This is a genomic window from Campylobacter sp. CFSAN093238 (assembly GCF_012898015.1).
GTDB classification, from domain to species: Bacteria; Campylobacterota; Campylobacteria; order Campylobacterales; family Campylobacteraceae; genus Campylobacter_D; species Campylobacter_D jejuni.
Genome location: NZ_CP040611.1, coordinates 805,602 through 862,742, shown reverse-complemented (window position 1 = coordinate 862,742; position 57,141 = coordinate 805,602). Strand labels below are relative to the sequence as shown.

Below are 57,141 nucleotides of genomic sequence, written 5' to 3'. Positions count from 1 at the left end.
AAGATTACAGATTTAGATATGGAGCAAGCAAAAAATTTAGATGAAATTTTAGAAAAAAGTGATTTTATTACCATTCACACACCAAAAACCAAAGAAACCAATGGTATGATAGGAAAGCAAGAAATTGCAAAAATGAAAGATGGAATAAGATTAATAAATTGTGCTCGTGGAGGATTGTACACAGAAGAGGCTTTATATGAAGGTTTAAAAAGTGGTAAAATAGCTTGGCTTGGTATAGACGTGTTCGATAAAGAACCTGCGACTAATCATCCTCTTTTAGACTTTGAAAATATTTCAGTTACTTCTCACCTAGGAGCAAATACTTTAGAAAGTCAAGACAATATCGCAAGAGAAGCTTGTGAGCAAGCATTAAGCGCAGCACGAGGCGTGGCTTATCCTAATGCCTTAAATTTACCAATTAAAACTGAAGATTTACCACCTTTTGTAGCTCCTTATATAGAACTTGTTTCTAAAATGGCTTTTTTAGCTGTTCAAATTGATAAAAATCCTATAAAAAGTATTAAATTAGAGGCTGAAGGAATTATTGGCGAGTATGCAAATTCTATGCTAACCTTTGCAGCTGTTGGTGCTTTGGGTGGAATTTTAGGAGAGAAAATTAATTATGTTAATGCAGAATTTGTAGCCAAAGAAAAAGGAGTTGAGTTATCTTGCGAAACTCTTCCAAATAGTGGTTATAATAATAAACTTAGCGTTAAAATTATCACCGAAAATTCAAATATCAGTGTTTCAGGAACAGTATTTAATGAAAATGAACAACGCATAGTTGGATTAAATGGCTTTAAAACTGATTTTAAGCCAAAAGGGAAAATGGTTATTTTTAAAAACAAAGACATACCAGGAGTTATAGCTAAAATCAGTTCCGTTTTGGCAGCTAAAAATATCAACATAGCTGATTTTAGGCTTGGTAGAGATGGTTTTGGGTATGCTTTGGCTGTTGTTTTGATTGATGAAAAAGTTCAAAAAGAAGTATTAGATGAACTAAAACAATTAGAGGCGTGTGTATTTGTCCAATATGTTGAAATTTAAAATTTTAATTATAGAAGATGATATAGATTTAAACGAACTGCTTGTTTTAAAGTTAAAATCTAGTGGTTATGAAGTTATATCTTTAGCGGATTTTTTTGGAGTTGAAGATTTGCTCGATAATGAGCAAATCGATCTTTTAATAGTCGATAGAAATTTGCCAAGTGGGGATTCTTTAGAAAAAATTCAAGATTTAAGAGAGCAAGGATACAAAGAAGCAGTTATTTTTCTTACAGCCAAGGCTTTGCATCAAGATTTGCTCGAAGGCTTTGAAAGTGGTTGTGATGATTATGTTTGCAAACCTTTTGATTTTAATGAGCTTTTGCTTCGCATTAAAGCAATTTTAAAACGCCATAAGAAAGAAGAAGAAAAGCTATCTTTTGGTGATTTTATTTTAGATTTGGCTAATTATGAATTCTTTTACAAAAATCAAAAATTAGAAATCTCAAATCTTGACTATGAGCTTTTAAAATGTTTTTTTGAAAATCCAAATACCTTGCTTACTAGACAATTTTTAAGCGAAAGTGTTTGGAAAGATGATACTACAAGTGATAAAACAATCAATATAGCTCTAACAAGACTTAGAAATAAATTTCCAAAACTAAAAGATCATATTATAAGTGTTAGGGGTGTTGGCTATAAATTATGCTAAAAACTAAAAATATTTTTATAGTTTTTTTTGTTGTATTGGCTTTGATTTTTGGGTTTATTTTTTATACTTTTACTAATTCTTATCTTAATTTCTTGCTTACAAAACAATATGAACAAAAAATCAAAAGCCTTGATGATGTTTTAAAATTTTCTCTCTTAGAGCATTTAAATGATGCCAATATTAAGGATTTTGCTAAAGATACTAGGGCTGATTTTATTATCCTAAACAATGATATGAAAATAAGTTCTGTAAAAAATCCTGATTTTTTTTCTAATCTTAAAGAAGGAGAAATTTTAAATTTCAATTCAAAAAAAATTCTTACCAAAAGCTTTATTTACAAAGGATATAAATATATTATTATTGTTTATCCTCGTTTTTTAGATTTAGAACTTTTTTGGATAAAAATAGCAATCGGTTTTGGAGTGTGCTTGCTGTTTGTTTTTATTTTGATGTTGTTGTTAGGTAGAAGAATAGAGAAAAATTTTAATAAAATTTTGGATTTTTTGGATTCTATAAGTGATCATAAAGTTGTTATATTAGAAAAAGGAATGTTTAAAGAATTTAATTTACTAAATGAGAAACTTTTAAAAACTAAGGATAAAATTCTAAAGAATACCCAAAAAAATAAAAAACAAAGCGATAAAATCACTTTAAAAAATACTCAGCTTGCTAGCGTGATTTCTGCTATTTCACATGAGCTTAAAAATCCTTTAAGCGTGATTGATCTTAGCTTAGAAATATTAAAAGATGAGAAATTAGAAGATAAAAAATTAAAAAAGGAATTGCTAGAAAAAATTTCGCGTCAAAGCATTAAACTTAATGCTTTGACCCATAAGCTTAATTTTGTTTTTAATCTTAATAGTGAAGCCTTGCAAATGCAAGAATTTGATCTTTTTTTTCTATGTGAAAAAATCACTAAAAACCCAGGCTTTGAAAGAGTTGTATTGCAAGGTAAAAGCACGAAAGTTAAGGCTGATGAATTTTTAATCGAGCAAGTGATTATAAATTTGCTTTCTAATGCTTTAAAATATAGTCAAAAAGAAGTCATTTTAACAGCAAGAGATCAAAAAATAATAGTGCAAGATTTTGGAAAAGGCATAGAAGAAGATAAAATAAAATTGATTACAAAAAAATTTTATAAAATTGATGTAAAAAGCGATAATTCTTTTGGTTTAGGACTTTTTTTAGTAAAGAAAATTTTAAATATACATAAAAGTTATCTTGAAATTTCTAGCACTTTAGGCTATGGTTCTAGTTTTAGCTTTAAACTCAGTCAAGGATAAAAAATGGCTCTTATAGATTTAATTGAAGCTTCAAAAAAATTTGGAGACAAAATAGTTTTAAATGAAGCAAATTTTAGTGCAAACGAGGGAGAAAAGATTGCTATTATAGGCAAAAATGGAGAAGGAAAATCTACTTTTTTAAAAACGCTTTTAGGCACACTTCCTTTAGATAGCGGTAGAGTAATAAGACAAAATGGAAAAAGCATAGCCATGCTTTCACAAACCGTTGATTTTAATGCAAATTTAAGTGTAAAAGAAGCTATCAAGCAAGAGCTTGCAGAAATTTACAATGCCTTAGAAGAATATGAAATACTGCATAAAAAATTAGAAGAAGAACCTAACAATAAAGATTATCTTAAAAAAATAGATACACTTATGACTTTGATTGATAGTAAAGATGCTTGGAATATAGAATCTAAAATAATACGCGTTTTAAAAGAATTTAGTTTGCTTGAGTATGAAAATCGCATTATATCTACTTTAAGTGGCGGAGAGATACGCCGCGTTGGGCTTTGCATACTTTTACTAAAAAATCCTGATATTTTATTGCTTGATGAACCAACTAATCATTTAGATGTATATATGACAAGCTTTTTGGAAGAATTGCTAAAAAATTCAAAGATGTGTGTGATTTTTATTTCCCATGATAGATATTTTATTGACGCTATAGCACACAAGTGTGTAGAAGTAGAGCAGGGTAAACTTAGTATTTTTAAAGGCGGGTATGCAAACTATTTAGAGAAAAAAACACAAATTTTACAAAGCCTTGCTAAGAGCCATGAAACTCTTTTAAAACAATTAAAAAGTGAAGAAGAATGGCTTAGAAGAGGGGTAAAGGCAAGACTTAAAAGAAATGAAGGACGAAAAGAACGCATTTTTAAAATGCGTGAAGAAGCGAAAAAAAATCCTGGAGCAATTAAACGTTTAAAACTTGAAATTTCAAGAGCGGCTTTAAATTTTAATGGAGAAAAAACGATCAATCGTAAAAAAATGCTTTTTGAGCTTAAAAATATAAGCAAAAATATAAACGATAAAAATCTTTTTAAAGATTTTTCAACGCGTATTTTACAAGGTGAACGCATAGCTATCGTAGGAAGAAATGGTTGTGGGAAATCAACATTGTTAAAAATTCTTCTAGGACAAATCAAACAAGATAGCGGCGAAATAAAACGTGGAGAGCTTAAGATAGGATATTTTGATCAGGCTAGAAGCTTGGTAAATTCTGATAAAAGCTTGCTTGAAATTTTTTGTCCCAATGGTGGAGATAGGGTTGAAGTTCGTGGTAAAAATATGCATGTTTATGGATATTTGAAAAATTTTTTATTTCCTAAGGAATTTTTAGATAAAAGCGTAGCTCTTTTAAGCGGTGGAGAGAAAAATCGCGTTGCTTTAGCCTTACTTTTTACTAAAGAATATGATGTTTTGATTTTAGATGAGCCAACTAATGATCTTGATATAGCTACGATTAATATATTAGAAGAATATTTACTTAGTTTTGAAGGGGCTATTTTGCTAGTATCGCACGATAGATACTTTGTTGATAAAATCGCAACAAAACTTTATGCTTTTGAGGGAGATGGATATATAAATATTTTACACACTCTTTACACTGAATATCTTGAAAATGAAAAAGAAATTGAAGAATTGGATAATTTTGCTTTAGAGCTTCAAACTCAAGAGCAAAATAATAACCAAAAAGAAAAAAGCTCTAAAAAATTAAGCTACAAAGAAAATGAGATATTAAAAAACTATCCTGAAAAAATAGATTTTTTAGAGCAAAAGATAGCTAAATTAAATCAAGATTTATCCGATCCAAATGTATATCAAGAAATAGGTATTAACAAGCTTTATCAAGAACTTGAAGTAATGCAAAAAGAACTTGAAATTCTAGAAAATGAGTATTTTTTAGTATTAGAGAAAAGCGAGAATTTATAATTAAAAAGATTTTATATTTTTTTACTCTATGGAGCGGGAAACGAGATTCGAACTCGCGACCCCAACCTTGGCAAGGTTGTGCTCTACCCCTGAGCTATTCCCGCAAAAAATAAGTGGTGCCCGAGGTCGGACTCGAACCGACACAAGGTTGCCCTTACCAGATTTTGAGTCTGGCGCGTCTACCAGTTTCACCACTCGGGCTCATTTTTAAGATTTAAAGCTAAAATTATACTTTTTTAGGCTAAAAAATACTTTAAAAATAAAAAGTATTTTCAAAAAGACGATATAAAATTATATAATTTAAATTTTTGGAACAGTTATTGCTTTTGTTTATTAGCAATATTTGAAAAGATTTTAACTTTAATACTTTAGAGGAAAAAAATGAGAATTACAAATAAACTTAACTTCACAAATAGTGTGAATAATTCTATGGGCGGTCAAAGCGCTTTATATCAGATATCTCAACAACTTGCTTCAGGTTTAAAAATTCAAAATTCATATGAAGATGCAAGCACTTATATAGATAATACGCGTCTTGAATATGAAATTAAAACATTAGAGCAAGTAAAAGAATCAACTAGTAGAGCTCAAGAAATGACTCAAAATAGCATGAAAGCTTTACAAGACATGGTTAAACTTCTTGAAGATTTTAAAGTTAAAGTAACTCAAGCTGCAAGCGATAGCAATTCTCAAACCTCAAGAGAGGCTATAGCAAAAGAACTAGAACGCATAAAAGAAAGTATAGTTCAGCTTGCAAATACCAGTGTTAATGGTCAGTATCTTTTTGCAGGTTCTCAAGTTGCAAACAAACCTTTTGATTCTAACGGAAATTATTATGGAGATAAAAATAATATTAATGTAGTAACTGGAGCTGGAACTGAAAGCCCGTACAATATACCAGGCTGGGATTTATTTTTTAAAGCGGATGGAGATTATAAAAAACAAATAAGCACCAATGTTAGTTTTACAGATAATCGTTGGGATCTTACTCAAAATCCTGATAAAACTAAATATCTCACAGGAGATTCTAAATGGCAACAGCTTATCGGACAAGGTTATGTAAAAGATAATAGCTTAGATGCTGACAAAGACTTCGAATATGATGATAGTAAACTAGATTTTCCTCCAACAACTCTTTATGTTCAAGGAACCAAGCCTGATGGAACAAGTTTTAAAAGTGCTGTACTCGTCAAACCCGAAGATACTTTAGAAGATGTAATGGAAAATATTGGAGCTCTTTATGGTAATACTCCAAATAATAAAGTAGTAGAAGTAAGTATGAATGATAGTGGTCAAATTCAAATTACAGATCTAAAGCAAGGTAATAATAAACTCGATTTTCATGCTGTAGCTTTCACACCACAAGCTGATACCAAAGATGAACTTAAAAATATTATTGAAGCTGCTAATCAAGAGGGTATTTCAATGAATGAAGTTACAAATAGGGTTATGCAAGCTGCTACGGCTGCTCCTAGTAATGGAGATATAACAAAATTAAACAACCCTGTAACTGTAACAATCAACAATCAACAATTCACAATCGATTTAAAACAAACTGATTTTATCAAAAGTAAAATGACAGATACAGATGGAAATGCTGCTAATGGAGCTGATTACGATAATGTGTATTTTGAAAAAAATGGCAATACTGTTTATGGTAATGTTTCTCAAGTTATCAAAGGAAGCAATGCTTATGCCACTGATTCAACCAAACTTAGCGAGGTAATGGCAGGAGATAGCCTAAATGGTACTACTTTAAATTTAAAAGTCAATTCCAAAGGTGGAAATTCTTACGATGTTACTATAAATTTACAAACTTCAACTGTAAGCTATCTTGATCCTAATAATCCAGGTCAAACCATAAGCTTTCCTATTATGCATACTAATCCTGCAACTGGAAATAGTGGGGTTGTTACAGGATCAAATGATATTACTTATGGTCAAATTAATGATATTATAGGTATGTTTGCTGCAGATAAAATTCCTACAACAACCATACAAGCCAATAATGGTCAAATTAATAATGCAGATTATACCCAAATACAACAACTCATGAAAGATTCACAAGCTACTGTTGATGTAAGTATGGATTATAAAGGTCGTATTAGTGTTACTGATAAACTTTCTTCAGGCACTAATATAGAAATTTCTCTTAGTGATTCTCAAAGTGGCCAATTTCCAGCACCTCCTTTTACCACAACTTCTACTGTACAAAATGGTCCAAATTTTAGTTTTAGCGCGAATAATTCTTTAACTATAGATGAGCCAAATGTGGATATTATTAAAGATTTAGATTCAATGATTGATGCTGTTTTAAAAGGCAATATGAGAGCAGACTCCGAAAGTGAAAACCCTAGAAATACAGGTATGCAAGGAGCTTTAGAAAGACTTGATCATTTAGCAGATCATGTTAACAAGCTTAATACAACTATGGGAGCATATCATAATACTATCGAAGGTGTTAATACACGCACATCCTTTTTAAGCGTTAATGTCCAAAGTATAAAATCAAATGTGATTGATGTAGATTATGGTGAGGCAATGATGAATTTAATGCAAGTTCAACTTGCATATCAAGCTTCTCTTAAAGCTAGCACAACAATTTCTCAACTTAGCTTATTAAATTATATGTAAAATTTTTTATGGTATAATTTGGCTTTGATTTTATTTTCAAGGAAAGAATATTAAAAAAGAAGCCATTTTTACCAGCTCCACGCTTGTTATTTTTTATCTTTGTCTTTGTATGCTAGCACCTGGCATGGGAGAATGGGTTTACAAGGCTAATTTATTTTTATTTGGAGAATTTGGGTATTATTATCCATTTTCTTTGCTTATATTAAATTATCTCTACTATAAAAAAAAATATAAAATAGAAAATTTTAAGCGTAGGGAGCTTTTTGGTTTTTCTTTGGCCTTTTTTTCTACCTTGCTTTTATTTTCTGTCTTTTATAGAGAGTTTGGGTATATTTTAGAAATTGTATATGGATTTTTTTCTATAATCTTAGGGCGTACAGGGAGTGGAATTTTTGCTCTTTTGCTTTTGCTATTTTCTTTGGTTTTATTGTTTCCAAAATTTGCAAAAGAAATTTTAAAAATAGAATTAGATTTTACTTATTTATTAAAAGTAGAGCAAGCTTTTAAATCTTTACTTATGCGTGTATTTGGTGGAGAAAACGAGAAAGAAGATGTAGGTAAATCAGAACCTATAGCTCCAAAATTAAATATTTTGCAAGATAGTATTTATGGAAATTTACAAATAAACAAAAAAGGGGAAACCAATAATTTAGGACAGATAATTAAAGATAGCAATATCAATGCAAGTAAAAATTCAATTACCACGGCCAAGGAAAATTTTGAAAAACTAAAAAATCAAATTTTAGATGAAACCATAGAGATTGATAAACAAAGTTTAAAAGAATCAAGAAGTTTTGTTCATGAGCATTCTCAACAAGTGCGAAATTTCGCACAAAAGGCTAGTAAAATGAGCATTAGTCTTGATGAAGATTTTAATTTTATTTCAGAAGAAGAGGTAGATATGATTCCTGAACGTTTTTTAAAACCTAAAAAACTTGAAGATATAAAGCAAATAGATACAAATAAAAATTTAGATGAGCCAAGTTATAAACGTAAAAATATTGAAATTCCAGTTTCTAATCAAGAAGTTAAACCAAAAATTTTTACAAAAGAGCTTGAACTTAGAGAGAATTTGATAAAAAAAGAAAAACTAGAACAAGAATACAAAGCCTATCAAAATGAAATTTTAGAAAATAAAGTAAAACAAGAAATTAAAAAATTAGAAGAATATGATGCGATAAATTCAAGCGATATTATAGAAGGGAATAAATATAGTTTTAATAGCCCAAAAACAATTAAAACAGAAACAGAAGAATCAGACAAAATAAATGAAAATAAAAATCTAGATAAAGCAGACAATATCTTTGAATTTGCTCCCATTGTAGAAGAGTTAAATCATCCTTATATAGAACCTACTCCTATAAAAAATATAAATGAAATAGTTATAGAAGAAAAAAATACACTCGATTTTATCCAAAATACAGAAACTAAAATCGATAATGAAAAAACAAATGATCAAGAAATTAAACTTCAAAAAGCAGTTTTAGCCAAAGAAATTGCTATTAACCAAGCTTTATTGCGTGAAATAGAGCAGGGCGAAGTAGAAAAACCAAAAGATTTCACCTTGCCGCCATTAGATTTTTTAGCTAATCCAAAAGAACACAAACAAGAAATCAATGAAAGTGAAATAGATAAAAAAATTTATAATCTTCTTGAAAAGTTGCGTCGTTTTAAAATAGGCGGCGATGTTATAAGCACTTATGTTGGTCCTGTGGTAACTACTTTTGAATTTCGTCCTAGTGCAGATGTGAAAGTAAGTCGTATTTTAAATTTACAAGATGATTTAACTATGGCTTTAATGGCAAAATCAATCCGTATTCAAGCTCCAATACCAGGAAAAGATGTTGTAGGTATAGAAGTTCCAAATGATGAAATTCAAACCATTTATTTAAGAGAAATTTTACAAAGTGAAGTTTTTAAAAACGCTAAAAGTCCTTTAACCATAGCTTTAGGTAAAGATATAGTAGGCAATGCTTTTGTAACCGATCTTAAAAAACTTCCGCATTTACTCATCGCAGGAACGACAGGTAGTGGTAAAAGTGTGGGGATAAATTCTATGCTTTTAAGTCTTTTATATCGTAACTCTCCAAAAACCTTGCGTTTGATGATGATAGATCCTAAGATGCTTGAATTTAGCATTTATAATGACATTCCTCATCTTTTAACTCCTGTTATCACAGATCCAAAAAAAGCAGTCAATGCGCTTTCAAATATGGTAGCTGAAATGGAAAGACGCTATCGCTTAATGGCTGATGCAAAAACCAAAAATATAGAAAATTACAATGAAAAAATGAAAGAATTAGGCGGAGAAGAACTTCCTTTTATTGTAGTAATTATCGATGAACTTGCTGATTTGATGATGACTGCGGGTAAAGATGTAGAATTTTATATAGGAAGACTTGCGCAAATGGCAAGAGCAAGTGGAATCCACTTGATTGTAGCTACACAACGACCTTCTGTTGATGTTGTAACAGGACTAATTAAAGCGAATTTACCAAGTAGAATTTCTTATAAAGTAGGGCAAAAAATTGACTCTAAAGTTATTTTAGATGCTATGGGTGCTGAAAGTTTACTTGGAAGAGGGGATTGTTTATTTACTCCTCCTGGAACAAGCTCTATAGTGCGTTTGCATGCGCCTTTTGCAAGCGAATTTGAAATAGAAAAAATCGTGGATTTTCTAAAGGATCAACAAAGCGTAGAATATGATGAAAGCTTTTTAAAGGATCAGCAAAGCGTAGGTGTTACAACAAATGAAAGCTTTGATGGGGAAGTAGATGAGCTTTATGAAGAAGCTAAAAGAGTAATCTTAGAAGATGGAAAAACAAGCATTTCTTATTTACAACGCCGTTTAAAAATCGGCTATAACCGCTCTGCAAATATTATTGAACAACTTACGCAAAACGGGATTTTAAGCGAACCTGATGCCAAAGGACAAAGGGAAATCTTGTAAGATTTTTCTTGTGTTTTTGATATATAAAACTGATTACAAAAGAAGAAATTTAAAAGACAAAAGCCCCGTAAAAAGGGCTTAAAAATTATTTATCTCTAAGATTTAATTCAGTAATTAATTTACTATAAGAATTATAATCTTTTCTTTTAAGATAAGATAAAAGTCTTTTTCTTTGACCTACAAGTTTTAGAAGTCCTAATCTTGATGAAAAGTCTTTTTTGTAGATTTTTAAATGTTCTGTAAGTTCTGCAATTCTTGCAGTTAAAAGAGCTACTTGAACTTCTGTTGAACCAGTATCACCTGGTTTTTTAGCGAATTTCGCAACTATTTCTGCTTTTTTGGCCGAATCTAAAGCCATGATAGACCTCCTGATTGGTAAAATAATAAAATTAAAGAACTGTAATTTTATCTTAAAAAGCAAAAAATAAACTGAATTTATCTTTTTTAGAAGGTTTTGTCAAAATTTAAGTCTTTTTCTAAGAATTATTTATTATAATTACAGCTATTTCTGTAGTTATAACAAGGAGAATCTGTGCTATTTACCAAAGCTAGCGAATACGCTTTACTTTCTTTAATTTATATTTCTCAAAAAGAAACACCTCAAGATGTAGATTCTTTAGCTTTAGAGCTTGATATTCCTAAAAGTTTTTTAGCTAAAATTTTACAAACTTTAGCTAAAGATGGCTTGTTAAAATCCTTTAAAGGGGCAAAAGGTGGTTTTGTTTTAATCAAAGAACCAAGTCAATATACTATAAAAGAAATTGTTAATAGTGCTGAAAAAAAGGATATCAGTGTATTTGAATGCAGTGGTGGCACTTGTCCAAATAATAAAGAAGAAAATTGCACCTTAATGTCTATGTTAGTAAATTTACAAAATAAAGTAGATGAATTTTTAGATTCTATTACTTTAGAAGATATTATGAAAAATAATGGCAAAAAATAAAATAGTCGATTTAGTTTTTCCTTTCTTGGGGCCTTTAATCGCTCCTGTTTTAAAAGCTAAAAGCTTGACTATTGTTGGTTTTTTAGTTTGTATTTTAGCTATTATTATAGTTCCTTTACCAAGCCCTATTTTGGACTTTTTCTTGGCTTTAAGCATAGCTTTATCGGTATTAATTATTTTAATTTCTATTTATATACCCAAACCGACAGATTTAACAACTTTTCCAACTTTAATCTTGATTATCACTTTATTTAGGCTTTCATTAAATATAGCTACCACAAGGATGATTTTAAGCGAAGGGCAAAACGGCCCTGAAGCTGTGAGTGAGATTATAGCAGCATTTGGAGAATTTGTTGTTGGTGGAAATATGGTCATTGGCGTGATTGTATTTTGTATTTTAGTATTGATTAATTTCATGGTTGTAACAAAAGGTAGTACAAGGGTTTCTGAAGTACAAGCAAGATTTACACTTGATGCGATGCCGGGTAAACAAATGGCTATTGATGCGGATTTAAATGCAGGACTTATTGATGAACAAACCGCTAGAGCAAGACGTCAAGAAGTTATTGCTGAGGCAAACTTCTATGGTGCAATGGATGGTTCTTCTAAATTTATCAAAGGAGATGCTGTTGCAGGAATTATCATAACTATTATAAATATCATAGGTGGTTTTTTAATAGGATCTTTTCAGCACGATATGGCTTTAAGCGATGCTGCTTCTACCTATACTATTTTAACCATAGGTGATGGACTTGTATCTCAAATTCCAGGGCTTATTACTTCTACTGCAACCGCTATAATTATCACTCGTGCAAGCAAAGATGAGGAAAATTTTGCAGAAGGAACTTTAACTCAACTTTTAAGCGAATATCGCACGCTTTTAATAGTAGGTTTTGTACTTTTTATCTTTGCGTTAGTGCCTGGTTTGCCAACTTTATCCTTGGGCTTTATGGCTTTAGTATTTTTAAGCCTTGGCTATCTTACCAAGCAGGTTAAGGAAGGTAAAATTGATATAACTACAGTTAAAAAAAGCAAACCAAGTGCCGCAGTTGCATCTCAAAGTGGAGCAGGTGGGACAACGGCAGCGCCTGCTAAGAAAAGCGAAGAAGAAATTCTCAAAGAAGAAGAGCACAAGATTAACGATATACTCAAAGTTGAAATTTTAGAACTTGAACTTGGATACGGACTTATTAAGCTTGCTGAAAACGAACTTACAGAAAGAATTCGCTCAATGAGAAGAAGTATTGCTGAAAGTTTAGGATTTTTAATGCCAAAAATAAGAATAAGAGATAATTTAAGACTTAAACCAAATGAGTATAGTTTTAAACTCAAGGGCGTGTCTATAGCAAGTGCTGAAATTTATCCGGATAAATATTTAGCCATGGATAGTGGTTTTATCACAGAAGAGATAGAAGGGATTGCTACAAAAGAACCCGCTTTTAACTCTGATGCACTTTGGATTGATGCGAATTTAAAAGATGAAGCAACATTAAATGGCTATATAGTAATAGATCCTGCAAGTGTTATTTCAACACATATGAGCGAACTTATCAAAGCGCACGCAAGCGAACTTCTCACACGCCAAGAGGTACAAAATCTTCTTGATAAGGTTAAAAATGATTATCCAATCATCGTAGAAGGTGCTTTAGGTGTTGCATCTGTAAGTCTTATTCAAAAAATTCTCAAAGACTTGCTTAAGCATCACATACCAATTAAAGATATGCTTACTATTTTAGAATCTGTAAGCGATATAGCAGAAGTAAGCAAGAGTTTTGATATGATTATTGAACATGTAAGGGCGTCCTTGGCTAGGATGATTACAAATATGTATTTAGATGATAAAGGAAATTTGGATATTTTTATCTTAGACTCTGCTAGTTCTGCGGTTTTAATGGAAAATGTACAATTTAGAGATGGAAGTTATCACTTGCCTTTAAGTGTAGCTCAAACAGGTACTTTAGTAGATACTCTAAGGGCTGAAGTTGCCGCAGTAGCAAATGGTCGTATCAAGCCTTTTATACTTTGCGTTGAACCGCAGCTTAGAAAATTCATTGCTGATATTTGTTATAATTTTAGCATTAATATAGTAGTGTTAAGTTTTGCAGAAATTGCAGAAAATACAAATTTTAATACCGAGGGTATTATTAGGATAGAACTTTAAGGAATATAATGAAAATTTATCATCTTTCACATACAGATCTTGATGGCTATGCTTGTCAATTTATAGTAAATTTTTATTTTAAAAATGTGAAATTTTATAATTCTAATTATGGCAAAGAAATTAATGAAAATTTTAACTCTATTATAGGCGATATAGAAAAAGATGAAAATTTCGGAAAAGCTATTATTCTAATAACAGATTTAAATTTAAATTTAAATCAATGCGAAGAATTTGAAAAAATTTGCAAAGAGAAAAATACTAAAATTTTTCTTCTTGATCATCATCAAAGTGGCGAAGAATGTGCTCAAAAATATTCTTGGTATTTACTTGATTCTAAAAGATGTGCAACTAAAATCGTTTATGATTTTTTCTCTAAAATCTGTACTCCTGTTTTAGAACTTTCAAAATTTGTTGATGTGGTTAATGCTGTTGATATTTGGCTAAGCGAGGATGAAAATTTTGAACTTGGAAAGGTTTTTTTAGGCTTGATTGCCAATGCAAAAGAAATAAATCGTGTAATGTTTAAAGAATCTCAAATTGATTATATGTTTTTCTTGCTTGATAAGGCTTGGAAATTTATAGGAAAAGAAAATGCAAATATTTTACTCGATAATGCTACTCATTTTATAAAAAAGGATTATTTTGCCAGAAAAAATGATGATACTCTTTCTAATTTAATTTCTTATTTTGTAGTTGAAAAACTAAGTGAGCTAAAAGAAAATTTTAGCATAGAATATGAAGGCCATAAAGGCATCTTAACTTCAAATATAGGCAATACTTCTGTTATTGGAAATGATTTTTTAGTAAAAAATCCTGATTATGACTTTTTTATTGATGTTAGTTCTAGAAAAACCTTAAGTTTTCGTGCAAATGGAAAAATAGATGTAAGTTTAATGGCTAAAAATTTAGTAGGTGGTGGCGGACATAAAAATGCTAGTGGTGGACTTTTTGCGACATTTAAAGATGGAGCAAATTATAATTATATTAAGGCTCAAATTATTGATTTAATTAAAAGCAAAGAACTTAAAAAGGAAAACAATGAATCAAAACAATAATAAAACCTTAAAAAATGAATTAGAAGATTTACAATATGAGCTTAGCATAGTTTTAGAAGCTATGCTTTTATACGCTGGAGTTAAAAGAGAAAAATTAGAAAATGCAATAGAAGCTTATATTGATAATATAGATAATGTACTCGAAAATTCCAACAAAGAAGGGGTTGATGAAATTTTAGAAGTGGTGGAATTTCTAAAAAATAAATACAAAGATTTTTTTCAATGAAAAAGTATATTTTAATTTTTTTTAGTTTATATTCTTTAAGTTTTGCTAATATTTATGAAAAATTAAATGATTTTACTTATGAAAAAAAACCGAATAAAGATTTTAAGATTCAAGAAGTTAAATTAGTGCAATTTTCACAAGAAAATAAAGATTGCCTTGAACTTTTAATAGAAGCCAGTCAAGTTAGAATTTTAAATAGCTATAATTCTTGTCAAAAATTATCTAAAGATGAAAGTTTTCAAAAATTTCTTAATGAAGATTTTTTAAAACTTTATAAAAATAATGGATATTTGATTAATGAAAATTTACAAAATTTGAAAAATACCATGCAGGATATTATGATATATTATAAACTCCGATATTCTTTTAGTAAAGATGTAAAAGATATGAGTAAAAATAAGAATTTGGATATTTTAAATATAGATGAAAAAGATGGTGGCACTTTACTTTACAAAATCAACAATCAAGCTTGTGTTGGAATAGAACTTACAAGACATGACTCAAGAATGGCTATGAAAATATACGGGATAGAAAATTTGGATAAAGAGTGCAAACTATTTATCCAATCACCTTCTTTTAAAGATCTTTCCTACACAAAAAAGGATTTTAAGTGGTATTATTTAGAATAAATAAATGCTTTAATTTTTAAATAAAAATTTTTAAAAACCACACTTAAAGTAAAAGTATCTTGCCTTCCAAGATTTTGAAAAACGCAGTTGTCTAAGTCTTTTTTTTCTTGAATGCTTAAATTTTTCATTAACCTAACCTTTAAAAATATTGCAAGATTTTATTATAGCGAAAAAACTTTATTTTTGCTTTAAATATATAAGTTCTATTTTAAATATAAACGAATATTATTTTAAGGTTTAAAGCTTTTTTCTTAAAATGTAATTAGGTTTTATTGACTTTTTCTAAATAAAGTCTTATACTGAATTTAAATTACGCAAAATAAGGAGGGAAATTGATGAATAAATTTTCTATAGTTTTAACTTTGTTGTTATGTGGAAGTTGTGCTTTAGCCTTAGATCCAAATTTGGAAAAAACTAAGAGTGCAACAGGTATTGATCTGCCTACTGCCAAATGGTTATTTTGGGAAATAAAATTCTTAATGAAACAAGCAAATATGTGGGTCCACAAGCCAAAGATCCTAAAAAAAGATTTGCGGGAAATAATCTTTCTTGTTCAAGCTGTCATGCTAATGGTGGAAGTGTGCAAAATCAATCGGGTTTTGTAGGAATTTAGGCAAGATTTCCACAATATAATGCAAGAGGAGATAAAGTAATTACCTTAGCAGATAGGATCAATGGCTGTTTTGAACGCTCTATGAATGGCAAAAGAATGCCTAGTGATACACCTGAAATGAAAGCCATGCTAACTTATATGCAATGGTTATCTCAAGAAGTTCCAGTAGGAGCTAAGATAGAAGGATAGGGACTTAAGAAGATAGATTTCATCTTAAGAGCAGATGATCCTAAAAAAAGGTAAGGCAATTTATATGGATAAATGTGCCGTTTGTCATCAAGAAAATGGCTTAGGGCTTAAAAATGAGGATAGCACAGGGGCGTATTATCTTTATCCACCACTTTGGGGTGATGATAGTTATAATACAGGAACTGGAATGTATCGTCTTATCAAAGCTGCTTCTTATATTAAAGAAAATATGCCTCAAGGTGCGCCTGACTTAAGTCTTGAAGATGCTTATGATGTAGCAGCTTACATGAATTCACAAGCTCGTCCTATTAAAGCAAATAGAAATAAAGACTTTCCAGATAGAAAGGTTAAGCCTTTAGATATGGATGTAGGACCTTATGATGATAGCTTTTCTACAACCCAACATCGCTATGGACCTTATACAAATATGATCAAAAAATAATTTTTAAGGCAATTTTTATTGCCTTAAAAATTTATTATTTCATATTACTTAATTTTTTAACTAGATCTTCTAAATCTTGCATCGAATTGATTGCACTTGGGTTAATTTGATATTTTCCATTAACAACAAAAGCAGGGGTGCCATAGGTTTTAGCTATATCATTAGCTCTTTGAAACTCGCTTAAAATTTCTTTAGCTTTTGGGGTATTTAAAAAATTTAATACTTCATTTTTATTTACATTCATAGCCTTTAAACCTATGTCGTAAAATTCATTTAAATTTGAAAAATTTCTTTGCTTGTTTAAAAAATAAGAAACAAAATAAACATCAGCAAGTTTATAAGATAAACTATCAGAATAACTCGCGTCTTTACCATTTTGTTCATCTTTGTATTGAGCAAAGGCAAAAAGCTCATTCATTTCTTTGGAAAATTCCCCATTCATTAAACTTACAGGATAGAGTTTAAAATGTAAATTTGGAAAAGCTTCTCTCAGTTTTTCAAGGGTTCCAAATTTATGATGATTGTAACAATGTATACATTTATAAGAAAATGCTTCTATTACACTATTTTCAGAGCTAGGTAAACTTGGATTAAGGGTAATAAAACTATTATTTGCTAATGCAAAACTTGAACAAAATACAAGCGTTAAAACAAATTTGCAAAAAAATTTACGCATATTATATCCTTGGTTAAATAAAATTTTCAAAGATAATTTTATTTAAAAAAAATAAATAAACCCAAAAATAAATTTGGGCTTATTTATTTTTTAGGATTGAATGCTTGATCAACACTAAAAGGCATTGCTTGATAACCCGTGCCTGAACCGCTGAATTGAATTTGAACCGAAGGCTCCTTAGCGCCCCAGTTAAATTCATCAATTTTAGGTTTTGGTTCTCCAAGACTTACACCTTTACTAAGATTAAAAGCCATTCCAGTGTTGCACTATAAACCATAATAGAATCTTTATCTGGTTCATATTGAGTTAAAGAAGTTACAGGATAAAACCATTCATTGTCATTTTTATCTACAGGTTGCAATAAATATTTTTGAAATTCTTTATTCCACCCTTTATATGCGCCCAATTCCTACCTATACCTGCTATATCTCCAAATTTGTCGCTTTCATCCATTTTGGCAAGCTCTTCATCGCTTAAAGTTTTACCCACTTTACTTGCATCTATATTTAAACACACTGCACTTTGATCTAAAGTTTTGATAATAGTACTTCTATAAGGATCTAAAATCTCATACAATCTCCAATCATCAACAACATTACCATCCTCATCTACTTCTATAATAGTATCACACACTGTGCGTACATGCTTACTATCTTGGACGCAAAGTATTTGTTGAAGAAATAATGCCCATTTTTTGCATATTGTCCATAGCATGAGAAAAAATCTATATAGGCAGCAGGTAATTTGCGATTGAAAATTTCTCTTCCCAGACATCGTATTTTACATATCTTTGACCAAATCCCCAAGTTAAAGCTCCATCTTTGTTTTGACGAAAACTTATCATAATTCCACGATTGTAAATATTACCCCAGTTCATTAGTTTATTGTTATCATAATACCATCTGATTTCACCCTTGGTATCTTATAATAAAGACATTTGAATTTTCATCCCATTCCATAGCACCACCTACAAGATTATTCCATACAGATTATGAGTCTTTGCCAGATTATTTTCCAGGAGCATTATTTACTAAATATAGCCTATCTGAAAATTTTGGATCCATTTTTAATACTTTCACATTTTCAAAAAGAGTTCCTCTTTGATCAGTGCCTTCCGCTTGGTTCTATGCTAGCCCATGGAGTTGTAATTTTATAAATCTCATCAATGACTTTTTGACTTTTACCATTTGCGGTTTTAGTATAACTTACCTTTACTATAAGAAGGATAAAGTCCAAAAATAGGAATTCCACCATACGTCTTAGCCATTTTAGAATTCACATTATTAAGAAATAGTTTGACCATTTGATTTTTTTATATCGCTTAAGACATAACCCCATTATTCATGATAATAGCAGTCAAAGGAGACAATCCATAAGGATTCATTTTAATCATACCCATTTGTCCTTGAATTTGCCAATCTATTTTCACTCCACTAGGACCACCCATGGCCATTAAAGCATTAGGTGCAAGTAGGGTAGAACCCGCCAAAATTCCATGCAAAGAGTTTTGCTAAGTCTCATGATCAATCCTTTAAAATTATTTAAGACATCCTATTTTAAGAGTATCTTAAAACGACTTGATTTAAACTAGCTATATTTTGATTCGGATTTTTTGATTCGCCTATAAATTTAAGCACCAAAACCAAAGCAACAATCACCAATGCAAAAATTTTAGCATTAGGTTTATTTTTATCTAAAACATAGGCTATAAACATTGCAAAAAGCACGACAAAACAACATAAAAATGCTATAAGACAGCAGATTGCCATATTCATAAACTTTAAACTAGGAATCAAATACCAACCATTACTATAAAGCCCATTTTCAAAATCAGGTGGAGTTCCTATAAAAAATTTTTGAAAAGCATTAAGATGATTATAAGCATTTTCTGGAACTACAGGGGTATCCATCCCGCATTCTCCTGTTGGCAAAAACCAACTAGGAGCCCATTTATACAAAGGTAAATTAAATGGATAAATAGGAATTTCACGACATCCATCTACGCCTGCAAAAGGATTTTCAGAATGAACCACTTCATGGATATGATTTAAAGTTAGACAATGCTCCAAGCCAAGCCAAATTCCATAAAAAGCTAAGCTATAAGAAAAAATTTTTATAATATTATTTGCAGGGTTGATTAATGCAATCATACCACCTATAGCCATAACAAGCATATCAAATCTTATATACACACATTGTTCACAAGGTTTCATAAAAAGATATTCTTGAAATAAAAAATGTGCTATACAAGTAAGCCCTATAGTAACTATAATCAAAATCAACCAAGGTTTGCGCGTATCTTGCCATTTGGAAAGTGAAAAATTTCTGCAATTATCTTTCATTTTTATATAACTCATTTTTGCTTGCTAAGTTCTTTAGTAATTTCAATCAAAGCCTCTGGAGAGTTGATTGCACTTGGAACGATTTGATATTTTCCATTAACAACAAAAGCAGGGGTGCCATAATTTTGCGAAATAGGATTGGCAATTTCATAACTTTTTAAAAGCTCTGCAGCCTCTGGAGTTTTTAAGAAATTTTCAAAATCAGCTTTACTTACATTCATTGCTTTTAAACCGACACTATAAAAAGCTTCAGGATTTTTACCATTTTCCCATCTTTGTTTTTTCTTAAAATATGCATTAAAATAAGCTTCAGCAACTTTATGAGTTAAGCTATTTTTATCCGTAGGATCAATTTTATTTACACCATCCTTAAATGTCGCAAAAGCAAAAATTTCATTAGCTTGCCTTCCATAATCTCCCATAGAACTTACAGGATAAAATTTATAAGTTAAATTAGGTAATTTTTCTTTAACTTTACCCATGGTATTAAATTTGCGATGATCATAACAATGAGTACAGTGATAAGAAAAAATTTCAATCAATGAATTATCAGCGTTAGCAATAGGATTTTTAAGAATTACATATTCTTTACCTTCACTTAATGCGCTAGCACTTATACCTGCTAAAAAAGCACATACAACAATAGATCTTGCTAATTTTACTGGAAATTTCATTACCCTCTCCTTGAAATTTGGTTTTGATAAAACTTTTTATTAAGTTTTTATGTAATAACTATTATAAAACTATTAAAATAAAAATATTCTTAAAAAATGTTATAACTAAGAATATTTACTTTAACTAAAAATCAAGAATAGGGGATTAAAAAATTTAATGCACAAGTTATCATTTTTATGTATATTTTGATAATAATATAAAATAATTTAATTTTTAAATATTCTTTATAGTTTTCAAGAAAAGTAAAATATAATTTTAATTTACGAAATAAAATTATCAATTTTTTACATTATATTTTATGGATAAGTTTATTTCACTCAAAAGGTAAAATCATAAAAGTATGTAAAAATAGTAGCTTAATCTATATCAAAGTAGAATAATCTAGGTGTATATAAAAAAGTTTGAAAATTACAGTTTTCAATACAAAATTATAAATTTTATATATTTTTACCTTTTATCATATCTTTTTATGATTGATATAAGATTTATTTAATAAAAATATTTCAATCTTTTTGCCTTGCATATAAAAACAAACTTTTTCCTAAAAAAGCTTTTTTTTACTAAGTTAATACTAAAATACCTTTTCTAGTTAAAAAGCTAAAATTTTAGATTTAGGAAAAGTTTTTATGAAATACCCTTTAGATTGTGAAGAAAATTTTGAAAAATCATTCTTATTTTGGTTAGCAAAATATGTAAAATTTAAACTCAACTCACTATCTAACAAAGAGTTAAAAAATCCACAAGCTTTAGCAGAAGTTAATTTTGCTCTTACAAAAGGTGTAAAAAATATTGATGAACTTGACGCTCTAGCAAAAAAAGCAAGAAATGCTGGTTTAAGTGGAGTTAATACTTATTTTAATCCTTTAAAAAAAGTATTTGAATATTTAAATTTTTATAAGCTTTACTCTTTAAAACAGATTGATGAAGAACTCATTGTAGAAGTTTTAGCAAGTATAACAGGTGCTTTATCAGATGCAAGCAAAAAAAATTACCGTATTGCTGTGATTAATTTTTTTGATTTTTTAGACAAGCAAAATGAAGAAGATGAAAAAGCACATATTTTCGATATCAATCTTAAAAACTGGGCAGGTATAGCAGGTTCTAAAGGGGTAAAATTACCTGAATTTATGAGTGAAGAAGAGCTTAAAAAATTTCTTGATGCTATTGAAAATGCAGATTTTAAAAACAATACCATACGCAATAAACTTATTATTAAAATCATCATTTTTACAGGCATACGGGTAAGTGAAGCTATCAATATCAAAATGGGTGATATTAGCGAAGAAAACGATCTTTATATCATAAGAATAAGAGCTAAAGGCAATAAATATCGTGTTGTAATGATAAAAAAAGAACTTATTTACGATTTGCTTAAAAATGTAAGTATTAATTATATGAGTAAAGACGCCCTACTTTTTGTCAATAAAAAAGGCACTCCACTGACTCAATCTTATGTCAGTCGCATAGTAGAACAGCTTTTATTTCGTGCAGGAATTCGCAAACAAAAAAATGGTGCTCATATGTTGCGTCATACTTTTGCCACCCTGCTTTATAAAAAGCAAAAAGATTTAGTTTTAGTTCAAGAAGCTTTAGGGCATGCAAGTTTAAATACCTCAAGAATTTACACTCATTTTGATAATGATAAATTAAAACTTGCCGCACAGGTTGCAAAGGAATTAAGTGACTCTTGAAAACTATGCTGTTTTTGGTAAATATTTTTACCATGATTTAAAACACACTTTAAAAGCCTTTAACCACAAAGAAAGTAAAAAGTGCTTTAAATTTATAGAAAAATATAAAAATGATTTTTATATTTTAATGCTTGCTGATTATGAGCTATATAGATATTTTCAAGATAAAAATTTCACAAGCAAAAAAGCTTATTTGTCTATATTTGCTTTTAAAAAAAGAAAAAAATTTCAAAAAGAAGATATCGATGAAGAAAAATTTATTCCTGAATTTATAAATTTTTTAGATCAAGATAATTACAAAGAAAATTTCATCAAGGTTAAAGAGGCAATCTCTAAAGGAAGAGTTTATCAAATCAACCTTACTCAAAATTTTAAATTTCATAGCAAAATGGATTCTTTTGAACTTTTTAAACTTTTGCTTTCTAGACAAGATACTGAATTTAAAGCTTTTATAAAAGATGAAACAAGAGAAATTTTATCCTTTTCTCCTGAACTTTTCTTCAAAACCAAAAAAAGAAAAATATTTACAAAACCTATGAAAGGCACAATTAAGCGTGATAAAGATCCTATAAAAGATGAAGAAAATAAAATTTTCTTGCAAAATGATACAAAAAATCTGAGTGAAAATGTTATGATTTGTGATCTTTTACGCAACGATCTTTCAAAAATCATCACAAAAAAAAGCTTAAAAACCAAACTTTTTGAAATTCAAAGTCACCCTACTTTACATCAAATGACTTCAAGCGTACAAGGAAAACTTAAAAAAAATATTTCTTTATATCAAATTTTTAAAGCTCTCTTTCCTTGTGGTTCTATTACAGGTGCTCCAAAGCTTGAAAGCATTAAATTTATTGAAGAATTAGAACAAAGAGATCGTGGTATTTACTGCGGAACTATAGGTTTAATACACAAAAATAAAAATAAATTTAGCGTAGCCATACGCACCTTAGAAAAACAAGATGAAATTTATACTTATAGCACGGGTAGCGGCTTAGTTTGGGACTCAAAATTCAAAGATGAATTTGAAGAATTAAAACTTAAAAGTGCAATCTTAAATCCTTGTGATTTTTATCTTTTTGAAACCATGTATTTTAAAAATTCTCAAATTTTATTTTTAAAAGAACATTTATTAAGGCTTATAAATTCAGCTCTTAAATTTAATTTTAATACTCACAAGCTCTTTAAAGATTTTTATAATGTTTTAAATCAAAAAAGTTCTTATAAAGAATATCAAAATTTTACACTTTTTAAACTCGATGAAAAAATTTTCCACAAAAAACACTCTTTATTTTATAATTTTCCCCTACCCTTTAAAAATCCACATAAAGAAGGAATTTTAAAGCTTATTTTATACAGAGACGGAAGATACGAATTTCAACAAAGTGCCTTAAAACAAAATTCAAACGATATTTTGCTTTTAAGTGATGATAAAATTAACTCAAAAAGTGACAATCTCTATCACAAAAGCTCTTTACGTAGTTTTTATAATCAACACTCATACAAATGGCAGCAAAACTTGTGTTATGACATAGCTTTTTTTAACGAAAAAGATGAACTTTGCGAAGGCTCAAGAACCAATCTCATCTTAGAAAAAAACGCTCAATTTTATACTCCACAAATTCAAAGTGGTATGTTAAATGGCGTATATAGAAATTTCTTAGTCAATCTTGGTTTGATAAAAGAAAAAGCATTATTTAAACAAGATTTATTTGAAGCAGAAAATATTTATTGTATTAATTCCGTGCGTGGTTTAAAAAAGGTAAAATTACAATGAAGAAAATTTTATTTATAGATAATTATGATTCTTTTAGTTATACCATCATCTATTATCTTAAAGAACTTGGTTTTGAATGTAAAGTGATAAAAAATGATACCTTTAAAAAAGCCAAAGAATTAGAAAAATTTGATTTTACTCATCTTATCATCTCTCCTGGGCCTCATTCTCCTAAGGAATCTAAATTAAGCTTAAAAGCAATCAAATATTTTAAAAAAAATAAAAAAATTTTAGGTATATGTTTAGGGCATCAGTGTATAGCTGAAGTTTTTGGCGGTAGGGTTTCTAAAATGCAAAATCCTATGCATGGTAAAATTTCTAAACTTTATTTTAAAAAAGATCCTATTTTTAAGGGTATTAAAAAAGAAATTGAAATTTGTTTATATCATTCTTTACATATCAGTTTTATGCCTAAAAAATGCAAAATTTTAGCTCATAATTCAGAAAATATCATTATGGCAATTAAACATAAAAAATATCCCATTTATGGATTACAATTTCACCCTGAAGCGGTTTTAACTCAAAAAGGTAAAAAAATACTTAAAAACTTTATGAAACTTTAGTTTTTTTGCGTTTAAAATATAAATATAAAAATCTAAAGCAAAATATCCTTAAAATAACTATCATTAATATAAATTTATAAATAAAAAACCGATAACAATATAAATTAATTTAAAAAGATTTAAGATGAAAATAGATACTTTGACAAAAAATTTTAGCAATTATCAAACACAAATAAACAAAGACAATGATTTGGTAAGTAATGTTCATAGCGACAATGTGGTTAAAATTCAAATTTCAGATGAAGCAAGAAGTTTAAGTCAAACAAATTCAAAAAATGAAAAAGAATATGAAATCAAAGTAAGTCAAGAAAAAATAGAAAACCACAAAGACCAAAATTCCATTCAAAATAGCAAAGGTGGCGTAAATCCCGCATTAGAGGCTTTAATAGCAAAATTAGCTGGAATTTTAGCTAAAATTGCAGAACTTACTCAAAAAATGACAAACGCTAACGAACAAATGAAAACGGACATTTCAAAAACAAATTGATGTGCTAAAATCTCAAGCAGATATAATTCAAGCTCAAATTCAAGAACTCCAAAGCCAACAAACTTGATTATATTTTTTCAAAAGTTTAAGAATGCTATAATGATGCATTTTTAAACTTTTTCAAGGAAAAATATGACTTATCTAGAAATCGAAGGCACAAATCATCTAAGCGGAAATGTTACAATAAGCGGAGCAAAAAATGCTGCCCTACCCTTGATCGTTTCAAGCATACTTGCTAAAAATGAAGTAAAAATCAACAATGTTCCTAATGTTGCTGATATAAAAACTCTTATATCTTTGCTAGAAAATTTAGGAGCTAAGGTCAATTTTCAAAACAATAGTGCTTTATTAAACACAAACACTCTTAATCAAACCATAGCTAAATATGACATTGTGCGTAAAATGCGTGCTTCTATACTTACTCTAGGGCCTTTGCTTGCTCGTTTTGGGCATTGTGAAGTATCTTTGCCTGGTGGATGTGCCATAGGACAAAGACCTATTGATTTACATCTTTTAGCCTTGGAAAAAATGGGGGCAAATATACAAATTAAACAAGGCTATGTCGTAGCTAGTGGAAATTTAAAAGGCAATGAAATTCTTTTTGATAAAATCACGGTTACAGGTAGTGAAAACATCATCATGGCAGCAGCTTTAGCCAAAGGTAAAACCAAGCTCTTAAATGTTGCAAAAGAACCCGAAGTAGTTCAACTTTGCGAAGTTTTAAAAGACGCAGGACTTGAAATCAAAGGCATAGGTACAGATGAACTTGAAATTTATGGTAGTGATGGAGAACTTTTAGAATTTAAAGAATTTAGCGTTATACCTGATAGAATTGAGGCAGGAACTTATCTTTGTGCAGGGGCTATTACAAATTCTAAAATTACTTTAGATAAAGTTAACGCCACTCATCTTAGTGCAGTTTTAGCAAAACTTCATCAAATGGGTTTTGAAACTTTGATTGCAGAAGATAGTATCACCCTACTTCCTGCTAAAGAAATTAAACCTGTAGAAATCATGACAAGTGAATATCCAGGCTTTCCAACCGATATGCAAGCGCAGTTTATGGCACTAGCTTTAAAAGCTAATGGAACTAGTATTATTGATGAAAGACTATTTGAAAATCGTTTCATGCATGTAAGTGAACTTTTAAGAATGGGTGCGGATATTAAACTCAATGGTCATATTGCTACCATAGTAGGCGGAAAAGAACTTAACGCTGCTGATGTCATGGCTACAGATTTGCGCGCTTCTTCAGCCCTTATCTTAGCAGCTCTTGCAGCTAAAGGTACAAGCAAAGTCCATAGAATTTACCATCTTGATAGGGGTTATGAAAATTTAGAAGAAAAATTTAAAGATTTGGGTGTGAAAATCACAAGGCTTGAAGAATGAAAAATATCTTTGAAACCTTAAAAGACTTAGAAAATCAAATTTCATGTTTAGATGAAAGTGAGCTTATTAGCCTTGAAAAAGCAAAGGATAGAATTTTAGCTAAAGATTTATACGCTAGAAAAAATCTACCTAGTTTTGACAATACTGCTCTTGATGGCTATGCTTTTAATTATACTGATATCAATGAGGCTTTGGAGATTAAAGGGACTATTTTTGCAGGAGATAAAAATTTTTATACAGTTGCTAAGAATGAATGCTATAAAATCATGACAGGGGCTAAAATGCCCAAAAATGCTGATACTATCTTAATGTTAGAAGATGAGTATATAGAAGAAAATAAACTCATCATTAAAAAAACCCCTAAACAATACAATGCCTATCGCTACAAAGGCGAAGAATTAAAAAAAGGCGAACTTTTGCTTCAAAAAGGCACTAAACTTAATGATAAACATATCGCCCTACTTGCTTCTCAAGGGCTTTATAAAATAGAAGTCATAAGAAAAATTCGCATAGGCATTTTTTCAAGCGGAAATGAACTTAAAGAACCTTGGCAAGAATGCGATGAAGAAAGTATTTATAATGCCAATGCTTTACCTTTGCTAACCATGTTTCAAAATGCTTCTTATTTAGGTATTATCAAAGATAATTTTAAAAGCACTAAAGAGGCTTTAGAAAATACAAATTTTGATCTTTTAATCACTTCAGGAGGTGCAAGCGTTGGCGAGGCTGATTTTATGGAAAAAGCTTTAGATGAATTAGGCTTTACTCCACTTTTTAAAGGTTTAAAAGCACGCCCTGCAAGACCTACTAAGCTTTATAGAAAAGGTGAAAATTTCGTATTGATTTTACCAGGAAATCCTATGGCAGCTTATCTTTCTTGTTTTATTTTTGCTAAAAAAATCATTAATTTATTAAGTGGAAACCTAGACAATCCTTTAACATTTTATGGCAAAATGGGTATGGATTTAAAGCTTAAAAGCGGAAGAAATAATCTCATCTTAGGAAATTTAGAAAAAGATATTTTTACACCATTTAATGAAAATAAATTTGGATCTGGTATGATACTTCCACTTATTAAAAGTGAATTTTTGCTTATAAGTGAAGAAAATATAAGCGAATTAAAAAAAGGTGATGAAATCACGCTTTTAAAAATATAATGTTTGTGTTTTTCACAAACATTAGCTTAATTTATCCTCATCATCATGATCATGGATATATTGTTCATCATTTTCCAAGGTATCAACAAAACGCCCTATCCTTTCCCAGCGAACATTTTTATCTTTATCCCAAGAGAAATATACAAACCAAGGTTTACCTACTATCAACCTATAAGGAACAGAACCCCAAAAACGACTATCATAAGAATAATCGCGATTATCACCCATCATGAAATACTCATTTTCAGGCACATCAAAAACATAAGCATTTCCGCCGCTAAAACCTATATGATTTCCAAGTTCTTTAATATAAGTTGGAGACATAGCAAAATCACCTATGCTAAGAAAGCGTAAAATATCGCTTTCTATATCTTTTTTTGGATCATAATGAATACCTTTTTGTTTATAAGGTTCTTTTACATAAATTTGCCCTCCAAGAGTAACAAGATCATTCGGATAATGTTCTTTCATAAATTCATCACCCTCATGCATTCTTACATAAAGTGTTTTATTTGCATAAACTATCCTATCTCCTCCTGTGCCTACACAACGCTTTACAAAGTGTTCTTTTTCATTTCTAGGATTTCTAAAAACAACTATATCTCCTCTTTGTGACCCTTGTGCTTTTATCAAATGCCCATCTTTATTGAAATCTGGCAAAACAGGAATTTCCAACCAAGGAATATGAGGAGTTGGGATACCATAGCTAAATTTTTTAACAAATAAAAAATCCCCTACCAATAAGGTGTTTTTCATAGAACCAGAAGGAATAACAAAAGCTTGTATAAAGAAAAAAATCACCAAAAGAACAATAACTACAGTTCCAGTCCAAGACTGTGAAAATTTATATAATTTCTTTAAAATTTCCATAGATTTTCCCTAATTAAGTCTATTTTTAGCAGATTTAACTGTGTTTTCTAAAAGCATGGCTATAGTCATAGGACCTACTCCACCTGGAACAGGAGTTATATAACTAGATTTTTTAGATACCTCTTCAAAATCCACGTCTCCAACTATCTTTCCACTTTCAAGACGATTGATTCCAACATCAATAACAATCACTCCTTCTTTTACCATATCCGATCGAAGTAAATTCACACAACCTGCTGCTACTATAATCAAATCAGCTTGCCTAGTATAAAGGCTCAAATCTTTGGTTTTAATATGACAAACGCTTACTGTAGCTCCAGCGTTTAAAAGCATAGTAGCCATAGGACGACCTACTATATTTGAAGCACCTATAATAACAGCGTCTTTTCCTTCTAAATCAATTTCATAAGCCTTCAAAAGCTTCATAACTCCAAGTGGAGTACAAGGCAAAAACCCACTTTCTAAGCCTAAATTTAAATATCCTACATTAATAGGATGAAAGCCATCAACATCTTTACTACTTATAATACTTTCAAGTATTAAATCTTTACAAATATGATCAGGTAAGGGAAGCTGAACCAAAATTCCATGAACACTATCATCGTGATTTAAGGTATTAATCAATGCCAAAAGTTCATTTTGTGTAGTATTTTCATTAAGATGATAAACTAAAGATTTAATTCCACATTCTTCACAGGCTTTAGCCTTAGATTTTACATAAGTTTGACTTGCAGGATTATCTCCAACCAAGATAACAGCTAAACAGCTTTCAATCCCTTTGCTTTTCAAAAATTGATTTTTTTCTTTTAATTCTTCTTTGATTTTTGCGCTTAAAGCTTTACCATCAAGCAAAGTCATTATTTTCCTTCTATAAATTTAATCACTTTTTTAAAGTAAAAATTGTATCATATTAAAACTTCATTAACAAGGTGAAACTTTGAAAATTGTTTTAATGTTTTTTTTATTTAGTATCAGTCTTTTTGGTGCTGATTTTATCACTCTTAAAGAATACTCTAAAATGCTTTATGAAAATCCAAGGGGCATTAGTTGTAAAGAATGTCATGGAACAGATGGAAGCGAACAAATTTTAGGATATTATATGAAAAATGGTATTAAAACAGCTTATAAAGTTCCAAGTATACAAAATCTTAGTTTTGAGAATTTTAAAAATTCTCTTAATCAGAGTAAAGACGCAAAATCAATCATGCCAAATTACTCTTTAACAAATGATGAAATTGTAACTTTATATAATTACATCAAGCAATTTAGCAAGGAAGAAAAATGACAAACAAAAAAGCTTTTAAAGAAGCGTGTAAATTCATCGCAGGTGGTGTAAATTCTCCAGTTCGTGCTTTTGCAAATGTTCAAAGTGAGCCAAAATTTATTTCTCATGGAAAAGGTGCTTATATTTTCGATATAGATGGAAATTCTTATATAGACTATGTTCAAAGCTGGGGGCCTTTACTTTTTGGACATTGCGATAAAGATATACAAAAAGCTTGTCAAAAAGCACTTCATAAAGGTTCAAGTTTTGGAGCTCCAACTTTATTAGAAACTGAACTTGCCAAGCTTGTTTTATCTGATTTTCCTCATTTAGAAAAGATCCGCTTTGTAAGCAGTGGAACAGAAGCAACCATGAGTGCTATTCGTCTTGCCCGTGGTTTTACTAAAAAAGATAAAATTTTAAAATTTGAAGGATGTTATCACGGGCATTCTGATTCATTATTAGTGAGTGCAGGAAGTGGTGCTGCTACTTTTAACTCTCCTAGTTCTTTGGGTGTTTTAGAAGATGTAGCTAAACACACTTTAGTAGCTAAATATAATGATATAAATAGCGTTAAAGAGCTTTTTGAAAAAAATAAAGATATTGCATGTGTTATCATTGAGCCTATTGCTGGAAATATGGGGTTAGTTCCAGCTAAACAAGATTTTTTAGAAGAACTTGCTAAGATCTGTAAAAACAATCAAACTCTGCTGATTTTTGATGAAGTAATGAGTGGATATAGAGCATCTTACCTTGGTTCCTATGGAATCAATCATATCCAAGCAGATATAATTACTTTTGGTAAGGTAATAGGAGGCGGTCTACCTGCAGCAGCATTTGCTTCTAGAGCTGAAATTATGGATATTTTAAGTCCTTTGGGTGGAGTTTATCAAGCAGGAACTTTAAGTGGAAATCCTTTAGCAATGGCTGCAGGTATAGCAAGTCTTACAAAAGCCAAAAAGAAAACCAAGCTTTATGACAAACTTGGAAAATTAGCAAAAAAACTTACCCAAGGAATGAAAAAATTAGCAGATGAAAAAGGACTTCCACTGCAAGTTTGTCATGTAGGTTCTATGTTTGGATACTTTTTCACCAAAGATCCTGTATCAAACTACCAAGATGCATTAAAATCCGATCTAGCATTATTTTCAAAATTTCACAAAAATATGCTTGAAAATGGAATTTATTTAGCACCTTCTCAATTTGAAACAGGCTTTATATGTTCAAAAATGGATGATAAAATTATAGATACAACACTAGAGGCTGTTAGGGAAAGCTTTAAAAGAATATGAGCAATATTTTAAAAGAAGAAAAAAATCACTTAGAAAATTCCAACAGCAAAAGACAAAAAATCATTCGCAAAACTCTTGAAGCTGCGGATGGTTTAAGTCTTGGTATCTCTATGGTTGTTGCTGTATTTATAGGTGTGGGAATAGGATATTTACTTAAAAAATTTACTCCTTATCCTTGGCTTTTTTGGCTTGGAGTTTTTTGGGGGATCAGTGCTGCTATACTTAATGTTTACAAAGCTTATAAAGTTCAAGTAAAAAGCTATGAAGAATTTAAAGAAAGAGATGAGTTGATCAAAGAAAAAATTCAAAAAGAAAAGAACAAATAATGGAACATAAAAAAGCTCTATTTTGTATTTTTGCCATTATTCATTTATTTTTTTGGATCATATTTTCATCGTTAAATCATTTTAAATTAGATACATTTTTAAGCTATGAAATAGCTTTTTTTAGTGTTTTATTGATTATTTTTGCTTCTTATTTAAATTATAAAAAAGTCATTATAAAAAAATCAAAAAATTATGAAAAAGATTTTAATTTCATTTCATCACTTTTTATCAAAAAAAAACAAAATTTATCAAAAATTATTCATTTTAAAGTTCTAAAAGACGATTTAAAGCCAAATGTTAAAGAGAAAATCCATTTTTTTGCTATGTTTTTTACTCTCTTTAAATTGATGGCTTATGTAGTATTGGTTGCTGGATTTTTATTTTTACATCGCCAAGATAAATTAGATATCTTTGCTTATATTTGTGGAATTTCATCCTTGCTAGTTTGTGTGTTTATTTTTATTTTATATATAAAAAAGTATGAGTCCAAAAAAAATTATTAAATCAATGACAGCACTTTTTGCTGGTATGGCATTTTTATTTGCAGGTAATGCCTTGATAGTAAGCTCTATAGGTGTTATATTAAAAGAAAACGGAGAAAGTTCTTTAGCTGTTGGAGTAGTAAGTTCTTGTTTTTTTGTAGGCGCTCTTATTGGAACCATCAGTGCTCATAAAATTATTTCTCGTATAGGTCATATACGCTCTTTTGGGCTATTTGGTGCTATTTTTGGAATTTCAGCTATGCTTCATACAGTAAGCGAAAATCTTATTTTTTGGGCTGTTTTAAGATTTTTCATAGGAATTTGCTACTATGGACTTTTAATGGTCATAGAATCATGGCTTAATGAAAAAAGCAAAAATGCCATTCGATCTAGAATTTTAGGTTTTTATGAAATTGTTTTTTATCTTGCGTTTGGTATTGGAGTTTTAATCATAGCGTTAAATTTAAGCAAACATAGTGTATTTATCCTCAGTGCAACTTTAATTTTACTTTCATCTTTACCTTTAAATCTAATTAAAATCAAAGAACCTGTTTTACCCGCATCAAGTCCTATTTCTATACCTAAAATTTTTGATATAGCTCCTTTAGCTATCGTCACAAGCTTTATAGCCGGAATGCTTATAAATGGCTTTTTTTCTATGGCATCTTTATTTATACTTTTGCAAGGTTTTGATACAAAAGCGGTTTCTTATTTTATATTTTGTGGGGTTTTAGGTGGTTTTATTGCACAAACCATCATAGGAACTATTTCAGACAAACTTGGTCGCAAATTTGCCATTATCACTTGTGCAAGTATAGGATTTATCACTATGCTTATATTTATCTTTTTTAAACTTCATTTATATATGCAATATTTTTTAGGAATTACTCTTGGTATAGGAATATTTTGCTTATATGCTTTAGCACTTGCTAGAGCAAATGATGTTTTAGTAAGCAAAAATAAAGGTGTAGAGTTAGGTCGTGGGGTTCTTTTTTGTTATTCTTTGGGCTCTTTGTTTGGCCCTTTAATTTTAGGTTTTTTAATGCAATATTTTGAAATCAAAGGTTTTATATGGTTTTATATAGTTTCTTTAGCATTTTTAATTCTTTTTGCTATCAATAAACCAAATATTTTAAATAAAAAATTTAAGAAAAAGCCTGGAAATATGGTGATATTTGATGATTAATACTCAACTAGCAAGTCAAATTGCCAATACGCAAAAAAATGATTTAAAAGTAGATAACTCTGCTTCAAAAGATAAAACAAATTTAAAAGACAATCCAAAAGAAGCACTTGCACAAGCTTTAAAGCAAAATTTAGGTTTAAGCAAGGACGCTAGTAGTGAGGAAATACTAGCAAAATTTGTTCAAAATGAAACAGGTACCAAATTAAAAGAACTTGTTAATAAACTTTTAGATCAAATCAATGCTCAAAAAAATCCCGATTCCCCTGTACTTAAACAAGGAAAAAATTTAAATTTAGCTCCTAATTTTGCTAATGAATTAAAAATCTTAAGTACAGAACTTGCAAAAAGTGATACTTTTACACAAGTTTTAGACAGATTAAATCAAATTTTAAAACCTGCCAGTGAAATAAAAAACAATAACTTAGCTCCTTTGTTTAAAAATTCAGGCGTATTTTTAGAAGCTAAATTAAAAGATGCCCTAAACGAAGAATTACTACCCAAAAGTTTTCATTCTCTTTTAAGTACAATCAAAGGTCTTAGTAGCGAAAAACTAAGCGTTCAGATAGCCCAGCTTGCAAATACAAATTTAAGCCCAAAAGACACTTTAAAAGAATTAAAAAATATTATTAATTCTAGCAAAAATGAAAATAAGCAAATTTTAAATCAAAGTTCTTTTAAAGCACTTTTAAATTTAAGTTCTAAATTGGAAAATTTTAAAAATTATATAAGTAAAAATCCCAGTCATGCTCAAGAAAAAATCACCCCTATAGCTAATAAAATTTTAAAAGAATTAAATTCCATCAAAAATGATTTTTTCAAAGCTCTTAATAAGCCAGAAAATTTAATGATAAAAGATCCAAACATCCTTAAGCAAACTGCTACCGCCTTTGAAAAACTTGAAAATACTTTAAAAAATATACTAGGCAATCAAGCTTCTAAAATACAAGATAAAGAAAATATTTTAGAAAATCTTTTAAGTAACAAAGAAAATATCAAAGAAGAAAAACTTAATCATAACACAAAAAACCAAGATGAAGAAAAATATATAAAAGTATCAAAAGAAGAAACTCTCGCAGATGATGCTAAAACCAATATTAAGCAAGATGTAAAAAACGAAGAAAATTTACCTAAAAAAGAAGTTAATGCAAATTTAGATTCTAGCACAAAAACTCACGAAGAAAATATCAAAGAAAATCCAAAATTTTATGAAACAAAAACAGAAAGCAAAACTTCAATCAATACAAATACTAACACAAACAACACGCAAAATTTAAATAATTCTCAAAATATTCAATCTAACAATAACCAAACTATGCAAAATATTTTTAAAAATCAGGAATTTATAAAACAAAATATTGTAAAAAATTTAGCATTTAATGTAGAAAATTTAGATCTAGAACAAGTGCAAGATTTAAGTAAAAATTTAAGCAATCTTTCTCGTAGACTTAATGAAAGCTTAAAAGAACTTGAACCCTATACTCAAAATGCCAAGCTTAATCAAGCAGAACTTAAAAATCTCGAACACAAACTCAATCTTTCTATCAAAGATCTAGTGCAAATTAAACCAAAAACAGAACAAGATATAGCTGAATCTTTACATCATGATGTAAAATCAACACTTTTGCAAATTTCAAATTTGGCTAAAAATGAAGGCAATGAAGCTGTATACAATCAAGCTAATCGTCTTTTAGCGCAAATTGAAATCAATCAGCTTATGTCTTTAGCTAATGATTCTATCAATACTTATCTGCCTTTTTCTTGGGATGATTTAAATGATTCTAAAATTATGTTTAGACGCGGAAAAAAGGACAAATTTTTTGCTCAGATTAAACTCGAATTTGCAAAACTTGGGGATTTAGAAATTCTTATTTCTTTAAATAATGAAAAATATATAGATATTAATATTATGGCAGAAAATATTGAATTTAGAAAAACCATCTATGAAAATGCCCATGAGCTTAAAAGAAATATCAATAAAGCAGGACTTTTAAGTGCAAATTTCTTTGTAGGTGATATCATAAGAAGTAAATTTGATACTAGAAATATGAAAAATTTAGATCTTGAAATGGGTATGGATAAAAAAGTATGAGCAAAATCAAAAGATCGATTAAAAAAGCTGTAGCTCTAGGCTATCAAAAAGAAAAAAACTCTGCACCAAAAGTGCTTGCAAGTGGCAAAGGCGAAAGTGCTGCTAAAATTATTTCTTTAGCCAAGGAACACGGAGTTCCTATTAAAGAAGATGAAGATTTAATAGAAATTTTAAGCAAGCTTGACTTAGGTGATGAAATTCCACCTAATATGTATAAAGCTGTAGCTGAAGTTTTTGCCTTTATCTATCAAATGGCAAATAAAACTCCTAAAAACTAATCCGCTATTTTTTCTCCAAATTTAATACCCTGCCCTACTTTTAAATTAAAAGTTAAAAGTCCTTTTTGAGAGATTAAAACTATAGTAGAACCTAGCTCAAAATTTCCTAGTTCTTCGCCTTTTTTGAAATTTAAATTTTCATATTTTCTAGTAAAATTATGAGAAATTTTAGCATTGGTTTGTATGCTTGCATCAAAATTAAAACGCATTTTTCCTACATTTTGCGCTCCTACAAAAACAAGCCAAAAAATACCTTTTTCATTTTGACATTTCAAGCTCACTCTTTCATTTTTTACATATAAATTACTAATGCGTTCTAAATGTTTTTCATTTACGCTATAAAGCACTCCACTTGTGTAAGTTGCACTTAAAATTTGCATATCACAAGGGCTGTGATAACGATGATAATCTTTTGGAGAAAGATAAATATTGACATAATCAAGCCCATTTTTAAGCTCATCTTTTTCAAAGCTATCTTTTAAAAGCTCCTCAATGCTATAAGTATGTCCTTTTATAGAAAAAGCAAAATGTTCTTCATTTGCCAAAAAAGTACTTCCACACTCTAAAATTTTACCATCACTTGGACTGATAAAACCTTCTTCAAGCTTTCTTGGAATTTGCAAAGTTCTTGTAAAAAGAGCATTTAAACTCTCGTATTCACAAGGGCTTTTAAATTCACTCATATCGATATTAAAATACTTAACATAATTTTCATTAATAACTTTTTGTATCATTTTAGGAAATTTAATCCCCGCTACAAAACCAAAAAGTCTCGAACTTTCTTTTGAAAAACTCATTTTTTTCCTTTTAAATTTAAAATCACTATTTCACTCGGAGCAAAAACTCTAAGACTTGGCCCCCAAAATCCTGCTCCACTACTCACATAAAGCTTAGTTTTTTCTCCTAAATCATAAAGCCCATGAACAAAACCTTGCTGAAGTTTAACTAAAAACATAAAAGGGAAAATTTGCCCTCCATGTGTATGCCCACTTAAAACAAGATCAAAATCACTTAAATCATAAAGCAAAGCTGTTTTAGGTTGATGTGTGAGTAAAATACTAGCTTTACTTGTATTTAAATCCACTTTTATTCTTGCTAAATCAGGAGCATATAAACCCCTATCAAGTCCGGCTAAATCTCCAAGTCCAGCAATATTTATAAAACCCAAATCTAAATTTTGATTGACTAAAATTTTCATATTAGTATGTTTTCTAAGCAAATCCAAAACTTCATTGATACCATGATAATACTCATGATTTCCCAAAGCATAAAAAGTTCCGTAAGTGGAGTTAAAATCATTAAGTTTTGAGATGTAATTTTTTAAATCTTTAGGATTGGTATCAATCAGATCCCCTACTATTACAACCATATCAGGACTTTGCAAATTCACTTTAGTGATGAGCTTGTCTAAAAAATTTTCATGCAAATTTTTACCCAAATGTATATCAGTAAGCATGACAATTTTTAAATCTTTTTTAAGATTTGGTATTTCAACATCAACACTCTTTACTTCAGGTGTTTTTAGAGCATTATTTATACTTACATAAATTAAAAACACACTTAAAACTATAAGAGAAAGTTCAAAAATCAAACGCAAAATAAGATTATATGTTTTATCTCTTTTACCCATAAGAGCTAAAATCAATTTAACAAAATCCCATGCTAAAGTCATAAAAAACAAACAATAAGTCGGCGCATAAAACATGGCTAAAATTTCATACCAAGTATCACTTAAATATTCATCTCTACGAAATATTAAAAACACAGCTTGAGCTAAAAAAAGCACAATAAAAATAAAGGAAAAAATTTTATAAAAATACTTAAAAAGAGTAATTTTCTTGATTAATCTTTTATAAATATAAACATTTGCTAAGCCAAAAATTAATAACACAATGAAAGAAAAAATTAAAAATATCATAAAAGTATTATAACCAAGTAAAATTAAATATCCGTATAAATTTTTCTGTTATAATAAGCTTTTAAATAATTTTAAAGGCTATAAGATGTACCGTTTTGCACCTTCTCCCACAGGTGATATGCACATAGGAAATTTACGCGCAGCAATTTTTAATTATATCTGTGCAAGACAAAAAAATATGGATTTTATCTTACGTATTGAAGATACTGATAAGGCTAGAAATATAGCAGGAAAAGAAGAAGAAATCAAAGAAATTTTAAATCTTTTTAGTATTTCATGGCAGCATTACTATATACAAAGTGAAAATTTAAAATTCCATCGCCAAATGGCTTTAAAACTTGTAAGCGAAAAAAAAGCTTTTGCTTGTTTTTGCACCGAAGAAGAACTTGAAGCAAAAAAAGAGCTGGCTAAAAAACAAGGTAAAGCTTATCGCTACGATGGCACTTGTGAAAAACTAGCCGATATTGATGTTTTAGAATGTGAAAAACCCTTTGTTATCCGTCTTAAAAAACCTACTCATACTATGAAATTTACTGATTTTATCAAAGGCGAGCTTAGTTTTGAGCCTGAAAACATAGACTCTTTTGTGATTATGAGAACGGATAAAACTCCAACTTATAATTTTGCTTGTGCGGTTGATGATATGCTTGAAAATGTCACTTGTATTATACGCGGAGAAGATCATGTTTCAAACACTCCAAAACAAGAACATATCCGCGCAAGCTTAGGTTATAATAAAGCCATGACTTATGCACACTTGCCTATCATTTTAAACGAAGAAGGTGTTAAAATGAGTAAAAGAGAAGCACATTCTTCTGTAAAATGGCTACTTGAAAGTGGAATTTTACCTAGCGCAATCGCAAATTATCTGATCATGCTAGGCAATAAAACTCCTTGTGAAATTTTTACCTTAGAAGAGGCTATAAAATGGTTTGATATTTCTAAAGTTTCAAAAGCTCCCGCAAGATTTGATCTTAAAAAACTTTTGCAAATTAATCGCGAACATATCAAAATGATAAAAGATGATGAGCTTAATAAAATTTTAGATTTAAACAAAGATCTTGCACCACTTGCTAAATTTTACACTCAAGAAGCAAGTACTATAAAAGAACTTAAAGAAAAAATGCAAGCTATTTTTAACGCAAAAAATTTTGGCGAGTTTGAAACAGAATGTAAAATTTTAAAAGAACTCTTAAAAGATATTGAACTTTTTGAAAATTATGAAGATTTTAAAAATGAACTTTTAAACAAAAGCAACTTAAAAGGTAAAAAATTTTTCATGCCTTTAAGGATAATTTTAACAGGAAATATCCACGGACCTGAGCTTAGCGATCTTTATCCTTATATTAAAAATTTTATTCACGAATTAGCAAGGATTTAACTATGGTTATAGACTCTTTTATTATTTCTATTTTTCAAGTACTACAAATTGTCATTAACATTTATACTTGGATTATTATCATCACAGCACTTCTAAGCTGGGTAAACCCTGATCCTTATAATCCTATAGTGCAAATTTTATATAAACTAAGCTACCCTGCTTACGCCTTAGTTAGAAAAATTCCAACACGCATTGGTAATATTGATCTTGCGCCTTTGATTATAGTCTTAGCATTGCAGTTTCTTGGCATTTTTCTTGGGAATATCTTAAGGAGTATATTGTGATAAAAAAAATACTCGTTTTTTTATTTATTTTTTCAAGTTTAAATGCTACACAATATAGTATAGAAAAACTCAAAAAGGAAGAAAATTCACTTGCTAAGGATTATTATATTTATAGGCTTTTAGAAAAAAATAAAATCAGTAAAAAAGATGCACAGGATTTAAATTTTCATATTTTTCGCTATATAGGAAAAATTAAATCTGAACTTGAAAAAATCATCCCTTTAAAGCCTTATATCAACCCAAAATATGCTAAATGCTATACCTATACAGCAAATACTATCTTAGATGCAAATTTAACTTGTCAAAGTGTGCGCTTAAATTCATTAGTTTTTATAGCGAGTCTAAATTCCAAAGACCGAACTACTTTAGCTCAAACCTTTAAAAATCAAAGACCTGATTTGACAAATTTATTGCTAGCTTTTAATACTTCTGATCCTATGAGCTATATAGTACAAAAAGAAGATATTAATGGTTTTTTTAAACTTTATAATTATTCTAAAAAATACGACTTAGATTTAAATACAAGTTTAGTCAATAAACTACCAAACCACATTGGTTTTAAAGATTTTGCACAAAATATTATTATTAAAAAAGAAAATCCAAAATTTAGATATTCTATGCTAGAAATAAATCCTGAAAATGTAAGTGAAGATTCTGCTTTCTATTTAGGAGTCAATGCCTTAACTTATGATAAAACAGAGCTTGCTTATGACTTTTTTAAAAAGGCGGCGCAAAGTTTTAAATCGCAAAGTAATAAAGACAATGCTATATTTTGGATGTGGTTGATTAAAAACAATGAAGAAGATTTAAAAACTTTATCGCAAAGTTCTTCTTTAAATATTTATAGTCTTTACGCAAAAGAACTTACCAACACACCTTTTCCAAAGATAGAAAGCCTTAATCCAAGCAAGAAAAAAAATAATTTTAATATGCAAGATCCTTTTGCTTGGCAAAAAATAAACAAACAAATTCGCGATGCTAACGCAAGTCAACTAGATGTCTTGGCAAAAGAATTTGACACACAAGAAACCTTGCCTATTTATGCTTACATATTAGAACGCAAAAATAATTTTAAAAAACATTATTTTATAATGCCTTATTATGACAATATAAAAGACTATAACAAAACAAGACAAGCTTTAATTTTGGCTATTGCCAGACAAGAAAGTCGTTTTATTCCAACTGCTATTTCAGTTTCTTATGCTTTAGGCATGATGCAATTTATGCCATTTTTGGCCAATCACATAGGGGAAAAAGAATTAAAAATTCCAAATTTCGATCAAGATTTTATGTTTAAACCTGAAATAGCATATTACTTTGGAAACTATCATCTAAATTACCTTGAATCACGTTTAAAATCTCCACTTTTTGTCGCTTATGCTTATAATGGCGGTATAGGATTTACTAACCGTATGCTTGCAAGAAATGATATGTTTAAGACAGGCAAATTTGAACCTTTCTTGTCTATGGAACTAGTTCCTTATCAAGAAAGCCGAATTTACGGAAAAAAAGTTCTAGCTAATTATATTGTGTATCGACATCTTCTGAACGATAGTATAAAGATTTCGGATATTTTTGAAAATTTAATTCAAAACAAGGCAAATGATCTAAGCAAATCTTAGCTACAAGCCTAATCTCTTCCTTGACACTAGGAAGAGATGCTTTAAAATAATCAGTATAGTTGTTTTGTATTATATATTTTAAATACTCATCATCCAATTTTTCAATATTGGCTTTTTTATTATTGATAAAAACTTCTAAATTTTGAATTTTTAATGTATTTGGAGTAAAAGATAAAGCTAATACATCATCTTTACTTGTCTTGTCTAGAATTGGGTTTAAATAAGACATAGTTATAATGGCATTAATCTTATCTTGTGTGATTTTGTATTTTTGAGTAAACATTAAAGTTTGAGATTTTAAATTTGTATCCACAATCGCCTGATCTTTTAAAGAACAAGCTCCAAGCAAAAAAGCACCTAAAATTACACTATAAATTTTCATTCTTTTTCCATATTTTTTAGTATTATTGTAGCCTTTTAACCCTATTTTTTGGTTTAAAAAGATATAATTTTGCAAAAAAATTAAGAGTATATTTTATGAAACAACTTATTATAGCTTTTAGCGGGCCTTCAAATTCAGGAAAAACTACACTCATAACCAAAATAGCTGATAATTTTTTGCAACAAAATTTAAAAGTTTTAATCATTAAACATGATCCTGCCGATAAAGCTCAATTTGATTTTAACGGTAAAGATAGTTTTAAATTTTTTCAAAGTGGAGCTGAAGTCATGGTTTTAAGCCCTACAAGAACAACTTTTTTTTCTCATGAAAATAGAGATATTTTAAAAGCTTTAAAATTAAGCCCTGATTTTGACATTTGTTTGGTTGAAGGATTAAAAACTCTTGATTTACCACGCATTAGCGTATTTTGCAAAGAAATTGATGAAAGTTATTTTATTTTTTCAAACGCCATTGCAAGCTATGAAAAAATTTCTCACCCTTATCTTACTTGGCTTGATTTAAACGATATACAAGCTATTTGCCAATACATACTTAAAAATGCTAAAAATTTACAAGGAGAATTATAAAATGCAAGAAGTGATTTCTTATATACAAAAAGCGGTTTTAGAAATTTCTAACGCTTTAAAATTTCCCGATACAAGCTACAGTCAAAATCAAAATTTTACAGGCGATACCCAACTCAAATTTGATGTTTTAAGCGATGAAATCATCACAAAAACTCTAAGTCAATGTTCAAGTATTAAAGCCATCATAAGTGAAGAAAAAGACGAAATTTTAACGCTTAACGAGAGGGCAAATTTTATCGTAGCTTATGATCCTTTAGATGGTTCTAGCTTAATGGATGTTAATTTTGCCATAGGTTCTATTTTTGCTATCTATGAAGAAAAAGCAAGTGTTAAAAATTTAAGAGCTGCGCTTTATAGTATGTATGGAGCGCGATTAGAACTTGTGATTTGCAAAGATCAGCCAAAACTTTATCGCTTAAATGCAAATAATGAATTTATTTTTATAAAAGATCTTAAAATGAATGAAAAAGGCAAGATTAATGCTACAGGCGGAACGCAAAAATTTTGGGAAGAAAAACACGCTAAATTTATCAAAAGTCTTTTTGATGAAGGCTATCGCTTAAGATATTCTGGAGCCATGGTAAGCGATATCAATCAAATTTTATTAAAAGGGGGTGGCATTTTTAGCTATCCTGCAACACAAGATGCGCCTAATGGCAAACTTCGTGCCTTTTTTGAAGTCTTTCCTCTAGCCTTTATCATAGAAAAAGCAGGCGGAAAAACTACAAATGGAAAAAACCGCTCTTTACTTGAACTTGAATTTGATAAAATCCATGCGACAACTCCTTGTTTTTTTGGCTCAGAATATGAAATTTCAAAACTTTTAAAGGCTTACAATGAATGAAGTTAGAGATGAATTTGAGCAAGATATGGATAAAAAAAAAGAAATTTTACTTTCATGTCAAAACTCAAAAAACCTAAACTCTTGTTATAATTGCGATGAAATTTTTAACTGCCAAACTAGAAAAAATTATGTTGATGCAGTCTATAACAGTATGTCTAAGGGTAAAACCGAAGGCGGATTTGACTTTTAAAGGAAAAAAATGCGTTATATTACAACACCAATTTATTATGTAAATGATGTACCTCATTTAGGTCATGCTTATACTACCATCATAGCCGATACTTTAGCAAGATTTTATCGTTTGCAAGGACATGAAACAAGATTTCTAACAGGAACAGATGAGCATGGACAAAAAATCGAAGAAGCTGCCAAACTAAGAAATTCCACTCCTCAAGAATACGCTGATAAAATCAGTTTTGAATTTAAAAAATTATGGGATGAATTTGAAATCACCTATGATATTTACGCAAGAACAACTGATACAAGGCATATTGAATTTGTTAAAGCTATGTTTTTAAAAATGTGGCAAAAAGGTGATATTTATAAAGATGAATACGAAGGACACTATTGTATTTCTTGTGAAAGCTTTTTTACTCAAAGTCAGCTTATTAACGATTGTTCTTGCCCAGATTGTGGCAAACAAACTAGAATTTTAAAAGAAGAAAGCTATTTTTTCAAACTTTCAAAATATCAAGATAAAATTTTACAATGGTATGAAGAAAAAGATCCCATCTTGCCAAAAAACAAAAAAAACGAACTTATAAATTTTGTCCAAAACGGCCTTAAAGATCTTTCCATTACAAGAACAAGTTTTGATTGGGGGATTAAACTGCCTCAAGAAATTAATGATGATAAACATATTATTTATGTATGGCTTGATGCACTTTTTATCTATGTAAGCTCACTTGACTTTCAAAACAAGGGAGAAAATGCTAAATTTTGGCCTGCGCATGTGCATTTAGTAGGAAAAGATATCTTGCGTTTTCATGCCATTTATTGGCCAGCTTTTTTAATGAGCGTGGATTTGCCTTTGCCAAAATTTATAGGTGCACATGGCTGGTGGACTAAAGAAGGTGAAAAAATGAGCAAATCTAAAGGCAATGTTGTAAAACCTAAAGAAGTGGTTGATATCTATGGAAGCGAAGCTTTTAGATATTTTTTACTTAGAGAAGTGCCTTTTGGTAACGATGGGGATTTTAGCGAAAATATGCTGATAAATCGTATCAATGCAGAGCTTAGCAATGAATTTGGAAATTTACTTAATCGCATTATAGGTATGAGTACAAAATATTCTCAAGGAAATATTTCAAAAGAAGGTGTTTTAAAATTTCACAATGTTGAATTAAATCAAGCAAAAGAACACTTAAATTTAGCGGTAGAATTTTTAGAAAACTTACAGTGTAATCGTTATTTAGAAGAACTTTTTAAAGCCTTAAGTGTAGCAAATTTAGCTATTAGTAAATACGAACCTTGGAATTTAATCAAAGAAAACAAACACGAACAAGCTAACGCTTTAGTTGCACTTTGTGCAAATATTTTAGCCAAAACAAGCCTTTTATTAAGCCCTACTCTACCAAAGTCTTGTCAAAAGGTGGCCTTAGCTTTAAATTTTGAAATTTCATCTACAAATTATGCAAAAATGATACTTGATAATAAACTTTTAGATTTTAAAGCAAATCCTTGCGAAGCTTTATTTCCAAAAGTAGAAAAAGCTCTTTTAAAACAAGAAATTAAAGAAGAACCTAAAAAAGAAGAAAGTCCTAAAATAAAAATCGATGATTTTGCAAAAATTGAAATCAAAGTCGCTAAAGTGCTTGATTGTCAAAATATAGAAGGGAGTGAAAAACTTTTGAAATTTCAACTCGAACTTGACGATAAAGAAATCCGTCAAGTACTCTCAGGCATAGCAAAATACTATAAAGCCAGTGATTTAATCGGTAAACAAGTTTGCATTATAAGCAATCTTAAAAAAGCTAAAATTTTTGGACATGAAAGCGATGGTATGATACTTTCTGCAAAAAGCGGAGATAAACTTGTTTTAATCACCCCTGAACAACTTGTACAAAACGGTTCTTTAGTGGGTTAAAATATGCAAATTAGCAATTTAGGCGAACTTTTAAACGCGACACTCATTCATGAAGGTAGCGTTTTAAGCGTGGAAGGTTTTGCCATAAATTTAAATGAACTTAAAGCAGGCTTTGCCTTCTTTAATAACGATAAAAAAGAAATTACCCAAGCTGTAAAAAAAGGCGCTTATGCTATAATTACAGAAAATGACATTACTATTGAAGATAAAGACATTTTTTACTTTAGAGTAGAAAATCTAGAACAAACTCTTGTAAGATTTTTACGCTTTTTTTGCGAAGATAAAGAATGTGAATTTTTGCTTTTTAAATCTTACGAACTAAGTCTTTGTAAGGCTTTTTATTTTAACATTTTAAAAGGAAATATTTTTGCTGATTTTGAAAAACTAATCAAAGCAAAAAAGGGTGAAATTTTTTGCTACTGTGAAGAAAATTACTTAAATAAACTTTGTGCCTATTCTCATAGTCTAAAAGATGCTAATTTTACCTTATTATCGCGATCTAGCTTCTTTTTTACAACTTTGATTTGTGAAAATTTATATTTTAAAAATCTTAATTTGCCTTTTTTTTACGCAAATAGTTTTGCAAAAATTATTTCTTTTTTAAAAGAAAAAAATCAAAAAATAATATTTGACTTTAATAAGATTGATGATTTTAAAATTTATTTTATTGATGATAAATTTGAAATCACTCCTTTTGGTTCAAGCTCTCAAGCGTTTATTGTAAGCAACAACCAAAATACCTTTGAATTCTGGAAAGAAAAATTTAAAAACATAAAAGACTTTAAAATTGCTTCTAAAAATTCTTTATTTTGCGATTTTTCCTATAATCAGCTTTCAGATTTAAGAAAATTAAAAAATTTTAAATATTGTTTAATTCTTGAAAATTATGATATTTTTGAACAAGAATTTGAAAACAAAGAAAATCAAACCCCAAGCTTATTTTAAATTCACTCCTTCATTTTCAAGCAAAAATCTTTTTATTTCAAGCCCTCCATTATATCCTCCTATGCCATTGTTTGCAATAACTCTATGACAAGGTATAAAAATAGGAATTTGATTTTTAGAATTTGCATTTCCAACAGCTCTAAAAGCTTTTGGATGATTAATTTTTTCTGCTATATCTTTATAAGTAGCTATTTTGCCATAAGGAATTTCCATTAAAGCCTTATAAACCTTTGATTCAAAATCCGTACCTTGTATCAAAACAGGAATGCTAAATTTTCTAAGCTTATGAGTAAAATATAAATCAAGTTCATATTTTGCTAAGTCAAGCAAACTACAATTTTTTTCTGATCTTTTATTATCACAAAAATCGACTCTAGTTAAAAATTTTCCATCACTATGTAAAGATAGGTAACATAAAGGCATTTTATAATAAACTTTAAACATTTTTTATCCTTCAAAGAGCTACAATTATAATAAAAAATATTTAAGGAGTAGAAAATGTCTTTTATACAAGAATACAATAAACTTGTTGAAGAAAGAGCCGCTTTGGGTATACCACCCCTTCCTTTAAATGCAAATCAAACTAGAGAACTTTGTAAATTACTTGAAAATGAAAATAATGAAGAGCTTGCAAATCTTTTAGAAAATAGAGTAAATCCTGGTGTTGATGATGCAGCTTTAGTAAAATGTGAATTTTTAGATTCCATACTTAAAGGCAAAATCAGTGCTCCAAATATAGACAAAAAAAGAGCCTTAAGAATGCTTGGAACTATGCTAGGCGGATATAATGTTAAAGTTTTAATCGATGCCTTAAAAGATGAAAACATAGCCAAAGATGCTGCAGAAGTGTTGAAAAATATTATTTTTGTACATGATAATTTCCATACCATAGCTGAACTTAGCAAAAACAATCCACACGCTAAGGAAGTTTTACAAAGCTGGGCAAATGCGGACTGGTTTAATAAAAAAGAAAAACTACCACAAGTGATTAAATGTATAGTTTTTAAAGTAGCAGGGGAAACAAATACCGATGATCTAAGCCCTGCAGGAGATGCTTTTACAAGAAGCGATATTCCTTTACATGCAAATGCCATGCTAAAGGTAAGACAAACAGGATCCTTAGAAAAAATCAAAGAGCTTAAAAAAAGCGGTCGCGAAGTGGTTTATGTAGGTGATGTTGTAGGAACAGGTTCAAGTAGAAAATCGGCAATAAATTCCATACAATGGCACTTAGGAAAAGAAATAGAAGGTGTGCCAAACAAGCACAGCGGTGGTATAGTAATGGGTTCAACCATAGCACCGATTTTCTTTAACACTGCTCAAGATAGCGGGGCTTTACCTATCATCTGTGATGTAACAAACTTAGAAATGGGCGATGAGTTTGAAATTCATCCTTATGATGGAAAAATCATAAAAAATGGCTCTGCAATCGCAGAATTTACACTCAGTCCAAACACTCTCTTAGATGAAGTTAGAGCAGGAGGAAGAATCCCACTTATCATAGGTCGTGGGCTTTGTACTAAGGCTAGAGAATTTTTAGGAATGGAAAGCGAAAATATCTTTACCAAACCTGAACAACCTAAATCTTCAAGCGGTGGTTATACCTTGGCTCAAAAAATGCTAGGTCGTGCCTGTGGAGTTGAAGGTGTGCGTCCAGGTATGTATATAGAACCTATAACTTTAACCGTAGGCTCTCAAGATACCACAGGTCCTATGACTAGAGATGAAATTAAAGAACTTGCAAGCCTAGGTTTTAATGCAGACTTTGTTATGCAAAGCTTTTGCCATACAGCTGCGTATCCAAAAGTAAGCGATTCAAATTTATATAAAACCTTGCCCAATTTCATGACAAGTCGTGGTGGGGTAAGTTTAAAACCAGGTGATGGAGTTATCCACTCTTGGCTTAATCGTTTTGTATTGCCAGATACCGTAGGAACGGGTGGGGATTCTCACACACGCTTTCCTATAGGAATTTCTTTCCCTGCAGGAAGCGGACTTGTAGCTTTTGCTGCAGTTACTGGTTCTATGCCTTTAAATGTCCCTGAAAGTGTTTTAGTACGTTTTAGTGGAGAATTGCAAGCCGGAGTTACCTTAAGAGATTTGGTTAATGCTATACCTTATTATGCAATCAAACAAGGACAACTTACCGTTGAAAAGAAAAATAAAAAGAACATTTTTGCAGGAAAAATTTTAGAAATAGAAGGCTTGCCAAACTTAAAAGTAGAACAAGCTTTTGAACTCAGTGATGCAAGTGCTGAAAGATCTGCAGCTGCTTGTAGTGTAGATTTAAGCATAGAAAGTGTAAGCGAATATATCAAATCAAATATTTCACTTATAGAAGCAATGATAGAAGCAGGATATGAAGATAAAGCCACTCTTGCTAGAAGAGCGGATAAAATGAGAGAATGGCTTAAAAACCCTACTCTTTTAAGAGCAGACAAAGATGCAAAATATGCGTACATTATCGATATTAATCTTAACAATATCAAGGAGCCAATTCTAGCTTGTCCAAATGACCCTGATGATGTGGCAACCTTAAGCGAAATTTTAGCCGATGACAAGCGTCCAAAAAATATAGATGAAGTTTTTGTAGGTTCTTGTATGACAAACATAGGACATTATAGAGCTTTGGGAGAAATTTTAAAAGATAAAGGCATACTTAAAACCAGACTTTGGGTAGTGCCTCCAACAAAAATGGATAAAGCACAACTCACCAAAGAAGGGTATTATAGTATCTTTGGCTCTGCTGGCGCAAGGATAGAAGTTCCAGGTTGTTCGCTATGTATGGGAAATCAAGCAAGAGTAAATGATGGAGCTGTAGTTTTCTCAACTTCTACAAGAAATTTTGACAACCGTATGGGAATGGGTGCTAAAGTATATCTAGGAAGTGCTGAACTTGCAGCAGTTTGTGCGATTTTGGGTAAAATTCCAAGCAAGGAAGAATACTTACAAATTGTCAGCGAAAAACTAAGTAATGAGCATAAGGCAAATATCTATAGATATTTAAATTTTAATGAGATTGAAAATTTCAAACTTGAAAATTAATTCAAATTTAATACTAAATAACAAAATTAAAATTTTCAAAGGAAAAATATTGAAGTTATTATTCACTTCCTTTTGTTGTTTTGCAAGTTTAATGGCTAGCGATGCCATTAACTGCGACAACATTAAAAATAATAAAACATTGCTAAATGAAAGTTCAAATTTAGATTATTTAAATATAGCTTCAAGCTGTAAAGAATCTTTAAAAAATCAAGATTTTACAAAAAAACTCTATGCAATTTCCAATGAAATTCGCGGAAGCAATAGCTCTTGTAATGGTGTGGCTTATTTGCCAAAATTACAACAATTTGATTTTTTATTATTAAAAATAGCTATCGATCCCATCGCTTATCAAAAAACTTTAGATACACCCGAAAATTTAGAAAAAAAATATGATATTTTAAAATCTTATTTTAGATATTGGGCATATCAAAGCATAGGAAATTTTAGACTTTACAAAGCTTTTTGGCAAGAATACAATAATGCTATAGAACCTTTAGAAAAGTATTTTGAAAGTAATTTTAATTTTGACAAAGGTAGTAATATTTACTATACTAGCAATGCCTTAAACGAATTTTTAAATTGGGCTGTTGGTGAAACAAAAATTTACAAAGACATTAGTCCTTTAGCAAAAATCATGTCAAATAAAAATTATTCAGTATCTTATATACAAGATTTTATTTTTTCAAATAATCCAAGCCAAGATGACCTTACTATAGCCTTGCAAGCAGCGCTTCTAAATCAAAGAGAAAAAGAAATTTTAGAACTTTTGATTCGTTTTGGCGCTAGGATTGACGAAGGTTATGAAAGTGCTATTTTTTATGCATTGGAAAGTTATGAAAATACAAACTTTTTAATCCAAAATGGAGCAAATGTTAATCAAGCCAATGCCTTTGGTAAAACCCCACTTTTTTATGCCATAGAGTTTAATCGTCTTGATATCATAAAACTACTTCTTGATAATGGAGCAAATGTTAATCAAAAATATATTAATAACAATGAAAAATTAGCATTAAGCGCGAACATAGGTTCAAATACGCCTTATTTTATTACATTTTGTGCTCTAGAGCACACTTCAAAAAATGTTTTAATGCATGCTGCAGCCTATGGAAATGTTGAAATTTTAAAACTTCTTATTTTAAAAGGAGCAAATTTTAATGCTGTTGATGATCTTGGTTTTAATGCACTCGACTTTGCGCTATCAGCAGGTAAAAAAGAAAATGCTGATTATCTAAAAAGCTTGGGTTTAAAAGCAAACGAAAATCTATTTTACGGAGGTAGTTTAGAATGAAAACCGCATTTATTACAGGAGCTAGTTCAGGTTTTGGTAGAGCTTGCGTTGAAGCTTTTATACAAGAAGGCTACAAAGCAATCGCCCTTGCTAGACGCAAAGAGCGTCTAGAAGAGTTAAAAAATGCTTACAAAGATAAGATTTACACGCTTTGCATAGATGTAAGAAATCAAAAAGAAATCTTTGAGGCTATTGAAAATTTACCCAAAGAATTTCAAGAAATTGATGTGCTTTTTAATAATGCAGGTTTAGCTTTAGGGGTAGATGAATTTGATAAATTAAACCTTGAAGATATTAACACTATGGTAGATACAAACATCAAAGGATTTTTATATGTTGCAAAAGCTATTATTCCTATACTTCGCAAACAAAAAAATGCTTATATTTTTAACTTAGGTTCGGTTGCAGGAAGAAATCCTTATTTTGGAGGCAATGTGTATTGTGGAACCAAAGCCTTTGTAGGACAATTTTCATTGGCCTTAAGAAATGATCTTAGAGGAAGCAATATCAAAGTAACAAACATTGCTCCAGGACTTTGCAAAACTGAATTTAGTGAAGTGCGTTTTAAAGGAGATATCCAAAAAGCTGATGCAGTGTATGAAAATACGCAATTTATCAGTGCTAATGATATTGCCAAAGTGGTAATGTCTATCATTAACCTACCAAGCCATATTAATGTTAATGAAATCGAGCTTATGCCGGTAACACAAACTTGGAATGGATTTTATATAGAAAGAGATGAATGAATAAATTTTTAGTTTTATTGTTTTTACCTTTAGTTGCATTTGCAAACTCCTCAGAAGCAGCTGCAAATGCTAATTTATTTGGAGCTTTTACGCTTATACCGCCTTTAGTTGCTATTGCTTTAGCCTTTATCACAAAAGATGTTATTTTGTCACTCTTTGCTGGAGTTTTAAGCGGAACTTTTCTGCTCAGTCTTTCTGTAAATATTTTCAAAGCACAACATTTAGCTTTTGTAAATTATTACAATACTACAGTAGAATCTTTTTCAAAAATTATTTCCTATATCTTAGGTTCAACTTCAGATCCAGTAAATGCAGGAATCATTTTACAAATTCTTTGTATAGGTGGTCTTGTGGCACTCATCACAAAAATGGGTGGTGCAAAAGCTGTAGCATTAAAATTTGCCAAAAGAGCCAAATCAGCTGTATCAGCTCAAGTTAACACTTGGTTTTTAGGGCTTTTAATATTTTTTGATGATTATGCTAATTTACTGATCCTAGGTCCAATTATGCGTCCTTTGGCAGATAAATTTAAAATTTCTCGTGAAAAATTTGCCTTTATTATCGACTCTACCGCAGCTCCTGTAGCAGGAATAGCTGTAATTTCTACTTGGATAGGCTTAGAAGTTTCTTTAATTAAAACCGCTTATGAACACATAGGCATTAGCGATATTAGTGCTTTTGGAATTTTTGTCGAAACCATACCTTATCGTTTTTATAATATTTTCATGCTTTTTTTTGTAGTCATGACTGCAATCATGGGACGTGAGTTTGGTTCTATGTACAAGGCTGAAGTGCGTGCAAGAACCACAGGACAAATTGCACCTCTACCTAAATCAGGCACACTAAATACTGCTGAATTAGAAGATCAGTTTTTAGCGCCAAAAGAAGGTATTAAAATTCGTGCTTTTGATGCTATTGTTCCTATTTTTACTTTAATCATTTTAGCTATATTAGGATTTTATTTTAATGGACTTAGCACTTTAGAAGGCGAAGAACTTGCAAAAGCAAGTGTCAATCCTTTGTCTTTTGAAACTTTTAGGGCTGCTTTTGGAAATGCTGATTCTTCTGTGGTGTTATTCCAAGCTGCTTTGTTTGCTGCTATTGTAGCGATTTTTATCGGGGTGCGTCGTAAAATTTTCAATCTTAAAGAAGCGGTAGAAACTTGGATATATGGCTGGAAAACCATGATTTTTACCATAGTATTGCTTTTATTTGCTTGGTCGCTTTCAAGTATAGTAAAAGATCTAGGAACTTCTTTATTTATCACTAGTTTGCTTGCAGATAAATTGCCTGAGTTTATTTTGCCTGCTACTATTTTTGCTTTTGCTTCAGCCATTTCTTTTGCCATAGGAACAAGCTATGGAACTATGGGGATTTTAATGCCTTTGGCTGTGCCTTTAGCTCATGAAATCGCCAAAATCAATGGCATGGATGCAAACGCTATGCATCATTATATGGTTATTAATATAAGCTGCGTTTTAACAGGTGCGATTTTTGGAAACCATTGTTCACCAATTTCAGACAATGTAATCCTTTCATCTATGAGTGCAAAATGCGATCATATGGAGCATGTAAGAACACAGATTCCTTATGCTTTATTTATCTGTGGCATTTCTTTAATCGCTGGATATATTCCTGTATCTTTAGGACTTAGCGTTTGGTTTGTCTTGCCTTTAAATTTCATACTTATTGCACTTTTACTAAGACTTATCGGAAAGAAAGTTCCATGAGTCTTGAAAATTTTGGAAATTTTCTCACTTTAGATGAAAAACATTCTTTCATAAAAAAATATTTTAAAGAATTTTATACAAAGGATTTTAAACTTTTTGCTTCAAAAGATAAGCATTATCGTACAAGAGCTGAACTTTCATTTTATCATGAAAACGATACGCTTTTTTATGCGATGTTTGATCCAAAAAACAAAAAAAAGTACATTATAGAATATTTAGATTTTGCCGATGAAAAAATTTGTGCTTTTATGCCAAAACTTCTAGAATACTTGCGTCAAGATAATAAATTAAAAGAAAAACTTTTTGGTGTAGAATTTTTAACCACAAAGCAAGAACTTAGCGTAACTTTACTCTATCATAAAAATATAGAAGATATAAAGTCAAATTTAGAAAATTTAAGCAATAATCTTCATATCAACCTCATAGCAAGAAGTAAAGGCAAAAAGCTTATTTTTAAAACAGAAAATCTAAGACAAACTTTAAATATTCAAGGTAGAAAAATATTTTATGAATTTAACAACGATTGTTTTATTCAACCTAACACTACTATAAATGAAAAAATGATTACTTGGGTGTGTGAAATTTTAAACACTCAAAAAAGAATGGATTTGCTTGAGCTTTACTGTGGATATGGAAATTTTACTTTAGCTTTAGCGCCATTCTTTTTTAAAATTTTAGCCACTGAAATTTCAAAAAGCAATATTAATTTTGCTTTAAAAAATTGCGAGCTTAACAATACAACAAATATCCACTTTGCAAGACTTTCAAGCGAAGAATTAAGTCTTGCTATCAAAAAAGAAAGAGAATTTTTTCGTTTAAAAGATATTCGATTAGATGATTTTAATTTCTCTCATGTTTTAGTTGATCCACCCCGTGCAGGACTTGATAAAAGCGTAATTGACTTAATAAAAAAATATGAAAATATTATTTATATTTCTTGCAATCCTATCACTTTAAAAGAAAATTTAAAAGAATTAAGCCTAACACATAGAGCGGAAGAGTTTGCTCTGTTTGATCAATTTGTCAATACTCCACATCTTGAATGTGGAGTATTTCTTAGCAAGGTATAAAAAAATAATTCATTAATTTAGCCAGTATTACTATCGCGATACAAAGCACAAATACAAAAAGGGTGGATAAAAACACCGAGTGGATTTTTCTTCTTTAATATAAAATGACAAAATAAAGAAAAAACAACTAAAGATAAAATTCCAAAAGCCAAAATAATTTTTACAGCAAAAAGTAAATTTAAAGGTTTAAAATGAAAACCCGCCAAAGCACCTCCGCTTAAAAAAAGCAAAAGAACCACAAAAGGCATTATTTTAACCCCAGTAGCACTAAAAAGACTTTTGTCAAAATTAGGATTTTTCTTTTTAACTACACCCAAAACAAATACATCAACAAACAAATAACCTATAAACAAAATAGCACAAAGAAGATGGATTGTTAAAGTATATGGATAAAATTCTTCCATTTTTCCCTCCTTATTAAACTTCGGAATTTGCTATATTATAACACTTTTTTCATTTTTTAAATTCACTTTAGTTAATTTTTTAATCATTTAAGATAAAATACCAAAACAAAGGTTAACAATGAATGAAAAAGAAACTATCTCTTATATTATAAATACAAGTAAAAATATTGCCATATTTGCTTTAAGTCCAGATAAGACAAAAGCTTCTTATAGGGTAGCAGAATTTTTACAAAGAAAAAATTATAAAATTTTTCCTATTTATCCTAAAGAAGAGTTTATTTTAAATGAAAAAGTTTATAGAAATTTAGATCAAATAGAAGAAAAAATCGATACACTTATACTTTTTAGAAAAGGCGAAGTGGCACTAGAAATTCTTCCTAAGCTTGTTGAAAAAAATATTAAAAACCTATGGCTTCAACTTGGTATTAGTAATGAAACAGCCAAAGAAGAATGTAAAAAATTAGATATAAATTTTATACAAAATCGTTGCATTATGCTAGAATATCCGTATTTTAAAACAAAGGAAAAATAGTGTTAGAGCTTAATAAAATTTACAAAGCAAAACAACAAATTTCAGGGTTTGTAAACAAAACTCCTTTCATATACTCTTCTTTTTTAAGTGATATTTGTCAAAGTGAGATTTATCTTAAAAATGAAAATTTACAAATTACAGGTGCTTATAAAATTCGTGGAGCTTATAATAAAATAGCCAATCTTAGCGCTGAACAAAAACAACACGGAGTCATTGCGGCAAGTGCAGGAAACCATGCTCAAGGCGTGGCCATTAGTGCAAAAAAATTTGGCATTAAAGCAGTTATTGTAATGCCAGAATCCACTCCGCTCTTAAAAGTTTCTGCTACAAAAGCCTTAGGAGCAGAGGTGATACTCAAAGGGGACAATTTTGATGAAGCTTATGTCTTTGCAACCTCTTATGCTAAAGAAAATAATCTTAGTTTTATCCATCCTTTTGAAGATGAATTTGTAATGGCAGGACAAGGAACTTTGATGCTTGAAATGCTTGATGAAATAAGCGATCTTGATATGATTATCGCACCTGTTGGAGGTGGAGGACTTATAAGTGGTATCGCAAGTGCAGCTAAACAAATCAATCCAAACATTAAAATCATCGGAGTTGGAGCCAAAGGAGCTCCTGCAATGTATGAAAGTTTTCATGCCAAAAAAATCAAAAATGCAAAAAGCGTACGCACTATAGCCGATGGTATTGCTGTGCGTGATGCAAATCCTATAAATTTTAACATTATTTTAGAATGCGTAGATGATTTTATCCAAGTTGATGATGAAGAAATCGCTAATGCGGTATTGTTTTTACTTGAAAAACATAAAATCATAGTTGAAGGCGCAGGAGCTGCGAGTGTAGCCGCCCTGCTTCATCAAAAAATAAATACACAAAATCATAAAAAAATTGGCGTAGTTTTAAGCGGAGGCAATATCGATGCACAAATGCTAAATATCATCATAGAAAAAGGTTTATTTAAATCTTACAGAAAAATGCAAATTCATGTTACTTTAGTAGATAAACCTGGGGCATTATTACACCTTACAGACAGCTTAAAAATAGCCAATGCAAATATAGTAAAAATCGACTATGATAGATTTTCTACCAAGCTTGATTATGGCGATGCGATGATTTCAATTACCCTAGAAACCAAAGGTAAAGAACACCAAGAAGAAATAAGAAAAATTTTAACCCAAAAGGCTTTTAATTTCTATGAAAGTTTTTAATAACATATACGGCTTAAATAAAGCCCATTTGGCGGTGCTAAAAAGTGATTGTATTGCTTTTTAGCCTCAATCTGTTCTTTGAGTTCTTTTTCACTCATTTTTCCTTCTAAAACTTTTAAAACGCTTGCTACGCTTAATCTAATTTGCCCTCTTAAAAAACCATTAGCTTTAAAATGAAAAATGCTAAAATCTTTATAAGCATAAGCTCTAGCAATAAAAATTTCTCTTAAAGTCGTTTTATTATCCCCTCCACTTTTGCAAAAAAACTTTAAATCCTTTTTTCCTACAAAAAAACCCAAAAGCTCATTAGCTTTACCTAGGTCAAATTTAGGATAAAAATGTACATAAGAAGCCATAAAAGGACTATAAGAAGCGTGAGAAAATATATAGCGGTATTCTCTACTTTTTACATCAAATCTTACTTCAAAATCATCTTTTACTTTTTCAATTTTTTTGATATGGATAAAAGGATGGGAAAATTTATTAAGTTGTTTTTGAAGATATTCTAAATTTGTAAAATAATCTCCACACTCCACACTAGCTACAGCATAGCTTGCATGTACTCCTTTATCTGTACGAGAAGCCATTAAAAGAGGTGAAAAAATACCCAAATGCGATAAGGCCCCACTTAAAGCATCTTGAACACCTTTTTTATGAGGCTGAGTAGCAGAACCTAAAAAAGCAGAGCCATCATAAGAAAATATAATTTTTATTTTCATCAATATCGACTCAAAATCATTTTCTTAAAACAATAAGCCGAAACAAATAAACTTAAAGAAAAAATTCCAAGACAAGCCAAAATTGGAGGTTGAGAAAAAGAACTTAAAAGTCCAAAATATATAGCAATCACTCCAAACATACCTAAATACACATAGCCTTTTTCATAACGATAAGTAACCAAACCAAAACAAAGCGCAAAAAGCGTACTAGCAAGTGGAAACAAGGCTATAGTTGTATAAATCACAAATTCTCTTGCTCTTTGTGGATTTTCGTTTAAATCATTCCAGTATTCATAAAATTTCTTTGTTTGAAGATTGTCTGTATTAAACTGAGTATTTACTACTAAAGTGTCAAATTCTCCACTAAAAATACTTTGACCTTGCTCAAAATTATACATTTTGCCTTGATTTAAGCTAAAAGCAAAGCTATCATCTTTTCTTTGCACATGCGCTTCTTTGGCTATGATAAGTTGTTCTTTATCATCTGCTTTATGTTTAGGGCGATACATAATTATGTTTTCATACTTATCACTATCTTGTTTTTCTATAAAAATCATCCAGTCTAAAAATTTTTGTCCAAATTCTCCTGTTTTGTAGTTAAATTTCACTTGAGTGCTTTTATAGTTTACAAAGTTATCCTGAAGTTCAAATACTATAGGTATCATTACCAAAGCCACAACAAGCATAAAAGCACTAATCAAGCTTGCAATTTTAAGGAAAAATTTTGCCAAAATCATTGGTGAAAATCCCAAAGTAAAAAGCACTATGCTTTCATTTTCCTTAGAAAGCCTAAACAAAGCCAAAGTTAAAGAAATAAAAAAAGATATAGGCAAGGTAAAAATTAAAATTCTAGGCAACATAAACCCATAAAGCTTTAAAAGATCCAAAAAACTAATCTCTATACTTGAAGTAAGTTTTGCAAGTTGAATAAAAAACACCATAGATACAATAGCAAAAAGTACGAAAAATATAGACAAATTCGTACTTAAAAATTGATTTAAAACATATCTTAAACTAAGCTTCATTAGAATAATCCTAAGTTTTTATAAA

60 protein-coding genes, 2 tRNA genes and 2 pseudogenes (2 of these 64 running past the window's edge) are annotated in these 57,141 nt (G+C 29.9%); 42 read left to right on the top strand and 22 right to left on the bottom strand.

What is annotated here, in order from left to right; genetic code table 11:
• The 4 genes in view from serA to abc-f are tightly spaced (at most 3 nt apart) and all read left to right on the top strand, a layout consistent with a single transcriptional unit that may run on beyond the window.
• Positions 1-1,047: the 3' portion of a phosphoglycerate dehydrogenase gene (gene serA / locus FBF21_RS04510; RefSeq protein ID WP_002869169.1), read on the top strand. 537 nt of this gene lie to the left of the window's left edge; the window shows 1,047 of its 1,584 coding nt (coding positions 538-1,584); the start codon falls outside the window, past its left edge; the stop codon is at positions 1,045-1,047.
• A complete protein-coding gene (locus FBF21_RS04505; RefSeq protein ID WP_002869170.1) occupies positions 1,034-1,696 on the top strand; it encodes a response regulator transcription factor in 663 nt (220 codons plus the stop codon). Before serA ends, FBF21_RS04505 begins: the two co-directional genes overlap by 14 nt.
• Entirely contained in the window at positions 1,690-2,979 is a 1,290-nt protein-coding gene (locus FBF21_RS04500) for a HAMP domain-containing sensor histidine kinase (protein WP_002856957.1), read from the top strand. The genes FBF21_RS04505 and FBF21_RS04500 overlap by 7 nt, the downstream gene beginning before the upstream one ends.
• Positions 2,980-2,982: 3 nt before the next feature.
• Positions 2,983-4,914 carry a ribosomal protection-like ABC-F family protein gene (gene abc-f / locus FBF21_RS04495; protein ID WP_002856890.1) on the top strand — a complete coding sequence of 644 codons (1,932 nt, stop codon included), beginning with the start codon at positions 2,983-2,985 and terminating at the stop codon, positions 4,912-4,914.
• A gap of 29 nt (positions 4,915-4,943) precedes the next feature.
• Here the strand turns inward: abc-f and FBF21_RS04490 are convergent.
• Both FBF21_RS04490 and FBF21_RS04485 read right to left on the bottom strand, forming a co-directional pair.
• A tRNA-Gly gene (locus FBF21_RS04490) sits at positions 4,944-5,018 on the bottom strand.
• Positions 5,019-5,028: 10 nt separating this feature from the next.
• Positions 5,029-5,115 (bottom strand) — tRNA-Leu (locus tag FBF21_RS04485).
• A gap of 180 nt (positions 5,116-5,295) precedes the next feature.
• On the opposite strand from FBF21_RS04485, the gene flgL reads away from it, so the two are divergent.
• A complete protein-coding gene (gene flgL / locus FBF21_RS04480; RefSeq protein ID WP_002856750.1) occupies positions 5,296-7,548 on the top strand; it encodes a flagellar hook-associated protein FlgL in 2,253 nt (750 codons plus the stop codon).
• 109 nt (positions 7,549-7,657) lie between these two features.
• Entirely contained in the window at positions 7,658-10,498 is a 2,841-nt protein-coding gene (locus FBF21_RS04475) for a DNA translocase FtsK (RefSeq protein ID WP_002856899.1), read from the top strand.
• A gap of 85 nt (positions 10,499-10,583) precedes the next feature.
• Here FBF21_RS04475 and rpsO read toward each other — a convergent pair whose 3' ends face one another.
• Entirely contained in the window at positions 10,584-10,856 is a 273-nt protein-coding gene (gene rpsO, locus FBF21_RS04470; RefSeq protein WP_002852579.1) for a 30S ribosomal protein S15, read from the bottom strand.
• 174 nt (positions 10,857-11,030) lie between these two features.
• Here rpsO and FBF21_RS04465 point away from each other — a divergent pair, with 174 nt between their 5' ends.
• Genes FBF21_RS04465 through FBF21_RS04445 form a run of 5 tightly spaced genes read left to right on the top strand, consistent with a single transcriptional unit; the run spans position 11,031 to position 15,512 of the window.
• Positions 11,031-11,441 (top strand): RrF2 family transcriptional regulator, encoded by a 411-nt coding sequence (locus FBF21_RS04465; protein ID WP_002919115.1) that lies wholly within the window; start codon positions 11,031-11,033, stop codon positions 11,439-11,441.
• Complete coding sequence (gene flhA, locus FBF21_RS04460) at positions 11,428-13,602, top strand: flagellar biosynthesis protein FlhA (protein ID WP_002875839.1); 2,175 nt, start codon at positions 11,428-11,430, stop codon at positions 13,600-13,602. The genes FBF21_RS04465 and flhA overlap by 14 nt, the downstream gene beginning before the upstream one ends.
• A gap of 8 nt (positions 13,603-13,610) precedes the next feature.
• Positions 13,611-14,657 (top strand): DHH family phosphoesterase, encoded by a 1,047-nt coding sequence (locus FBF21_RS04455; protein ID WP_002859543.1) that lies wholly within the window; start codon positions 13,611-13,613, stop codon positions 14,655-14,657.
• Complete coding sequence (locus tag FBF21_RS04450; protein WP_002852415.1) at positions 14,641-14,883, top strand: hypothetical protein; 243 nt, start codon at positions 14,641-14,643, stop codon at positions 14,881-14,883. Before FBF21_RS04455 ends, FBF21_RS04450 begins: the two co-directional genes overlap by 17 nt.
• Complete coding sequence (locus FBF21_RS04445; protein ID WP_002870196.1) at positions 14,880-15,512, top strand: hypothetical protein; 633 nt, start codon at positions 14,880-14,882, stop codon at positions 15,510-15,512. The genes FBF21_RS04450 and FBF21_RS04445 overlap by 4 nt, the downstream gene beginning before the upstream one ends.
• Here FBF21_RS04445 and FBF21_RS04440 read toward each other — a convergent pair.
• Positions 15,490-15,640, bottom strand: a pseudogene (locus FBF21_RS04440) (hypothetical protein). The gene FBF21_RS04445 and the pseudogene FBF21_RS04440 sit on opposite strands and share 23 nt — an antisense overlap.
• Positions 15,641-15,972: 332 nt before the next feature.
• Between FBF21_RS04440 and FBF21_RS09200 the strand changes: the two are divergent.
• From FBF21_RS09200 to FBF21_RS09195, 3 genes are all read left to right on the top strand, one after another.
• Complete coding sequence (locus FBF21_RS09200; RefSeq protein ID WP_224328104.1) at positions 15,973-16,125, top strand: hypothetical protein; 153 nt, start codon at positions 15,973-15,975, stop codon at positions 16,123-16,125.
• Positions 16,126-16,164: 39 nt separating this feature from the next.
• Complete coding sequence (locus FBF21_RS09435) at positions 16,165-16,314, top strand: hypothetical protein (protein WP_323468559.1); 150 nt, start codon at positions 16,165-16,167, stop codon at positions 16,312-16,314.
• Between the two features lie 64 nt (positions 16,315-16,378).
• Complete coding sequence (locus FBF21_RS09195; protein WP_002870197.1) at positions 16,379-16,756, top strand: c-type cytochrome; 378 nt, start codon at positions 16,379-16,381, stop codon at positions 16,754-16,756.
• A gap of 34 nt (positions 16,757-16,790) precedes the next feature.
• Here FBF21_RS09195 and FBF21_RS04425 read toward each other — a convergent pair whose 3' ends face one another.
• From FBF21_RS04425 to FBF21_RS04410, 8 genes are all read right to left on the bottom strand, one after another.
• On the bottom strand, positions 16,791-17,432 hold the full coding sequence (locus FBF21_RS04425) for a thiol:disulfide interchange protein DsbA/DsbL (RefSeq protein ID WP_002867467.1): 642 nt from the start codon (positions 17,430-17,432) through the stop codon (positions 16,791-16,793).
• 83 nt (positions 17,433-17,515) lie between these two features.
• Positions 17,516-17,686: a hypothetical protein gene (locus FBF21_RS09190; RefSeq protein ID WP_020246986.1), complete on the bottom strand. Its 171-nt coding sequence runs from the start codon at positions 17,684-17,686 to the stop codon at positions 17,516-17,518.
• Between the two features lie 94 nt (positions 17,687-17,780).
• Positions 17,781-18,065, bottom strand: a complete 285-nt coding sequence (locus FBF21_RS09390; RefSeq protein WP_020246985.1) for an aryl-sulfate sulfotransferase — start codon at positions 18,063-18,065, stop codon at positions 17,781-17,783.
• A gap of 91 nt (positions 18,066-18,156) precedes the next feature.
• Positions 18,157-18,309, bottom strand: coding sequence for an arylsulfatase (locus FBF21_RS09385; protein WP_020246984.1), 153 nt, complete (start codon positions 18,307-18,309; stop codon positions 18,157-18,159).
• Positions 18,310-18,536: 227 nt separating this feature from the next.
• Entirely contained in the window at positions 18,537-18,668 is a 132-nt protein-coding gene (locus FBF21_RS09380; RefSeq protein ID WP_002852428.1) for a hypothetical protein, read from the bottom strand.
• An 85-nt stretch (positions 18,669-18,753) separates the two neighbouring features.
• Positions 18,754-18,933, bottom strand: a complete 180-nt coding sequence (locus tag FBF21_RS09180) for an aryl-sulfate sulfotransferase N-terminal domain-containing protein (protein WP_224328105.1) — start codon at positions 18,931-18,933, stop codon at positions 18,754-18,756.
• A gap of 55 nt (positions 18,934-18,988) precedes the next feature.
• Positions 18,989-19,789, bottom strand: coding sequence for a protein-disulfide oxidoreductase DsbI (gene dsbI, locus FBF21_RS04415; RefSeq protein ID WP_002867468.1), 801 nt, complete (start codon positions 19,787-19,789; stop codon positions 18,989-18,991).
• Positions 19,786-20,448 carry a thiol:disulfide interchange protein DsbA/DsbL gene (locus FBF21_RS04410; RefSeq protein ID WP_042635834.1) on the bottom strand — a complete coding sequence of 221 codons (663 nt, stop codon included), beginning with the start codon at positions 20,446-20,448 and terminating at the stop codon, positions 19,786-19,788. The genes dsbI and FBF21_RS04410 overlap by 4 nt, the downstream gene beginning before the upstream one ends.
• 627 nt (positions 20,449-21,075) lie before the next feature.
• Between FBF21_RS04410 and FBF21_RS04405 the strand changes: the two genes are divergently transcribed.
• From FBF21_RS04405 to FBF21_RS04380, 6 genes and pseudogenes are all read left to right on the top strand, one after another.
• Positions 21,076-22,140, top strand: a complete 1,065-nt coding sequence (locus FBF21_RS04405) for a tyrosine-type recombinase/integrase (RefSeq protein WP_002860519.1) — start codon at positions 21,076-21,078, stop codon at positions 22,138-22,140.
• The gene (locus FBF21_RS04400; RefSeq protein WP_002870031.1) at positions 22,130-23,914 is read left to right on the top strand and encodes a bifunctional anthranilate synthase component I family protein/aminotransferase class IV; all 1,785 of its coding nucleotides are present in this window, start codon (positions 22,130-22,132) and stop codon (positions 23,912-23,914) included. The genes FBF21_RS04405 and FBF21_RS04400 overlap by 11 nt, the downstream gene beginning before the upstream one ends.
• Positions 23,911-24,477 (top strand): aminodeoxychorismate/anthranilate synthase component II, encoded by a 567-nt coding sequence (locus tag FBF21_RS04395; RefSeq protein WP_002875776.1) that lies wholly within the window; start codon positions 23,911-23,913, stop codon positions 24,475-24,477. The genes FBF21_RS04400 and FBF21_RS04395 overlap by 4 nt, the downstream gene beginning before the upstream one ends.
• 124 nt (positions 24,478-24,601) lie before the next feature.
• Positions 24,602-25,031: pseudogene (fspA2, locus tag FBF21_RS04390) on the top strand (flagellum-secreted nonflagellar protein FspA2).
• Positions 25,032-25,096: 65 nt separating this feature from the next.
• On the top strand, positions 25,097-26,353 hold the full coding sequence (murA, locus tag FBF21_RS04385) for a UDP-N-acetylglucosamine 1-carboxyvinyltransferase (protein ID WP_002870028.1): 1,257 nt from the start codon (positions 25,097-25,099) through the stop codon (positions 26,351-26,353).
• Complete coding sequence (locus FBF21_RS04380; RefSeq protein ID WP_002870027.1) at positions 26,350-27,510, top strand: molybdopterin molybdotransferase MoeA; 1,161 nt, start codon at positions 26,350-26,352, stop codon at positions 27,508-27,510. Before murA ends, FBF21_RS04380 begins: the two co-directional genes overlap by 4 nt.
• Positions 27,511-27,531: 21 nt before the next feature.
• On the opposite strand, the gene lepB is transcribed toward FBF21_RS04380, so the two are convergent.
• Both lepB and folD read right to left on the bottom strand, forming a co-directional pair.
• Positions 27,532-28,380: a signal peptidase I gene (gene lepB, locus FBF21_RS04375; RefSeq protein ID WP_002867474.1), complete on the bottom strand. Its 849-nt coding sequence runs from the start codon at positions 28,378-28,380 to the stop codon at positions 27,532-27,534.
• Positions 28,381-28,389: 9 nt separating this feature from the next.
• Positions 28,390-29,238, bottom strand: coding sequence for a bifunctional methylenetetrahydrofolate dehydrogenase/methenyltetrahydrofolate cyclohydrolase FolD (folD, locus tag FBF21_RS04370; protein WP_002859530.1), 849 nt, complete (start codon positions 29,236-29,238; stop codon positions 28,390-28,392).
• A 79-nt stretch (positions 29,239-29,317) separates the two neighbouring features.
• Here folD and FBF21_RS04365 point away from each other — a divergent pair, with 79 nt between their 5' ends.
• Genes FBF21_RS04365 through FBF21_RS04335 form a run of 7 tightly spaced genes read left to right on the top strand, consistent with a single transcriptional unit; the run spans position 29,318 to position 35,297 of the window.
• Positions 29,318-29,665: a hypothetical protein gene (locus FBF21_RS04365; RefSeq protein ID WP_002859529.1), complete on the top strand. Its 348-nt coding sequence runs from the start codon at positions 29,318-29,320 to the stop codon at positions 29,663-29,665.
• Complete coding sequence (gene hemL, locus FBF21_RS04360; RefSeq protein ID WP_002860511.1) at positions 29,662-30,936, top strand: glutamate-1-semialdehyde 2,1-aminomutase; 1,275 nt, start codon at positions 29,662-29,664, stop codon at positions 30,934-30,936. Before FBF21_RS04365 ends, hemL begins: the two co-directional genes overlap by 4 nt.
• Positions 30,933-31,262 carry an AtpZ/AtpI family protein gene (locus FBF21_RS04355; protein ID WP_002852414.1) on the top strand — a complete coding sequence of 110 codons (330 nt, stop codon included), beginning with the start codon at positions 30,933-30,935 and terminating at the stop codon, positions 31,260-31,262. Before hemL ends, FBF21_RS04355 begins: the two co-directional genes overlap by 4 nt.
• Entirely contained in the window at positions 31,262-31,765 is a 504-nt protein-coding gene (locus FBF21_RS04350) for a membrane protein (RefSeq protein ID WP_002868148.1), read from the top strand. The genes FBF21_RS04355 and FBF21_RS04350 overlap by 1 nt, the downstream gene beginning before the upstream one ends.
• On the top strand, positions 31,743-32,930 hold the full coding sequence (locus FBF21_RS04345) for an MFS transporter (protein WP_002859526.1): 1,188 nt from the start codon (positions 31,743-31,745) through the stop codon (positions 32,928-32,930). The genes FBF21_RS04350 and FBF21_RS04345 overlap by 23 nt, the downstream gene beginning before the upstream one ends.
• Entirely contained in the window at positions 32,923-35,019 is a 2,097-nt protein-coding gene (locus tag FBF21_RS04340; protein WP_002868149.1) for a flagellar hook-length control protein FliK, read from the top strand. The genes FBF21_RS04345 and FBF21_RS04340 overlap by 8 nt, the downstream gene beginning before the upstream one ends.
• Positions 35,016-35,297: a FlhB-like flagellar biosynthesis protein gene (locus FBF21_RS04335; protein WP_002852641.1), complete on the top strand. Its 282-nt coding sequence runs from the start codon at positions 35,016-35,018 to the stop codon at positions 35,295-35,297. Before FBF21_RS04340 ends, FBF21_RS04335 begins: the two co-directional genes overlap by 4 nt.
• Here the strand turns inward: FBF21_RS04335 and FBF21_RS04330 are convergent.
• Together FBF21_RS04330 and FBF21_RS04325 are read right to left on the bottom strand one after the other, a co-directional pair.
• Positions 35,294-36,094, bottom strand: coding sequence for a phosphatidylserine decarboxylase (locus tag FBF21_RS04330; RefSeq protein ID WP_002859524.1), 801 nt, complete (start codon positions 36,092-36,094; stop codon positions 35,294-35,296). The genes FBF21_RS04335 and FBF21_RS04330 overlap by 4 nt on opposite strands.
• Positions 36,091-37,215, bottom strand: coding sequence for a metallophosphoesterase (locus tag FBF21_RS04325; RefSeq protein ID WP_002859523.1), 1,125 nt, complete (start codon positions 37,213-37,215; stop codon positions 36,091-36,093). Before FBF21_RS04325 ends, FBF21_RS04330 begins: the two co-directional genes overlap by 4 nt.
• Positions 37,216-37,300: 85 nt before the next feature.
• On the opposite strand from FBF21_RS04325, the gene gltX reads away from it, so the two are divergent.
• Genes gltX through FBF21_RS04310 form a run of 3 tightly spaced genes read left to right on the top strand, consistent with a single transcriptional unit; the run spans position 37,301 to position 40,502 of the window.
• A complete protein-coding gene (gene gltX / locus FBF21_RS04320; RefSeq protein WP_002870024.1) occupies positions 37,301-38,596 on the top strand; it encodes a glutamate--tRNA ligase in 1,296 nt (431 codons plus the stop codon).
• A 2-nt stretch (positions 38,597-38,598) separates the two neighbouring features.
• The gene (locus FBF21_RS04315; protein ID WP_002852501.1) at positions 38,599-38,880 is read left to right on the top strand and encodes a YggT family protein; all 282 of its coding nucleotides are present in this window, start codon (positions 38,599-38,601) and stop codon (positions 38,878-38,880) included.
• On the top strand, positions 38,877-40,502 hold the full coding sequence (locus FBF21_RS04310; protein ID WP_002870023.1) for a lytic transglycosylase domain-containing protein: 1,626 nt from the start codon (positions 38,877-38,879) through the stop codon (positions 40,500-40,502). The genes FBF21_RS04315 and FBF21_RS04310 overlap by 4 nt, the downstream gene beginning before the upstream one ends.
• Here FBF21_RS04310 and FBF21_RS04305 read toward each other — a convergent pair.
• Complete coding sequence (locus FBF21_RS04305; protein ID WP_002868152.1) at positions 40,399-40,884, bottom strand: hypothetical protein; 486 nt, start codon at positions 40,882-40,884, stop codon at positions 40,399-40,401. The genes FBF21_RS04310 and FBF21_RS04305 overlap by 104 nt on opposite strands.
• A gap of 95 nt (positions 40,885-40,979) precedes the next feature.
• Here FBF21_RS04305 and mobB point away from each other — a divergent pair, with 95 nt between their 5' ends.
• Genes mobB through FBF21_RS04280 form a run of 5 tightly spaced genes read left to right on the top strand, consistent with a single transcriptional unit; the run spans position 40,980 to position 45,346 of the window.
• A complete protein-coding gene (mobB, locus tag FBF21_RS04300; protein ID WP_002852644.1) occupies positions 40,980-41,471 on the top strand; it encodes a molybdopterin-guanine dinucleotide biosynthesis protein B in 492 nt (163 codons plus the stop codon).
• A gap of 1 nt (position 41,472) precedes the next feature.
• Positions 41,473-42,315 carry a class 1 fructose-bisphosphatase gene (locus FBF21_RS04295; RefSeq protein WP_002870021.1) on the top strand — a complete coding sequence of 281 codons (843 nt, stop codon included), beginning with the start codon at positions 41,473-41,475 and terminating at the stop codon, positions 42,313-42,315.
• The gene (locus tag FBF21_RS04290) at positions 42,308-42,505 is read left to right on the top strand and encodes a hypothetical protein (protein WP_002797008.1); all 198 of its coding nucleotides are present in this window, start codon (positions 42,308-42,310) and stop codon (positions 42,503-42,505) included. The genes FBF21_RS04295 and FBF21_RS04290 overlap by 8 nt, the downstream gene beginning before the upstream one ends.
• A gap of 9 nt (positions 42,506-42,514) precedes the next feature.
• On the top strand, positions 42,515-44,401 hold the full coding sequence (gene metG, locus FBF21_RS04285) for a methionine--tRNA ligase (protein ID WP_002868154.1): 1,887 nt from the start codon (positions 42,515-42,517) through the stop codon (positions 44,399-44,401).
• 3 nt (positions 44,402-44,404) lie between these two features.
• Positions 44,405-45,346 carry a hypothetical protein gene (locus FBF21_RS04280; RefSeq protein WP_002870020.1) on the top strand — a complete coding sequence of 314 codons (942 nt, stop codon included), beginning with the start codon at positions 44,405-44,407 and terminating at the stop codon, positions 45,344-45,346.
• Here FBF21_RS04280 and FBF21_RS04275 read toward each other — a convergent pair.
• Entirely contained in the window at positions 45,338-45,790 is a 453-nt protein-coding gene (locus tag FBF21_RS04275) for a methylated-DNA--[protein]-cysteine S-methyltransferase (protein WP_002859517.1), read from the bottom strand. The genes FBF21_RS04280 and FBF21_RS04275 overlap by 9 nt on opposite strands.
• A gap of 54 nt (positions 45,791-45,844) precedes the next feature.
• Here FBF21_RS04275 and FBF21_RS04270 point away from each other — a divergent pair, with 54 nt between their 5' ends.
• The 5 genes from FBF21_RS04270 to trmA are packed head-to-tail and all read left to right on the top strand — an operon-like array spanning position 45,845 to position 53,225.
• On the top strand, positions 45,845-48,391 hold the full coding sequence (locus FBF21_RS04270) for a bifunctional aconitate hydratase 2/2-methylisocitrate dehydratase (RefSeq protein ID WP_168985442.1): 2,547 nt from the start codon (positions 45,845-45,847) through the stop codon (positions 48,389-48,391).
• A gap of 49 nt (positions 48,392-48,440) precedes the next feature.
• Positions 48,441-49,679 (top strand): ankyrin repeat domain-containing protein, encoded by a 1,239-nt coding sequence (locus tag FBF21_RS04265; RefSeq protein ID WP_002918496.1) that lies wholly within the window; start codon positions 48,441-48,443, stop codon positions 49,677-49,679.
• Positions 49,676-50,425 carry an SDR family NAD(P)-dependent oxidoreductase gene (locus FBF21_RS04260; RefSeq protein WP_002852646.1) on the top strand — a complete coding sequence of 250 codons (750 nt, stop codon included), beginning with the start codon at positions 49,676-49,678 and terminating at the stop codon, positions 50,423-50,425. Before FBF21_RS04265 ends, FBF21_RS04260 begins: the two co-directional genes overlap by 4 nt.
• Positions 50,422-52,155, top strand: coding sequence for a Na+/H+ antiporter NhaC family protein (locus tag FBF21_RS04255; protein WP_002859513.1), 1,734 nt, complete (start codon positions 50,422-50,424; stop codon positions 52,153-52,155). The genes FBF21_RS04260 and FBF21_RS04255 overlap by 4 nt, the downstream gene beginning before the upstream one ends.
• The gene (trmA, locus tag FBF21_RS04250; protein ID WP_002868159.1) at positions 52,152-53,225 is read left to right on the top strand and encodes a tRNA (uridine(54)-C5)-methyltransferase TrmA; all 1,074 of its coding nucleotides are present in this window, start codon (positions 52,152-52,154) and stop codon (positions 53,223-53,225) included. The genes FBF21_RS04255 and trmA overlap by 4 nt, the downstream gene beginning before the upstream one ends.
• 17 nt (positions 53,226-53,242) lie before the next feature.
• Here the strand turns inward: trmA and FBF21_RS04245 are convergent, their stop codons facing one another.
• Positions 53,243-53,629, bottom strand: coding sequence for a copper resistance protein CopD (locus FBF21_RS04245; protein WP_248276947.1), 387 nt, complete (start codon positions 53,627-53,629; stop codon positions 53,243-53,245).
• Between the two features lie 118 nt (positions 53,630-53,747).
• Between FBF21_RS04245 and FBF21_RS04240 the strand changes: the two genes are divergently transcribed.
• Positions 53,748-54,161, top strand: a complete 414-nt coding sequence (locus tag FBF21_RS04240; protein WP_002859511.1) for a CoA-binding protein — start codon at positions 53,748-53,750, stop codon at positions 54,159-54,161.
• Positions 54,161-55,372 (top strand): threonine ammonia-lyase, encoded by a 1,212-nt coding sequence (gene ilvA, locus FBF21_RS04235; protein ID WP_002859510.1) that lies wholly within the window; start codon positions 54,161-54,163, stop codon positions 55,370-55,372. The genes FBF21_RS04240 and ilvA overlap by 1 nt, the downstream gene beginning before the upstream one ends.
• Here the strand turns inward: ilvA and truA are convergent.
• The 3 genes in view from truA to FBF21_RS04220 are tightly spaced (each overlapping or abutting the next) and all read right to left on the bottom strand, a layout consistent with a single transcriptional unit that may run on beyond the window.
• A complete protein-coding gene (truA, locus tag FBF21_RS04230; RefSeq protein WP_002852636.1) occupies positions 55,369-56,094 on the bottom strand; it encodes a tRNA pseudouridine(38-40) synthase TruA in 726 nt (241 codons plus the stop codon). The two genes, ilvA and truA, sit on opposite strands and share 4 nt — an antisense overlap.
• Positions 56,091-57,116 (bottom strand): LptF/LptG family permease, encoded by a 1,026-nt coding sequence (locus FBF21_RS04225; RefSeq protein WP_002856798.1) that lies wholly within the window; start codon positions 57,114-57,116, stop codon positions 56,091-56,093. Before FBF21_RS04225 ends, truA begins: the two co-directional genes overlap by 4 nt.
• Positions 57,116-57,141, bottom strand: partial view of an A24 family peptidase gene (locus tag FBF21_RS04220; RefSeq protein WP_002859509.1) — the 3' portion only. 751 nt of this gene lie beyond the right edge of the window; only the last 26 of its 777 coding nucleotides appear in the window; its start codon lies off the right edge, out of view; its stop codon occupies positions 57,116-57,118. Before FBF21_RS04220 ends, FBF21_RS04225 begins: the two co-directional genes overlap by 1 nt.

Excerpts from the sequence above, each read along its gene's own strand:
- FBF21_RS04505 (WP_002869170.1), top strand. The coding sequence starts at position 1,034 with ATGTTGAAATTTAAAATTTTAATTATAGAAGATGATATAGATTTAAAC.
- FBF21_RS04500 (WP_002856957.1), top strand. The coding sequence starts at position 1,690 with ATGCTAAAAACTAAAAATATTTTTATAGTTTTTTTTGTTGTATTGGCT.
- abc-f (WP_002856890.1), top strand. The coding sequence starts at position 2,983 with ATGGCTCTTATAGATTTAATTGAAGCTTCAAAAAAATTTGGAGACAAA.
- flgL (WP_002856750.1), top strand. The coding sequence starts at position 5,296 with ATGAGAATTACAAATAAACTTAACTTCACAAATAGTGTGAATAATTCT.
- FBF21_RS04475 (WP_002856899.1), top strand. The coding sequence starts at position 7,658 with ATGCTAGCACCTGGCATGGGAGAATGGGTTTACAAGGCTAATTTATTT.
- rpsO (WP_002852579.1), bottom strand. The coding sequence starts at position 10,856 with ATGGCTTTAGATTCGGCCAAAAAAGCAGAAATAGTTGCGAAATTCGCT.
- flhA (WP_002875839.1), top strand. The coding sequence starts at position 11,428 with ATGGCAAAAAATAAAATAGTCGATTTAGTTTTTCCTTTCTTGGGGCCT.
- FBF21_RS04455 (WP_002859543.1), top strand. The coding sequence starts at position 13,611 with ATGAAAATTTATCATCTTTCACATACAGATCTTGATGGCTATGCTTGT.
- FBF21_RS04450 (WP_002852415.1), top strand. The coding sequence starts at position 14,641 with ATGAATCAAAACAATAATAAAACCTTAAAAAATGAATTAGAAGATTTA.
- FBF21_RS04445 (WP_002870196.1), top strand. The coding sequence starts at position 14,880 with ATGAAAAAGTATATTTTAATTTTTTTTAGTTTATATTCTTTAAGTTTT.
- FBF21_RS09195 (WP_002870197.1), top strand. The coding sequence starts at position 16,379 with ATGGATAAATGTGCCGTTTGTCATCAAGAAAATGGCTTAGGGCTTAAA.
- FBF21_RS04425 (WP_002867467.1), bottom strand. The coding sequence starts at position 17,432 with ATGCGTAAATTTTTTTGCAAATTTGTTTTAACGCTTGTATTTTGTTCA.
- FBF21_RS09190 (WP_020246986.1), bottom strand. The coding sequence starts at position 17,686 with ATGGCTTTTAATCTTAGTAAAGGTGTAAGTCTTGGAGAACCAAAACCT.
- FBF21_RS09385 (WP_020246984.1), bottom strand. The coding sequence starts at position 18,309 with ATGAACTGGGGTAATATTTACAATCGTGGAATTATGATAAGTTTTCGT.
- dsbI (WP_002867468.1), bottom strand. The coding sequence starts at position 19,789 with ATGAGTTATATAAAAATGAAAGATAATTGCAGAAATTTTTCACTTTCC.
- FBF21_RS04410 (WP_042635834.1), bottom strand. The coding sequence starts at position 20,448 with ATGAAATTTCCAGTAAAATTAGCAAGATCTATTGTTGTATGTGCTTTT.
- FBF21_RS04405 (WP_002860519.1), top strand. The coding sequence starts at position 21,076 with ATGAAATACCCTTTAGATTGTGAAGAAAATTTTGAAAAATCATTCTTA.
- FBF21_RS04395 (WP_002875776.1), top strand. The coding sequence starts at position 23,911 with ATGAAGAAAATTTTATTTATAGATAATTATGATTCTTTTAGTTATACC.
- murA (WP_002870028.1), top strand. The coding sequence starts at position 25,097 with ATGACTTATCTAGAAATCGAAGGCACAAATCATCTAAGCGGAAATGTT.
- FBF21_RS04380 (WP_002870027.1), top strand. The coding sequence starts at position 26,350 with ATGAAAAATATCTTTGAAACCTTAAAAGACTTAGAAAATCAAATTTCA.
- lepB (WP_002867474.1), bottom strand. The coding sequence starts at position 28,380 with ATGGAAATTTTAAAGAAATTATATAAATTTTCACAGTCTTGGACTGGA.
- folD (WP_002859530.1), bottom strand. The coding sequence starts at position 29,238 with ATGACTTTGCTTGATGGTAAAGCTTTAAGCGCAAAAATCAAAGAAGAA.
- hemL (WP_002860511.1), top strand. The coding sequence starts at position 29,662 with ATGACAAACAAAAAAGCTTTTAAAGAAGCGTGTAAATTCATCGCAGGT.
- FBF21_RS04355 (WP_002852414.1), top strand. The coding sequence starts at position 30,933 with ATGAGCAATATTTTAAAAGAAGAAAAAAATCACTTAGAAAATTCCAAC.
- FBF21_RS04350 (WP_002868148.1), top strand. The coding sequence starts at position 31,262 with ATGGAACATAAAAAAGCTCTATTTTGTATTTTTGCCATTATTCATTTA.
- FBF21_RS04345 (WP_002859526.1), top strand. The coding sequence starts at position 31,743 with ATGAGTCCAAAAAAAATTATTAAATCAATGACAGCACTTTTTGCTGGT.
- FBF21_RS04340 (WP_002868149.1), top strand. The coding sequence starts at position 32,923 with ATGATTAATACTCAACTAGCAAGTCAAATTGCCAATACGCAAAAAAAT.
- FBF21_RS04335 (WP_002852641.1), top strand. The coding sequence starts at position 35,016 with ATGAGCAAAATCAAAAGATCGATTAAAAAAGCTGTAGCTCTAGGCTAT.
- FBF21_RS04330 (WP_002859524.1), bottom strand. The coding sequence starts at position 36,094 with ATGAGTTTTTCAAAAGAAAGTTCGAGACTTTTTGGTTTTGTAGCGGGG.
- FBF21_RS04325 (WP_002859523.1), bottom strand. The coding sequence starts at position 37,215 with ATGATATTTTTAATTTTTTCTTTCATTGTGTTATTAATTTTTGGCTTA.
- gltX (WP_002870024.1), top strand. The coding sequence starts at position 37,301 with ATGTACCGTTTTGCACCTTCTCCCACAGGTGATATGCACATAGGAAAT.
- FBF21_RS04315 (WP_002852501.1), top strand. The coding sequence starts at position 38,599 with ATGGTTATAGACTCTTTTATTATTTCTATTTTTCAAGTACTACAAATT.
- FBF21_RS04305 (WP_002868152.1), bottom strand. The coding sequence starts at position 40,884 with ATGAAAATTTATAGTGTAATTTTAGGTGCTTTTTTGCTTGGAGCTTGT.
- mobB (WP_002852644.1), top strand. The coding sequence starts at position 40,980 with ATGAAACAACTTATTATAGCTTTTAGCGGGCCTTCAAATTCAGGAAAA.
- FBF21_RS04295 (WP_002870021.1), top strand. The coding sequence starts at position 41,473 with ATGCAAGAAGTGATTTCTTATATACAAAAAGCGGTTTTAGAAATTTCT.
- FBF21_RS04290 (WP_002797008.1), top strand. The coding sequence starts at position 42,308 with ATGAATGAAGTTAGAGATGAATTTGAGCAAGATATGGATAAAAAAAAA.
- metG (WP_002868154.1), top strand. The coding sequence starts at position 42,515 with ATGCGTTATATTACAACACCAATTTATTATGTAAATGATGTACCTCAT.
- FBF21_RS04280 (WP_002870020.1), top strand. The coding sequence starts at position 44,405 with ATGCAAATTAGCAATTTAGGCGAACTTTTAAACGCGACACTCATTCAT.
- FBF21_RS04275 (WP_002859517.1), bottom strand. The coding sequence starts at position 45,790 with ATGTTTAAAGTTTATTATAAAATGCCTTTATGTTACCTATCTTTACAT.
- FBF21_RS04270 (WP_168985442.1), top strand. The coding sequence starts at position 45,845 with ATGTCTTTTATACAAGAATACAATAAACTTGTTGAAGAAAGAGCCGCT.
- FBF21_RS04260 (WP_002852646.1), top strand. The coding sequence starts at position 49,676 with ATGAAAACCGCATTTATTACAGGAGCTAGTTCAGGTTTTGGTAGAGCT.
- FBF21_RS04255 (WP_002859513.1), top strand. The coding sequence starts at position 50,422 with ATGAATAAATTTTTAGTTTTATTGTTTTTACCTTTAGTTGCATTTGCA.
- trmA (WP_002868159.1), top strand. The coding sequence starts at position 52,152 with ATGAGTCTTGAAAATTTTGGAAATTTTCTCACTTTAGATGAAAAACAT.
- FBF21_RS04245 (WP_248276947.1), bottom strand. The coding sequence starts at position 53,629 with ATGGAAGAATTTTATCCATATACTTTAACAATCCATCTTCTTTGTGCT.
- FBF21_RS04240 (WP_002859511.1), top strand. The coding sequence starts at position 53,748 with ATGAATGAAAAAGAAACTATCTCTTATATTATAAATACAAGTAAAAAT.
- FBF21_RS04225 (WP_002856798.1), bottom strand. The coding sequence starts at position 57,116 with ATGAAGCTTAGTTTAAGATATGTTTTAAATCAATTTTTAAGTACGAAT.